Annotated in this window: 39 protein-coding genes and 1 pseudogene (1 of these 40 running past the window's edge); 28 read left to right on the top strand and 12 right to left on the bottom strand. The window is 57.7% G+C overall.

Annotated elements, in window-relative coordinates; genetic code table 11:
- Positions 1 to 648, bottom strand: the 5' end (the start) of a protein-coding gene (locus AC1RT6_RS17090) for a DUF3772 domain-containing protein (RefSeq protein WP_079447752.1). The gene continues 1,875 nt to the left of window position 1, outside the view; 648 of the gene's 2,523 nt are visible here — the first part of the coding sequence; the start codon lies at positions 646 to 648; its stop codon lies off the left edge, out of view.
- 450 nt (positions 649 to 1,098) lie between these two features.
- Here AC1RT6_RS17090 and AC1RT6_RS17085 point away from each other — a divergent pair, with 450 nt between their 5' ends.
- From AC1RT6_RS17085 to AC1RT6_RS17025, 13 genes are all read left to right on the top strand, one after another.
- On the top strand, positions 1,099 to 1,368 hold the full coding sequence (locus tag AC1RT6_RS17085; protein ID WP_338013171.1) for a hypothetical protein: 270 nt from the start codon (positions 1,099 to 1,101) through the stop codon (positions 1,366 to 1,368).
- A gap of 124 nt (positions 1,369 to 1,492) precedes the next feature.
- Positions 1,493 to 2,713 carry an acyl-CoA dehydrogenase family protein gene (locus AC1RT6_RS17080; RefSeq protein WP_079447751.1) on the top strand — a complete coding sequence of 407 codons (1,221 nt, stop codon included), beginning with the start codon at positions 1,493 to 1,495 and terminating at the stop codon, positions 2,711 to 2,713.
- Between the two features lie 8 nt (positions 2,714 to 2,721).
- The gene (locus tag AC1RT6_RS17075; RefSeq protein ID WP_079447750.1) at positions 2,722 to 3,264 is read left to right on the top strand and encodes a flavin reductase family protein; all 543 of its coding nucleotides are present in this window, start codon (positions 2,722 to 2,724) and stop codon (positions 3,262 to 3,264) included.
- A gap of 174 nt (positions 3,265 to 3,438) precedes the next feature.
- Complete coding sequence (locus tag AC1RT6_RS17070) at positions 3,439 to 4,659, top strand: citrate transporter (RefSeq protein WP_472791416.1); 1,221 nt, start codon at positions 3,439 to 3,441, stop codon at positions 4,657 to 4,659.
- Positions 4,660 to 4,876: 217 nt separating this feature from the next.
- Entirely contained in the window at positions 4,877 to 5,485 is a 609-nt protein-coding gene (locus AC1RT6_RS17065) for a LemA family protein (protein WP_079447830.1), read from the top strand.
- 21 nt (positions 5,486 to 5,506) lie between these two features.
- Positions 5,507 to 6,370, top strand: a complete 864-nt coding sequence (locus AC1RT6_RS17060; protein ID WP_472791512.1) for a TPM domain-containing protein — start codon at positions 5,507 to 5,509, stop codon at positions 6,368 to 6,370.
- A 2-nt stretch (positions 6,371 to 6,372) separates the two neighbouring features.
- The gene (locus AC1RT6_RS17055) at positions 6,373 to 6,870 is read left to right on the top strand and encodes a TPM domain-containing protein (RefSeq protein ID WP_079447748.1); all 498 of its coding nucleotides are present in this window, start codon (positions 6,373 to 6,375) and stop codon (positions 6,868 to 6,870) included.
- Positions 6,871 to 7,040: 170 nt separating this feature from the next.
- On the top strand, positions 7,041 to 8,042 hold the full coding sequence (locus AC1RT6_RS17050) for a hypothetical protein (RefSeq protein ID WP_079447828.1): 1,002 nt from the start codon (positions 7,041 to 7,043) through the stop codon (positions 8,040 to 8,042).
- A gap of 239 nt (positions 8,043 to 8,281) precedes the next feature.
- Complete coding sequence (locus AC1RT6_RS17045) at positions 8,282 to 9,211, top strand: hypothetical protein (protein ID WP_244553527.1); 930 nt, start codon at positions 8,282 to 8,284, stop codon at positions 9,209 to 9,211.
- Between the two features lie 558 nt (positions 9,212 to 9,769).
- Positions 9,770 to 11,929, top strand: a complete 2,160-nt coding sequence (locus AC1RT6_RS17040; protein WP_079447747.1) for a TonB-dependent receptor plug domain-containing protein — start codon at positions 9,770 to 9,772, stop codon at positions 11,927 to 11,929.
- A gap of 222 nt (positions 11,930 to 12,151) precedes the next feature.
- Positions 12,152 to 12,691 (top strand): hypothetical protein, encoded by a 540-nt coding sequence (locus tag AC1RT6_RS17035; protein ID WP_079447746.1) that lies wholly within the window; start codon positions 12,152 to 12,154, stop codon positions 12,689 to 12,691.
- Positions 12,692 to 12,848: 157 nt separating this feature from the next.
- Complete coding sequence (locus AC1RT6_RS17030) at positions 12,849 to 13,700, top strand: cytochrome-c peroxidase (protein WP_244553526.1); 852 nt, start codon at positions 12,849 to 12,851, stop codon at positions 13,698 to 13,700.
- A gap of 132 nt (positions 13,701 to 13,832) precedes the next feature.
- Positions 13,833 to 14,270, top strand: a complete 438-nt coding sequence (locus AC1RT6_RS17025; protein ID WP_079447745.1) for a hypothetical protein — start codon at positions 13,833 to 13,835, stop codon at positions 14,268 to 14,270.
- A gap of 48 nt (positions 14,271 to 14,318) precedes the next feature.
- Here AC1RT6_RS17025 and AC1RT6_RS17020 read toward each other — a convergent pair whose 3' ends face one another.
- Positions 14,319 to 14,507, bottom strand: a complete 189-nt coding sequence (locus AC1RT6_RS17020; RefSeq protein ID WP_139372919.1) for a hypothetical protein — start codon at positions 14,505 to 14,507, stop codon at positions 14,319 to 14,321.
- Positions 14,508 to 14,720: 213 nt separating this feature from the next.
- Between AC1RT6_RS17020 and AC1RT6_RS17015 the strand changes: the two genes are divergently transcribed.
- The 3 genes from AC1RT6_RS17015 (at position 14,721) to AC1RT6_RS17005 (ending at position 21,137) form a co-directional block, all read left to right on the top strand.
- Positions 14,721 to 16,232, top strand: a complete 1,512-nt coding sequence (locus tag AC1RT6_RS17015) for a protein adenylyltransferase SelO (RefSeq protein WP_079447743.1) — start codon at positions 14,721 to 14,723, stop codon at positions 16,230 to 16,232.
- Positions 16,233 to 16,456: 224 nt separating this feature from the next.
- A complete protein-coding gene (treY, locus tag AC1RT6_RS17010) occupies positions 16,457 to 19,267 on the top strand; it encodes a malto-oligosyltrehalose synthase (RefSeq protein WP_079447742.1) in 2,811 nt (936 codons plus the stop codon).
- A 322-nt stretch (positions 19,268 to 19,589) separates the two neighbouring features.
- Complete coding sequence (locus AC1RT6_RS17005; protein ID WP_079447741.1) at positions 19,590 to 21,137, top strand: sensor histidine kinase; 1,548 nt, start codon at positions 19,590 to 19,592, stop codon at positions 21,135 to 21,137.
- 184 nt (positions 21,138 to 21,321) lie between these two features.
- On the opposite strand, the gene AC1RT6_RS17000 is transcribed toward AC1RT6_RS17005, so the two are convergent.
- Positions 21,322 to 21,771: a DUF2231 domain-containing protein gene (locus AC1RT6_RS17000; protein ID WP_173816023.1), complete on the bottom strand. Its 450-nt coding sequence runs from the start codon at positions 21,769 to 21,771 to the stop codon at positions 21,322 to 21,324.
- A gap of 525 nt (positions 21,772 to 22,296) precedes the next feature.
- On the opposite strand from AC1RT6_RS17000, the gene AC1RT6_RS16995 reads away from it, so the two are divergent.
- The 5 genes and pseudogenes from AC1RT6_RS16995 (at position 22,297) to AC1RT6_RS16975 (ending at position 26,249) form a co-directional block, all read left to right on the top strand.
- Positions 22,297 to 22,518, top strand: a complete 222-nt coding sequence (locus tag AC1RT6_RS16995) for a hypothetical protein (protein WP_079447739.1) — start codon at positions 22,297 to 22,299, stop codon at positions 22,516 to 22,518.
- A 116-nt stretch (positions 22,519 to 22,634) separates the two neighbouring features.
- The gene (locus AC1RT6_RS16990; protein ID WP_079447738.1) at positions 22,635 to 22,901 is read left to right on the top strand and encodes a SemiSWEET family sugar transporter; all 267 of its coding nucleotides are present in this window, start codon (positions 22,635 to 22,637) and stop codon (positions 22,899 to 22,901) included.
- A gap of 399 nt (positions 22,902 to 23,300) precedes the next feature.
- A complete protein-coding gene (locus tag AC1RT6_RS16985; RefSeq protein ID WP_079447737.1) occupies positions 23,301 to 24,140 on the top strand; it encodes a class II glutamine amidotransferase in 840 nt (279 codons plus the stop codon).
- A gap of 5 nt (positions 24,141 to 24,145) precedes the next feature.
- Positions 24,146 to 25,027: pseudogene (locus tag AC1RT6_RS16980) on the top strand (asparagine synthase-related protein); the annotation flags it as partial.
- Positions 25,017 to 26,249, top strand: a complete 1,233-nt coding sequence (locus AC1RT6_RS16975) for a carboxylate-amine ligase (protein WP_079447735.1) — start codon at positions 25,017 to 25,019, stop codon at positions 26,247 to 26,249. The pseudogene AC1RT6_RS16980 and the gene AC1RT6_RS16975, both read left to right, overlap by 11 nt.
- Here the strand turns inward: AC1RT6_RS16975 and AC1RT6_RS16970 are convergent.
- The 9 genes from AC1RT6_RS16970 to pabB all read right to left on the bottom strand — a co-directional run bounded on the left by AC1RT6_RS16970 (position 26,242) and on the right by pabB (position 36,119).
- Positions 26,242 to 26,388: a hypothetical protein gene (locus AC1RT6_RS16970; RefSeq protein WP_158081544.1), complete on the bottom strand. Its 147-nt coding sequence runs from the start codon at positions 26,386 to 26,388 to the stop codon at positions 26,242 to 26,244. The genes AC1RT6_RS16975 and AC1RT6_RS16970 overlap by 8 nt on opposite strands.
- A 45-nt stretch (positions 26,389 to 26,433) precedes the next feature.
- Positions 26,434 to 27,285, bottom strand: coding sequence for a PI-PLC domain-containing protein (locus AC1RT6_RS16965; protein ID WP_079447734.1), 852 nt, complete (start codon positions 27,283 to 27,285; stop codon positions 26,434 to 26,436).
- A 57-nt stretch (positions 27,286 to 27,342) separates the two neighbouring features.
- Positions 27,343 to 28,209: a hypothetical protein gene (locus AC1RT6_RS16960; protein ID WP_472791424.1), complete on the bottom strand. Its 867-nt coding sequence runs from the start codon at positions 28,207 to 28,209 to the stop codon at positions 27,343 to 27,345.
- Positions 28,210 to 28,419: 210 nt separating this feature from the next.
- A complete protein-coding gene (locus AC1RT6_RS16955; RefSeq protein WP_079447732.1) occupies positions 28,420 to 28,881 on the bottom strand; it encodes an adenylyltransferase/cytidyltransferase family protein in 462 nt (153 codons plus the stop codon).
- Positions 28,878 to 29,975: a LicD family protein gene (locus AC1RT6_RS16950; RefSeq protein WP_079447731.1), complete on the bottom strand. Its 1,098-nt coding sequence runs from the start codon at positions 29,973 to 29,975 to the stop codon at positions 28,878 to 28,880. Before AC1RT6_RS16950 ends, AC1RT6_RS16955 begins: the two co-directional genes overlap by 4 nt.
- A gap of 152 nt (positions 29,976 to 30,127) precedes the next feature.
- Positions 30,128 to 31,441 carry a glycosyltransferase gene (locus AC1RT6_RS16945; RefSeq protein ID WP_079447730.1) on the bottom strand — a complete coding sequence of 438 codons (1,314 nt, stop codon included), beginning with the start codon at positions 31,439 to 31,441 and terminating at the stop codon, positions 30,128 to 30,130.
- Positions 31,438 to 32,985 (bottom strand): glycosyltransferase family 2 protein, encoded by a 1,548-nt coding sequence (locus AC1RT6_RS16940; protein WP_079447729.1) that lies wholly within the window; start codon positions 32,983 to 32,985, stop codon positions 31,438 to 31,440. The genes AC1RT6_RS16945 and AC1RT6_RS16940 overlap by 4 nt, the downstream gene beginning before the upstream one ends.
- Before the next feature lie 12 nt (positions 32,986 to 32,997).
- Positions 32,998 to 33,522: a hypothetical protein gene (locus tag AC1RT6_RS16935; protein ID WP_079447728.1), complete on the bottom strand. Its 525-nt coding sequence runs from the start codon at positions 33,520 to 33,522 to the stop codon at positions 32,998 to 33,000.
- 479 nt (positions 33,523 to 34,001) lie between these two features.
- Positions 34,002 to 36,119 (bottom strand): aminodeoxychorismate synthase component I, encoded by a 2,118-nt coding sequence (pabB, locus tag AC1RT6_RS16930; RefSeq protein WP_079447826.1) that lies wholly within the window; start codon positions 36,117 to 36,119, stop codon positions 34,002 to 34,004.
- A gap of 325 nt (positions 36,120 to 36,444) precedes the next feature.
- Here pabB and AC1RT6_RS16925 point away from each other — a divergent pair, with 325 nt between their 5' ends.
- The 7 genes from AC1RT6_RS16925 to AC1RT6_RS16895 form a co-directional block, all read left to right on the top strand.
- Positions 36,445 to 37,242: a universal stress protein gene (locus AC1RT6_RS16925; RefSeq protein WP_079447727.1), complete on the top strand. Its 798-nt coding sequence runs from the start codon at positions 36,445 to 36,447 to the stop codon at positions 37,240 to 37,242.
- 445 nt (positions 37,243 to 37,687) lie between these two features.
- The gene (locus AC1RT6_RS16920) at positions 37,688 to 40,009 is read left to right on the top strand and encodes a TonB-dependent receptor (RefSeq protein WP_493029552.1); all 2,322 of its coding nucleotides are present in this window, start codon (positions 37,688 to 37,690) and stop codon (positions 40,007 to 40,009) included.
- A gap of 1,015 nt (positions 40,010 to 41,024) precedes the next feature.
- Positions 41,025 to 41,249, top strand: coding sequence for an MbtH family protein (locus AC1RT6_RS16915; RefSeq protein WP_079447725.1), 225 nt, complete (start codon positions 41,025 to 41,027; stop codon positions 41,247 to 41,249).
- Positions 41,250 to 41,269: 20 nt separating this feature from the next.
- Positions 41,270 to 42,025 carry a thioesterase II family protein gene (locus AC1RT6_RS16910; protein ID WP_079447825.1) on the top strand — a complete coding sequence of 252 codons (756 nt, stop codon included), beginning with the start codon at positions 41,270 to 41,272 and terminating at the stop codon, positions 42,023 to 42,025.
- A complete protein-coding gene (locus AC1RT6_RS16905) occupies positions 41,994 to 42,962 on the top strand; it encodes a TauD/TfdA family dioxygenase (RefSeq protein ID WP_079447724.1) in 969 nt (322 codons plus the stop codon). Before AC1RT6_RS16910 ends, AC1RT6_RS16905 begins: the two co-directional genes overlap by 32 nt.
- 63 nt (positions 42,963 to 43,025) lie before the next feature.
- A complete protein-coding gene (locus AC1RT6_RS16900; RefSeq protein ID WP_493029551.1) occupies positions 43,026 to 52,778 on the top strand; it encodes an amino acid adenylation domain-containing protein in 9,753 nt (3,250 codons plus the stop codon).
- A gap of 2 nt (positions 52,779 to 52,780) precedes the next feature.
- The coding region (locus tag AC1RT6_RS16895) for an amino acid adenylation domain-containing protein (RefSeq protein WP_493029550.1) at positions 52,781 to 57,671 on the top strand (4,891 nt) is incomplete at its 3' end.

The following is a 57,671-nucleotide window of genomic DNA, read 5'->3' as shown; positions in this document are numbered from 1 at the left end:
GGAGAGCAGATCGACCAGGCGGCCGGCGGCAATCGGAGCTGCGTTCGCGGCCGTGAGCCAGAACTCGGGATTGACGAGGCTGGCGGAGCGCTGCAGCACGGATTCGTTGAATACCGCACGCCGCCGATCGGAGATCGCGTCGATCGTTTGCTGGGCTCGCACGTTGATGAGCTTGGCCTGTTGAATGACGCCTTGCCTTGCGGCGATCTCAGCCAATAGTTTGGCCCGTTCGAGCTTCACGTCGTCGGGCTGTGGAGCGGCGGCTTCAGGGCTTGGCGCGAGTTCGGCGGCGCGTGCGCTTGCCGCCTCGAGGCGAGGCGTAATTCTCGATATCAGCTCGCGTGCTTCGCGCTGCGCCGTCGCGGATCGATCCCGAAGATCGTTCAACACGGTGTCGTGAATGACTCTGGCGCGCAGCGTCGCCTCGACCTGATCGAGCGTCTGCTTCCACTCGTCGAGTTTCGACTGCGCTCGCGGAAACTCCGGCGCCGGGACGGACGGCAGATCCTCTGCGGGAGCGGGAGGTGCAGCAGCCGGGCTCGCCGGTTTGCCATTCCCCGGTGCCGGCGCCGGCGCAGGTGTCGCGGCATGCAGAGGCATCCACGATAAAAAGATGATGAAGAAAATTGCCACGCGGATTGTCTTCATGCTCTTTACCTATCGAAACTGCAGAGGATTGACGATGCAGCATTCCAGAAAGGAATGGCGGAGCCGACCATAACGGTTTTCCGCTTCTGGTCCGGCCGTGCAATGCGCGTGAAGGCGCGCAAGTTTGCTTAAGCTACAATAGGCGGAATTCCGCCTATTGTATGTACGACGGTTCAGCCGCCGTTCGCTTGAAATAACCTGGCCTTCAGCGACTCGTAATGCTGACGACGTTGTTCGATGAGAGGGTCTAAGGACAACTCTCGGGCCACAGGCCAATTTGTCCCAGTCCTTTAATGGCGGTCGCTGTCGGCGCGGGGCGTATCATGTGTATTCCGTTGATGTAACTTGCATATTTCTTGAGTCACTCACCTCACGGTCTATCCAAAGTCCATGGTTCAGGGGGCCGCCTCGACAACAGCCGCAGATTCAGGGCCGCTCAAAGGGCTTCAGATGACCGTCGTTCACACCGAAACCGTCTGTCAAATCGCCGCGATCCTGGCTGTCGCAACCTCCCTGACCGCGCTGGCGAACCCGAGCTGTGCATTCTCCGCTGAAACGACAGTCCACAGGCGACGCATTCCGGCGCTGCAACTCCGAATCCCGGACATCGGCCGGATCACCGCTTGCATGCTCAAAAACCGCTCCAGCCTTAGCTCGGGCTGTCGCGTCGAGCTCGACAAAGGGCTCGTTGCAAAATCCCACAGGGTCGCCGCGCAGTAAACTGCCGGATTCGGCGGACGCCATCTGTAGTTGATCCTCCTCTTGCTCGCTTGTAGTTAGAAGGAGTGGTCACGAAGCCCGTGCATGGGCGACGTCGCTCAGCCGAATTTCAGGGGATTGTCGAATGGCAGGTATCGATCCCGGCACGCCTGCAAATCCGGCAGGGTCTGATGCAGACTATGCGGCTGTGATGGCGCGGGCGCGAGCGCTGGCGCCGGATCTGCGTGACCGGGCTGCCAGGACCGAGGAGTTGCGGCGCTTGCCGCCGGAGACGGAGGAGGAATTCCACGAGGCCGGATTGTTCAGAATCCTGCAGCCGAAGCGGGTCGGCGGCTCTGAATTCGACTATGTAGCACTCGTCGACTGCGCCGAGGCGATTGCCATGGCTGACGCATCCGCGGCCTGGACGCTGGCCAACCTTGCGAGCCATCACTGGATGCTCGGCATGTTCGACAGCCGCGCGCAGGATGCCGTTTGGACCAAGGATGCGAGCGCGTTGATCGCGTCGTCCTTCGTGTTTCCTTCCGGCCGTGCCAGGAAAGTCGAGGGCGGCTACCGCCTGCAAGGCCACTGGCCGTTTTCATCCGGAGTGGATTGCTGTGCGTGGAACATGCTGGCGGGGATCGTTTTATCAGATGATGAAGCCGACGGCATTGAGTACAGGATTTTTCTGATTCCCCGTGAAGACTATCGGATCATCGACATGTGGAACGCCGCCGGCCTGAAGGGAACGGGCTCGAACGACGTTGCTGTCGACGATGTCTTCGTCGAAGGTTGGATGACGCTGTCGGTCGAGGACATCGCCGGTGGTCCGTCGCCCGGAAGTGCCGTCAATGCGAACCCGCTTTATGCCCTGCCGGTTTTTGCGCTGTTTCCGTTCGTGCTATCCGGGGTGGCGCTTGGTAACGCCCAGGGCTGCCTCGAAGACTACATCGAGGTCGCACGGCACCGCGCAACCACCTACAGTCGCGCCATGCTAGGCGATCTTCAGTCCACACAGATCAAGATTGCCGAAGCATCTGCGAAGATCGACGCCGCTCGTCTGATCATGCGTTCGGTCTGCATCCGAGCGATGTCTGATGCGCGGCGCGGGCTTGTCCCCGACATGGTGGTAAAAACCGGATGGCGGCGCGATGGCGCTTATGCTGTGACTCTGTGCACCGAGGCGGTTTCGTTGCTGTTTGCGTCGAGCGGCGCGCGCGGGTTGTTCGCCGGCGCTCCGCTGCAGCGCCAGTTCCGCGATGCGAACGCGATCAATTCCCATATCGCATTTAACTTCGATGCTGCGGGCACGGATTACGGCCGGGTCGCCCTCGGGCTGCCGTCGCAGAATCTGACGTTGTGAGGCGTCTGATGGCCGACGGTCCTGAACTTCCCGATACGCCGGATCCGGCCCGTGAGCTGGCGAGTGGGGAGTCAGCTCTTGATCCGCGCGACTTCCGCAACGCGCTCGGGACCTATGCAACGGGAGTCACCATCATCACGGCTGCCGACGAAGAAGGAAAACCGCACGGGTTGACGTGCAACTCGTTCGCGTCAGTCTCGCTGAATCCGCCGCTGGTGCTTTGGAGTCTGGTGATCTATTCACGGAACATGAGGGTATTCCAGAATGCGAGCCACTTCGCGGTCAATGTTCTCGGAACTTCCCAGCATGGGCTTGCGGATAAATTTGCGCAGCCGTCAAGCCGCAAGTTCGAGGGGACCGACTGGAAGCCAGGTCTCGGCGGCGCTCCGCTTCTGGCGGACAGCGTTGCGAACTTTGAATGCCGAACCGTCGATCGTTATTACGGGGGGGATCACGTCATCTTCCTCGGCGCCGTAGAAGCCTATAGCTACAACCGGGATGAAGCGCTGTTGTTTTCCCGCGGAAAGTATGGCCGCTTCGTCGGCGGATGATGGTTTGATTTATCCATCAACGTCTCAAGCCGGCATGGGATCACATGCCGCGACGTCAGAGGCGAAGACGATCGAAATTCGTTGCAGCAGCGATTCGGTTTCACTTCCCTCGTCCCTCGCGTGAATCCGCCGTGCGGATCTCACTTTGTCAATGCTGAAATATTTGAGAATGCGATGGCCGATTCGATTCTAGTCGTTGGAATACCCCTCGATTTCATTTTCTTTGCGTGTCTTCTTCTCGGCATTGCGGTGTTTCACCGTCATACGCTTCCTATAGCCTTGATCGGTCTTGCAGTGATCGTCGGTTACAAGATGGGTTTTACCGGATTCAAGTTTGGCACGGGAGTGGCCGGCCTTGTCAATCACATGACCCACGAGTGGGTCATGTTGGCCAACTTGTTCCTGTTGCTGATGGGATTTGCCATTCTGTCGCGGCACTTCGAGGAGAGCCGGATTCCCGATGAGATGCCAGCCGTGCTGCCCGATGACTGGAAAGGCGGCGTCGTCCTTCTCATCATAGTCTTCGTTCTGTCGAGCTTTCTCGACAACATCGCGGGTGCGCTGATCGGCGGCACGGTGGCGCGCCATGTCTTTCGGGAAAAGGTTCACATCAGCTATCTGGCCGCGATCGTCGCGGCCTCCAATGCCGGCGGCGCTGGGAGTGTGGTCGGCGACACGACAACGACGATGATGTGGATTGACGGCATCAGCCCGCTCAGTGTGCTGGAGGCATATATCGGGTCCATCGTGGCGCTCGCGATCTTTGCGATTCCGGCCGCAATGCGGCAACATCGCTTTTCGCCGGTGGTGAAAAATCCGCAGAGCGGCTTGCGCGTGGACGGCGCGAGAGTCGTCATCGTTGCAGTCATTCTCATCGCCGCGCTGGCGGCGAATGTGACCGCCAATCTGAAATTCCCGGCGTTGCTCGATACGCTTCCCGTGCTCGGGCTAGCTGTCTGGGCGGCGATTTTGCTGACAGCCTTCTTGCGCGCGCCGGATTGGAAGGTCATGCCCGAAATATTCAAGGGCACGATCTTTCTTCTGGCGCTGGTGACTGCCGCCTCCATGATGCCGGTCGAGAAGCTGCCGGCGGCGTCGTGGCAGACGGCGCTCGGTCTCGGCTTTGTTTCGTCGGTGTTCGACAACATCCCGCTTACCGCGCTTGCGCTCAAGCAGGGCGGCTATGATTGGGGGTTTCTCGCCTACGCTGTCGGCTTCGGCGGCTCGATGATCTGGTTTGGCTCCTCTGCAGGCGTGGCGCTGTCGAACATGTATCCCGAGGCGAAATCGGTTGGGCTATGGGTCAGGCACGGGTGGCCCATCGCGGTCGCGTATGTTGTCGGCTTTTTCGTGATGCTGGTCGTACTTGGCTGGAATCCCGACGCGCCCCATTGAAGATGCATCGGCTCACACCTGGTTAGGTTCGCGTCGCGATATCCATAGTCATCATGCCTCGAACTATACCGCGCGGCGGAAAGATTCGGCGAACAGGCGAGTTCCGCGTGGGGCAGGGATTTGACAGGACTGGCCCGCTTAACATCTGCTACCTTCCGGCTGTACGGCCGAGAGGTCGCGGGACGTTTCCCAATCTGTTGTCGGCAGGAGAGATATGATGCGAAGGCTTTTGACGGTGCTGGCGGCGCTCGCAACTCTGAGCCTGACCAATTGCGGCTACAATGCTATCCAGTCGCAGGACGAGCAGATCAAGTCCGATTGGTCCGAAGTGGTCAATCAATACCAGCGTCGTGCCGACCTGATTCCGAACCTCGTCAATTCCGTGAAGGGTTTTGCGCAACAGGAGAAAGATGTTCTGCTTGGCGTCACCAACGCGCGCGCCAAGGTGGGCAGCATCCAGGCGACGCCAGACGTGCTCAACGATCCGGCTGCGTTCCAGAAATTCCAGGCCGCCCAGGGCGAGCTTTCCAGCGCGTTGTCGCGCCTTTTGGTCGTCACCGAGAATTATCCGCAGCTCAAATCGGATGCGCTGTTTCGCGATCTGATGGGCCAGCTCGAGGGCACTGAGAACCGCATCACCGTGGCGCGCAATCGCTACATCAAGGCGGTGCAGGACTATAACGTGACCATTCGCTCGTTCCCCACCAACCTGACCGCCATGGCGTTAGGTTACAAAACGAAGCCGAATTTCACGGTCGATAACGAAAAGGACATCTCGACCGCGCCGAAGGTCGATTTCAATCCGGCGCCGGCCGCGCCGAAGTAGCCGGCGTAGCCGGTGGCGATGATGCGTACCCTGAAGGCAGCGCTGCTGACGCTGATGCTGTGTTGGGTCGGCGCAGCGTTCGCCGATGTGGCGGTGCCGCCTTTGACCGGCCGCGTGGTCGATCAGACCGCGACGCTGGGCAGCGATCAGAAGGCGTCGCTCGAACAAGATTTGAAAGCGTTCGAGGATCGCAAGGGTAGTCAGGTCGCGGTGCTGATCGTGCCGACGACCGAGCCGGAAACGATCGAGCAATATTCGATCCGCGTTGCCGAACAATGGAAGATCGGCCGCAAGAAAGTCGATGACGGCGCGATCCTCGTCGTCGCCAAGAACGACCGCAAGCTGCGGATCGAGGTGGGTTACGGCCTCGAAGGCGCGCTGACCGACCTTACCTCGAAGCGCATCATCGACGAAGAGATCGTGCCGAAGTTCCGGAACGGCGATTTTGCCGGCGGCATTTCGGCCGGCGTCGATCGCATGTTGCGCGTGATCGACGGCGAACCGCTGCCTGCGCCAAAGCCGCAGGGACAGTACGCGAACAATTTCAGCATCGAGGATATCTTCAATCCCTTTGTCATCGTCGGCGCTCTCGTCCTCGGTGGGATCTTTCGGAGCGTCTTCGGCCGGCTGTTCGGCTCGGTGGCGGTCGGGGGAATCGTCGGTTTCCTGGCCTGGCTGTTCATCGGATCGCTCGTTGTCTCCGGCATTGGCGGTGGGCTTGCTTTCATCTTCACGCTGTTCGGCGATGCGATTGTTTCGAGCGCGGGCCGGGGCGGCGGCACGTGGGTCGGAGGCGGCAGGGGAGGCGGATCGTTCTCGGGCGGCGGCGGCTTTAGCGGCGGTGGCGGCGGCTTTGGCGGCGGCGGCGCATCGGGGAGCTGGTAGGCATGGGCATTGGACGCATCGGCAAGCATCTGCTCGGGAGCCGCTGGCGGGTGCGAAAGTATTTCCCGCCGGACGTGATGGCGGTCATCGAGCGGGCTATCCGCGCCGGAGAGGCGACCCATTCGGGTCAGGTGGTGTTCGCCGTTGAAGGCGCGCTCGATGGCATCCCTTTGTTTCGCGATCAGCCGGCGACGGCGCGTGCGCTTGATGTGTTCGCGCATCTGCGGATTTGGGATACCGCGCACAACAACGGCATTCTGATCTATCTGCTGCTTGCCGACCGCGATGTCGAGATCGTTGCCGACCGCGGCATTCACGCCAGGGTCGGCGAAGCGGTGTGGAAGACCATCTGTGCCACGATGGAGGCTGAATTCAAGCAAGGTCGTTTCGAGGCGGGGGCCGTCACGGGCATCGAAGCCATCTCGCGACAACTTGCACACCATTTCCCAAAGCAGGGGACCGGCCCAAATGAGCTTCCTGACGTGCCGGTCGTGATGTGATTTGACGTCGCCATTGCTCTCGCCCCGACGGCGGCCGGGACATTTGCGGACCCAGTTAAGCCGCCTTGTCGGTCGGAAAAAATCCTAAAATTTCCGCAATGGTGCCGAAGGTAACGATTCCGCAAGCAATGAAGTTACCAGATGGTCAACCTGTCATGGAGGTTTTTAACGTGAGCGACCATTCGTCTGAGCGGACCACCGGTGAGCACGGTAACGAATTCAGCGGGACAGGGGACGAGTCATCGCGCGCCGAGCCTTCGAAGCTCGCGCCTGAGCAGGAATTGTCCGTACCGCCGCCCGACGACGCTAAGCCGATAGCACCTCGGATCGAACCCACGATTGAGACGGAAGCTCCGAGGACGGAAGTCTCTCGGGTCGAACGCGACGTTGAGATGGAAGCTCCGAAGGCCGACGCTCTGCGAGAAACCGGCAAGACAATGATCGTCGCGCCGTTCCACCGCGAGGCATGGGATCGCGCAGGCCACGATCAGAATTCAACGGCAGCCGGTGGCGCGCAGACATCGAGCCGGTTCGGCAAACGGCGTTTCAACGCCATTGCAGCGATAGCGGCATTGGCCGCGATTATTGGCGCGATCGGTGGTTCGCTCGTGACATCCGGCCTCGGGCACGGCACTGCGGATCAACAGTCGTCGGCGATTGCGGACCGTACCCAGGCATTGGAGGGCACCATCGAGCGGCTCGAATCCGAAATCGCCACGTTAAAAACAGGCATCGATCGTTCGACCAAGGGCGATGTCGGCCAGTTCGCCAAGGTCAACGATCGTCTGGGCAAGATCGAGAAGGCGCATGCTGACTCGGCGGCCAGATTGACGAAACTCCAGGAGGCGTTGGACAAGCAGCATTCGGCCGCAGCGCCGGCAGCACCGGCTGCGCCTGCAACCACCGCCGCAGCGAACGTGACAGGCTCGATTCCGGCTGCCGAGCCGGTGCCGCTACCGGCGCCCAAGCCGAGCATCGCGCGTTTGCCCGCAGTCCAGGGCTGGGTCTTGCACGACGTCATGGATGGCAATGCTTTGATAGAAGGCCGGAGCGGCGTCTACGAGGTTCACACCGGCGATCCGGTGCCGGGGCTCGGCCGTGTCGATGCGATTCGCAAGCAGGACGGTCGCTGGGTTGTCGTAACCAGCAGAGGTCTGATCGTAGCGCGCTGACGCGGTCTCCACGCCTAGGCCGTGTCCTCATAAAATCAGGAAACTTGGTTGCGGCGCGTTTGATGTCCGTTTGTCCCTCAACAACGGCACAAAAGCGGACATTGTGCGAGGTCCGGGAAGGGCCATAAGCTGCCATTGAAGATGAAGGCACGATGTTTTTACTCGATGCTGACCGGCTTTCTTCCCGTTGTCGCGGGCTCTGCGTTCACACTTGGATCGTCGCGACTTTCGCAATCATGATGGCCGCCGCTCCGCTACAGGCTTCAGCAGCACCAAAGGCGTCAGCGTGCGGATACCTCGCTGGTCTGATTGATAAGGCACCGCCGTCGGGGCCGTTGTTCCTGCCCAGCTATCCGACCGTCGAATCGGGGCCTCTGCATGGCGCCGCCTACCTCTATGACAATGCGGTAGCCGCCATCGCATTGGTCGGTTGCGGTGAGCAGGACAAAGCGTATCGGATTGGCTCGGCGGTTCTTTGGGCCATCGATAACGACCGCACCTGGCATGATGGACGGCTCAGGAATGCTTACGCCGCGGGTGTGGTGGCGAATGGCCCCGTCAAACTTCCAGGGTGGTGGGATAATACTCAGAACAAATGGTTAGAGGATCGATATCAGGTGGGCAGCGATGTTGGTAACATCGCATGGGCCATGTTGGCGTTGCTGTCGATTGACGATGCGAACACCGGCTCTCGGTTCCGCGATGGTGCAGCACGGCTTGGCGCCTGGGTCGCGCAATGGGCCGATACGCGCGGCACTGGCGGTTTCACGGGCGGTACGTTTGGGCATGAACCGACGCCGGAAGTGCGGGCGTGGAAATCGACCGAACATAATACTGACCTCGCCGCTGCGTTTGGCCTTCTTGCGATCCGTACAGGCGATTCGCGCTGGCGCGATAAGGCAACGGTTGCTGAGTACTTCGTAAATACGATGTGGAAACCGGCATGCGCCTGTTTCGCCGCAGGGACAGCTGAAGACGGCGTCACGCACAATCCGATTTTGGCTCTGGATGCTCAGATCTGGCCTTTAACAGCGCTTCACGGAGCGGCCGGGAAATTTGCATCGGCAATGACGACCGCCGAACAGCGAATGAGTGTCGGCGGAGGCTTTCTTACGGCGAAGACCGGGACGGTGTGTGGACCGAAGGGACGGGCCAAGTGGCTCTCTTGATGAAATTGCTCGGCAAGACTGAGAGGGCAGAGTCGTTGATCGCTGTCATCGAATCACAGAGGTCGCCCGATGGTGGGTTCTATGCCTCGACTGTCCGCGAGTTACCAACCGGGTTCGTGTTGGACACCGACCCGACCAAGCCGCGACTCTATTTCCGATTGTCACATCTTGGCGCAGCTTCGTGGGCTGCCCTCGCGGAACGTGGGTTCAATCCCTTTACGATGACAAAAGGACTTCCGTAATTGAGCCGCAGCGCTTCTCGTCTTGGCCTTTTCGGTCTTTTTTGATTTCGATATGTCCGCCGATATGAAATCGAGACAATGCTGGGGTCTAAGCGAACAGTGAGTGAGAACGTCGCGCTATCCGCTATCCAAAAATGTGTGCGGTAATACCCGTGCCACTATAGCGAGGCGGCCGCTGCCCGCGCCGGTTGAAACATCCGGCGCAAGAGTCGCTCAACTCAGTCGTTATATATGTGTCAATATGTCGCTGAGATTTTTACCTCCATCCTCGGTATCGATATTTTTTTATAAATATAGCGATTGCTTGGGGGTGACGATGATACGATCAGTGAATTTCCCTGGCAGGGGCGCGCTCCTGTCGTCCGTAGCGATTGTTGCGATGACGGTCGGCGCGGACGCGCAAGATCGTGGCCAAGATCGTGACGGAGTTTATCAACTCGGCGAGATCTACGTTTCAGGCGCAGCACGCGGAGGAAGCGGGAGCGGGGGTGCGGGCGGGGGCGGCGTCGGCGGTTCAACGGTGACGCGCGAGCAGATGTGGACCTTCGAAAAGCAGACCCTCGATCAGGCGGTGAACCTGGTGCCGGGTGTTAACGGCACGCTATCGTCCGCCGGTCAGCGTAACGAGACCGACATTTTCGTGCGCGGTTTTGGCCGCTGGCAGGTACCGTTGATGATTGACGGTGTGCGCCTCTATCTTCCAGCCGACAACCGGCTCGATTTTAGCCGTTTCCTCACCGGCGACATTTCCGAGATCCAAATTCAAAAAGGTTATGCTTCGGTGCTCGACGGGCCGGGCGGAATGGGCGGGGCCATCAACCTGGTGTCGCTTAAACCGGTCAAGCCGTTCGAGTCTGAAATCCGCGCTGGCACGATGTTCGACAATCGCGGAGCATTTCAGGGTTGGAACAGCTACGCGAGGATCGGCTCACGCCAGGAGAATTTCTACGTTCAGGGCAGCGTCAACCAACTCGACCAGAATTTCTGGTCGCTATCGCGCGGCTATTCGCCATATCCAGCGCAGGGTCCTTACCCCGGCTCGCTGGAAGATGGCGGACGGCGCAACGGATCGGACACGCAGGACTGGCGAGTCAACCTCAAGGCTGGTTACACGCCCAACGCCACCGACGAATACAGCATCAACTATACCAAGCAGTCCGGCGCCAAGGGTGCGCCCCTGAACGTCTACAACAACCCGCCATCGAGCCAGAACAGCTTTTGGCTCTGGCCCGCATGGAATGTCGAGAATCTGGCCTTCCTGTCGAACACGCAGATCGGCGACGCCTCCTATCTCAGGACCAAACTTTTCTACAACAAGTTTTACAACGCGCTCTCGGCGTATGACGACATCACCTATAGGTCGCAATCGAATCCCGGCCGTTTCAACAGCCAGTATAACGACAACGCGCGCGGCGGCTCGATCGAGGCCGGCACCGAGCTGATTCCGATGAACACGTTGAAGGCGGCATTCCACTATCGGCAGGATTTTCACACCGAGCAGAATGACAACCGTCCGACCAGTCCTGTTTTTAATACCACCGAGCCGTGGCAGCATCAGAACCAGACGACGTGGTCGGCGGCGCTGGAAGACACTTTCCACGTCACCCCGGACGTCGATTTGGTGGGGGGTGTCAGCTATGACAAATATCGGATCGATAAAGCTGAAGAGTATGACGACATAAGGGGACTATACGAGTATCCCAAAGGTGGCGCCGATGCCTTGAACTGGCAAACGGCAGCGATCTGGCGTTACAGCGAGGCCAAGCAGGTCTATTTCAGCGTATCTGACCGCGCGCGCTTTCCGACCATCTTCGAGCTTTACAGCCAGCGCTTTGGCAATGCGATTCCGAATCCCAACCTGGGCCCGGAGCGCGCCACCAATTACGAACTTGGCTGGAAGGGTCAGATTCTTTCTAACCTGAAGGGAACGGCTGCGATCTTCTACAGCGACGTGCGCGATCTGATTCAGGCGGTCCGTGTCAGCCCGACACAGTCGCAGACGCAGAACATCAACCAAGGCAACTTCTATGGTTTTGAGGCGTCGCTGGAAGCGCAGCTCTCCGCGCAGTTTATGATCGGCGGCAACTACACCTTTATCGAGCGAAACGTCAGCGACGTATCAATTCCCGGATTCAGGCCGGTCGGGGTGCCGACCCAGAAGGCGTTCGTCTATGCCACATGGCGGCCGATCGAGCCGCTCGCCATCACGCCGAATCTGGAGGTCGCGAGCGACCGCTGGAGCGATGTCCTCGTCGGCACCCAGGGACCGAACGCGCCGATCCGCGCCGCCTTTCCCGATCTCTATATCCGCACCGGGGCCTACACGCTCGCCAACATCAACGTCAACTACCAGGTCACCGAGAATGTCGAGTTGGCCGGCGGCGTGAGGAATCTGCTCGACCAGAACTACGAACTGGTGTGGGGACTGCCGCAGCCGGGACGCACCTTCTACGCGAAGGTGCGGGCCATATTTTAGCTTGGTGCGGCAGCGCGGCGAGAAGATGCACGCTGGCCCTCCGGCGTGCATCTTCAAAGGGCGCTGCGCTGATCGTGTATGCCTGTGGGGCCGCTTTGTCCGTTTGGCGAACGAACTTCGAAAGGTCTTAACACGGTCAGCCAGACTTTGGCCTCGATGTGCTTGGTATGCTTGTTGCGGAGTCTGCACGTTATATTCAGGTAATGGTGACGAGAGGTAAACATGCGCAGGAAGATTTCATGGGGTCTGGCGCTGAGCGCGCTTGGCCTTGCCGCCGTTGCAGCCGGGCCGATCGAGGCACAGGAATCTGCTCCGCCGCCGGCTTGTGCCGCTCCGGTCGCGCCGACAGGTGAACTGGCACCCTGGACCACACCGTTCCAACTAAAGGCGGCGGAGACCGAGACAAGTACGTCACGCGCGCGCCTGCCAATAGGCCAGGCCGCAAGCCTCACTTTGCTGCGGACACCTGATGTGCGTTACCCACTGCGCCCGGAGAAGCCGGGCGGCTCGGTCAGCTATGGCGGTCTTGTGCTGCTCGATGTGCATGAGGCCGGCACCTACCGGGTGGCGCTCGATTCGGCCGCCTGGATCGATCTCGTGCGAGACGAGCAGGCCGTGAAATCGACCGCGCATGGCCATGGGCCGAACTGCACCGGAATCCGCAAGATGGTAGATTACCCTCTCACCCCCGGCCCTTACATCTTGCAAATATCGGCCAATGGCCAGCCGCAGATGACAGTGCTGCTCGCGCGCTTGCCCTGATCCCGTGCAGACCCCGCCCTTCTCACTCCTGTTGCCGTCAGCCGGGCTCCTGCTGACAAGTTTGTTGTCAGCAGGATTTCTACCGCGAGAGACTTCAACATGGCGCTGGACGCTGCCTGCCGGCGTTTCGGCGCCGCCGATTCCAGCCGATAATCCCATGACCACTGTCAAGATCGAGCTTGGGCGGCGTCTATTCTACGACGCTGATCTCTCGGCTAACGGCACGATGTCCTGTGCTACTTGCCACGAGCAGAAGCACGCTTTCGCCGATGGCAATCGCACTCATCCTGGAGTGACCGACGAGTCCGGGCGACGCAATGTTCCCGGGCTGGCCAACGTCGCCTGGTTCACACCACTGAACTTCGCGGATCCAGCAGCCACAACGCTTGAGACGCAGGCGGCGACCCCGGTATTCGGCGCTCATCCGGTCGAGATGGGCATGGCAGGGCGCGAGGCGGAGATCGGCAAACGGCTCGGACGCGATAGCTGTTATCAGACGATGTTCGCACGCGCCTTTCCCGAGAACAGCGGTCGCATCGACTTTCCCAACGTGGCGCGTGCGCTGGCGAGCTTCGAACGTACGCTCATCTCTTATGGCAACGCCTGGGACCGGCAGCAGCTCGCTCCGAATGCACAAGCTGGTTCAGCGCTGTTCGCCCGCGATTGCGCGGCCTGTCATTCGGGAGCGAACTTCACGGATTTGTCCATGCACCGGCTTGGCCCGGCCGATCCCGCGCTCCCCGATCAGGGGCTGTTCGAGAAGACCGGGATCGACGCCGACCGTGGCAAATTCCGGACGCCATCGCTGCGCAACGTCGCGCTCACCGGCCCCTGGTGGCACGATGGATCGGCGCGGACGCTCGATGAGGCTGTCGCCAAGCACGGCCTGACGCACGACGCGGCCGAGGCGAAACAGTTGATCGCCTTCCTCACGGCTCTGTCCGACACCGAATTCACCCAGCGCCAGTCGCTTGCCATGCCTGAAGAGGCTTGCGGCAAGCGCCTCTAACACACAGACCGTGCGAAGCGCTTTTTGCCTCCATCGAGCAGGCAGTACAGTTAGCCGGTTCCTTACTGGACATAGTTATGAGCGAGCATTAGGTTTTGCGGCGAGGGGCGATCAGAGAACGAGACGAGTAGCATGGCTCCTCAGTTGCAGTATCAGGTCAGGTTCGACGTAAACGATTCGGTCATCGCGGAATCGATACGACGAAACGTACAAGAACCGGCGCTAACACGCCTTTTGGATATTCTCGCCAGACATCGCGCGGTGCCAAAATCCCAGTTCGATGCATTTTCCGAGTATGTCGCCGTAGCAGAAGAGCGCGGCATCGAAGGCTATCCGCTTTATGAATGGACCAAGGCAACGATTCAGAACCCGACAAAGAAGGAAAAATATCTGAAATCCTTCACGCTCTATGTGGAGGATCAAGAGGTCTATGCGAAGGAGATCGCTGATAGCTTGGAGTCAGATCTGCAACCGCTTGCTACGAGTGGGCTCATTACCCGGATATCCAAGTACGATACGAACCCCGAAAATAACCCTCAGCCACCGCAGCGTGGCACCGACCAAGGCTAATACGTCGCGGAGCGTGTCCGGGCGTTTTCCGATGCGGGCTGCCAGCGGCTAAAGCTTGGCGCGGCGCCCAGATCGTCCCAAAAGCTTTGCCGGGCGACTGGCGAGCAGTTCGGCCAGCCGCTGATCGTTGCCGTAGTCGAGTGGCCATTCCTGAACGCCGCCGAATTCATAAGCCACTGAGGCGGGCGCTGAGCTAATGTTCGTTAAGCGTTTTTTGAGCCAGTCAATCATCGTCATTTGGCGCCTCCATGATCGCGCTCTTCTAACTTTGCGGAGGAGAACATGCGTAGGCTTGAGTTTGTTCCCAAATTTTCGTTGCGAGAAGAGGTTTGCAAGAGAAGGACTTTTAAGCCGATTCTTGCTCTTGGCCCCAATGTGCTGGGTTTGAGACGTTGAGGCCGGAACGGGTGAACCTTGCTTTTTTAGGACGGAGGGACGACTCTTAGAATCATGAGATCGCTTGCAGAAAGTTCTACGTCCGCGGACGCGGCAGGGCCCATTCCGTTCGACAACAGCTATGCGCGGTTGCCGGAGGCGTTTTATCAACGCGTGAAACCGTTAGCGGTAGCAGCGCCGAGGCTCTTGCGCGTAAATGACGCGCTGGCTTGCCAACTGCGCATCGATCCAAGGTTTCTCGAGAGCCCGGAAGGCGTCGCTGTCCTCTCTGGCAATGAGATCGCGTCTGGATCCGAACCCATCGCGCAGGCCTACGCAGGGCACCAGTTCGGAGACTTCGTGCCCCAGCTCGGCGACGGGCGGGCCGTTCTGCTTGGCGAAGTCGTGGACGTTGCGGGTAAGCGATTCGACCTTCAGCTGAAGGGCTCTGGCCGAACCCGCTTCTCGCGGGGCGGTGATGGCCGCGCCGCGCTCGGTCCCGTCATCCGCGAATATATCGTCAGCGAGGCCATGGCTGCGCTTGGCATTCCTACAACACGCTCGCTCGCCGCGGTGTTGACAGGCGAAAACGTCATGCGCGAGCGGGCGCTGCCGGGCGGAATTCTGACCCGCGTTGCGTCGAGCCACCTGCGCGTCGGCACGTTTCAGTACTTTGCCGCACGGGGGGACATCGAAAACCTTCGCGCTCTGGCCGACTATGCGATCGCCCGGCACTACCCGGAAGCGCGCTTGGCTGAGGACCCCTATCGGGCTTTCTACGACGCGGTCGTCGCAGCGTTGGCCCGGTTGTCGGCAAGATGGATGCTTGTTGGATTCATCCATGGTGTTCTGAACACTGACAACACCGCGATTGGAGGCGAGACGATTGACTACGGGCCGTGCGCTTTCATCGACGCCTACCGGCCTGACAAGGTTTTCAGTTACATCGACCAGTTCGGACGCTACGCGTTTGCAAATCAGCCCGCCGCCGTGGCATGGAATTTGGCCCGGTTTGGCGAGACATTGCTACCGCTCATAGCGGATGGCGGTGACAAGGCGATTGAAGCTGCAAATGCCTCGATCGCCGGCTTCGATGATCACTTCAATGCCGCATACCTTGCAGGCATGCGTCAGAAGCTCGGCCTCGCGCGCGCGGTGGAAGGCGATCTCGAACTCGCGTCTGATCTCCTGAACCGGATGGCGGAGAATGATGCGGATTTCACGTTGACTTTCCGCGCCCTTTGCGAGGCAGCCGCCCATGCCAAAGGCGATGTGGACGTACGGGGGCTATTCACAGACCCTTCCGCTTTCGACGAATGGGCTGGACGATGGCGGGAACGCCTGTCGCTTGAAGAACGGTCGGCCGAAGCGAGGCGCACCGAGATGCTGTCCGTCAATCCGATGTTCATCCCGCGCAATCACCGCATCGAAGCGGTCATTCGGGACGCTGAAGCGGGCCGCTTTGAAAAGTTTCACGAACTCGTCGAGGTGCTGGCGCATCCCTTCGACGACCAGCCGAAGTTTGCTGACTATGCGAAGCCGCCCCAACCGGAGGAAGAAGTCCGGCAGACTTTCTGCGGGACATAACCGCTAGGATGCGTGCAGGGACTGCGCCTCCCGTTTCTTTCAGATGTGGGTAACTCTTGCCGGCGCAATTCGCCTAAGCACGACAGACAACTCGGGCTTTGCGTAGGGAACTCTTGCAACATCCAAAAGTTGAAAGAGGCTATCACCGACCGCATGGCAATTTCGTCGATCAGGTCAACGTACCGGCCCTCTTTTGAGACCCTAATTGGCGGCGGATATACCGGATGACTCTTGATCGACAGGGCCAGCCTGACCGCAAGCCGATCCCACGCGCCACCTACCGGCTGCAGCTCAACAAGGATTTCGGCTTCGATCAGGCGGCGGCGCTCGCGCCTTATCTCGCCAGGTTGGGAATAAGCCATGTCTACTGCTCACCCTATCTGCGGGCTCGCCCCGGCAGCACGCATGGCTACGACATCGTCAGCCACACCGAACTGAACCCTGAGCTCGGCAATACCTCAGCCTTTGAGCGGATGGTTGCCGCGTTCCGGGAGAACGGTCTCGGCCAGATCCTTGATTTCGTCCCGAACCATATGGGGGTGGGCGGTGCGGACAATCCGTGGTGGCTGGACGTGCTTGAATGGGGTCCGGATTCGCAATTCGCAGGCTGGTTCGACATCGATTGGGAGTCGGATCGCAGCTACCTGCAAGGCAAACTGCTGGTCCCCTTCCTGGGCGAGCAGTACGGTGCTGAACTCCAGTCGGGTGCGCTCCGACTCAGGTTCGATGCGGAAGCCGGCTCGCTGGCCGTGTGGGCATACGACAACCACAAGCTTCCGATCAGCCCGCTTCACTACGAGCGCGTCCTCGGCGATAACCATCCGGACCTGGAGCGCATCGGCGACGCGTTTGCGCACCTCTCGACATGGCGGCCGCATATCGTCCGCCGGGCTTCGGATCTCAAATTGGAGCTGGCCGAGTCAGTCAGGGAAAACCCCGATCTGGCGATCGCGATCCAGGCCGCGGTGGACCGTTTCAACGGCGAGATTGGCGAACTGCAAAGCTGGTCGCAACTTGACGCGTTGATTCGCGACCAGCACTGGCGCGCAGCCCACTTCCGCGTCGCGGCCGACGACATCAACTACCGCCGCTTCTTCAACATTAATGACCTGGCTGGGATCCGGATGGAGCTCCCTCAGCTTTTCGACCATGCGCACTCGCTGGTGTTCCGCTTGCTCGAACAAGGAGTGCTCGACGGAATCCGGCTGGATCACGTCGATGGTCTTCTCGATCCGAAAGGGTATTGTTTGCGCTTACGGGAAAAGGCGCCATGTCCGTTCTATCTCGTTGTCGAGAAGATCCTTGCGCCGCATGAAAACCTGCGTGATGACTGGGATGTCGAAGGGACGACTGGCTACGAGTTCGCTAACCTCGTCACCGGTCTGCTGAACGATCCGGCGGGTCAGGAGGATCTCACGCGCCTTTACGCCGACTTCACCGGTGAACGGGCCTCCTTCAGTGCCATCGTCCGCGATTCGAAGATGCGGATCATGGAGAACGAGATGGCGAGCGAACTGAACGTGCTGGCCAGGGAGGCAGCGCGGGTGGCGCGCTCGAATCCGCGGACCGCTGACTTTACCAACAACGTCCTGCAACGGGCGCTAAAAGAAATTATCGCCGTTTTTCCCGTCTACCGCACATATGTTGACGGACGGAGCCCGCCCACCCAAGCAGACCGCCGCGATATCGATTGGGCCATGGCTCAGGCCCGCCGCAATGGTGCTGCCTTGGACCCCAGCGTTTTCGATTTCCTCCACCAACTCCTGACTTGCGATCTCGTTGCCGAGCCGCGTAGCGGATTCAGCCGCGTGGAGGTGGTTCGCGTCGCAATGCGCGCACAGCAATATAGCGGCCCCGTAATGGCCAAGGGCCTCGAGGATACCGCCTTCTACCGCTACAACCGGATGCTGGCGCTGAATGAGGTCGGCGGCCACCCTGACCAGTTCAGTGTAAGCGTATCCGCCTTCCACCACGCCAATGCCCAGCGGGCGAAACGAACGCCGCATGCCATGCTGAGTACCGCCACGCATGACACCAAGCGCGGCGAGGATACGCGGGCGCGGCTGGCGGTGCTATCGGAGATGCCGGACGAATGGGCCCAACACGTTGCACTTTGGAGTCGGATGCTGCGGGCGCGCAGCGCAGGAAATCCGGACGCAGCGCCGCCAGATCGCAATGACGAGTATGCGTTCTATCAACTCCTGCTCGGAGCATGGCCGGCCCAACTTTCAGCGGGCCAGCTTGATCCGGAGGAAGTGGACGCCTTTCGCAAGCGGATTGAAGGCGCCATAACGAAAGCCATGCGTGAAGCCAAGGTCCATACGACCTGGGCTGCGCCGAACGCCGCATACGAAGACGCCGTTTTAGAGTTCATTCGCTACGCGCTGGACACGTCGCGAACCAATCCCTTTCTGGAATCTTTTTCCGCGTTTCAGCAGCGCGTGGCTACCTTTGGCGCTCTCAACAGCCTTATTCAGGTCGTGCTGAAATTCACGGCGCCCGGCGTGCCCGATCTCTATCAGGGCGCGGAACTCTGGGACTTCAGCATGGTCGATCCAGATAATCGTCGTCCCGTTGATTACGACATCCGGAAAGCATCACTGGCATCCGTGGAATCGGGCAGGGGTGATCTTCCAGAGCTTCTGGAAAACTGGCGTGACGGCCGTTTAAAGCTCCGCCTCATTGCCGAGACGTTGGCGTTGCGCCGTCGCGAACCGGAACTGTTCATGCACGGTTCGTACGAAGCGCTCCACGGCACAGGTCCGCAGGCAGATCGCCTCTGTGCCTTCATGCGCACCAGCGAAGATAGCGCGCTGGTGACCGCGGTGGCTTTGTACCCGTCCCGTGGGCATGGGGCAGATACATGGGGCGACTGCACTCTGACTCTATCGTCTGAGGTCGTTCCGCAGCGATGGTCAGAGCTGTTCAGCGGACGTGAGTTCATACTGTCGCAAGGGTCGTTTCTAGCACGTGAGCTGTTCGCCAGCTTGCCGGTCGCGCTGCTCACGCCTTCCCGGAATTTGCCGCCCGCCTGAGCCTGTGGGCGTTCGAATTTCGTGTACAGATTGATATGACCCATCGCCGTGAGCTGCCGCGTCGGGGAACTCAATTGCACGCCATTGTATCAGCCGCCCGCCTGTTTCTATTTACCGCAGGAAAGGCCAATTCTGATCAACTCCCTTGAGAAGTTCCCATCGGGCGCGTGGGCAGGGCGAAAACTCGGGGTAGTATCGCTGCCGCGATTCGGGAGAGTGCAAAAGTACTCGGCACAACGCGCAATTGATGAATCCCAATTGACACACTGTGCAATGTTAAGCTTGAGACTGGCGCAGGAAGCTGAGATCCAAAGCCGCAACGATGATAAGCTGGTTCAAGACTGCGACCAATCCGCGCTGGGAATGGCTTTATTTTCTGATTTTTGCCGCAGCGTACTCCGTACTCTGCATTTTCGGCTTTCGCACGGCAAACAACAATGTCTTGTCGCTGATCTGGCCTGCCAACGCATTCATGCTTGGTATGCTCGTGCGCTTTCCTTTATTGGCGCACCCCGTGGGATGGGTGGCCTGTCTTGTCGGATTTGTTATTGCGGTTCCAGTTACCGATTACGGCCCAATAACGAGTGCGGGACTGGCTGCATACAATTTCGGTATCGTGGCGGTCGGCCATGTCGTGCTCTCCAGGGCCGATCCGGCTGACCAACGTCTGGAGCGTCGGACCTCGGTTTTTTACCTTCTTTTTGCGGTGGGCGCCGCATCCATATTCGCCGGCATTGTTGGGTCGATCCTGGTCGGTCCTTTATTCTACGATCCGGCAGCGGTCAGCTCTTTTCGATACTGGTTTTCAGTTGAGCTTATAAACCAGCTCGCCTTTTTGCCGATGATCTTGTCCTACCCGGAGGGCCGTAAATGGGCGCGCCTTCAACTGCCGCATCCGACCTTTCACGATCAAGTGCCGATTATTGTGTTGGTCCTCTCGGCCGTTACCGGACTCTTTTTCGGAGGAATGGGGGCCCTCGCATTCCCTGTACCGGCCCTTCTCTGGTGCGCAATTTCCTATCGCGTGTTCCTGACGGCCTTGCTGACCTTTGTCTTTTGCATATGGGTGATCATAGCGACAACTCTGGGCTATATTGACGTTTCACATGTTGATCAATCGCTCGTGTTGTCGATCAGCATGGGGGCTGCACTTATTTCCCTGGCCCCTCTCGTCATCTCCACGACGACTGCGACACGAAATGAAATGCTGAACCAGCTTAGACACCTCGCGGCTGAGCGTGAGATCGTGGCCAATGAACTCGATCATCGGATCAAAAATCTGTTCACGCTGGTCAACGGGCTAATCAGTTTATCAGTTCGTGACAAACCCGAGATGAAACCGCTGGCAGGCATACTAAGAAGCCGGCTCACGGCATTGCATCATGCGCATGGTCTCGTCCGCACCGCGCACGCAACGTCGGTTGCACGGGGAGGATCGGTTTCATTAAAGGAACTTATTGGCGCTCTGCTTCGGCCTTATGAGAGTGCGGGAGATAAACATTTCACGGTCGACGGTGATGACGTCCTCGTCAATGGTGGAACCGTTACACCGCTGGCTCTCGTTTTCCACGAACTGGCGACTAACTCCACCAAATATGGTGCGTTGAAGCATGCCGACGGCATTTTGGGAGTCCATATCAGTCGCGATATCGACGGCCTGCGTATCAAGTGGACGGAAAAGGCTCCAGTGCAAACCGGCTATTCTGATGCGGCCGAAAGCGGCTTCGGATCGAAGCTTCTGGATCTAGCGATCAACCAACAATTGCATGGAAACTACGTCCGCGCTCGTACAGAAGACGGTTTGGATATCGAGATCATTCTGCCGAGCAAACTTTTCAGCGAAGTCCCATCCAGTCTCCCGGCCTTGTAGACCAATTGGACCAATCTGAGTTTCCTTGCTTGCCTTTGCGTGAATGTGCTCTCGCCAGAACCGCTCCGCACAAAACATCAGGATATAACGCTGGGAATGTGCAAAGATCGGCCGCCAGGAAGGCGGCCGATCCCGAGCATTGAATGAAATCGCGGAAACCGGCTTAGAATCCGGATTTCGTTTTTTAATCGGCAACTCCGACCCGGTGGCGAAAAACCATTTCGCCGCCCTTCCAGCCGGAAAACGCCAGGCCGAGCACGACAAGGCCCGAGAGAACTACGCCGGTTGGAACGATGACAGAGCTGCCGTGATCGAACCGCCAGTACCAATTAAAAGCCGCGATCAACAGAGCGAGGGCATTGCCAATCGCGTGAAGCCGCGTATCCGACAGGTTGCGCACACGATCATCCCCTAGAACTTCGACAAGGCCTGTCACAGCAGCCAACGCCGCGGTAACGAGGCCTATGCCGAGTAACCACAGCGAAGCCGTTGCCCAAAATCCGTTCGAAGTCGCGGCGAAAGCAAGATCGGAAACGAACGCCAACACAAAGCAAGCAATGGGAAAAGCTATTACCATTGGATGGATGGGGTGGCCGGCTATCTGCGCGGTAGAACGTGGGTTGTCTGTTGCCATAGGAAGCTCCCTTGTTGGGCGGGCAACAATTTTCCTCGCGGTCCGTTCCTTTTCGAGGGTGTAAATTGCGGCGCCGATGGCAGCGACGCATGATTGCGTGTCACAAGGTTTGCCTTTTTGTCGCCGACAGATTGCAGATGATGAACGCCAAAGGCCCGTTCGTTCCGTTCCGGCCGAATTACTCGTCCCGGGGATGGTCAGGACGCAGGCGAGGGACGCAAGAGCGCATGTCGGGAAACGAGGGCGTTTTCGTTTGTTCTCGCTCTTTGGCCTTGACTGATGTCGCCGGTCGAAGCTTATAAAATATGCCCATCCGTAGTGAGGATGGCCGATGCAATCCGGCTGGCGGTGGAGCTCGTGATGGTCTAAGAAACGATCAATAACAAAAGCAACAGCCGGTCCCCACGAACGGACATCAACTCATCAGCCTTAAGAAATCAAACGCCTTTTAGCGGGCTTCGTTGCTTGTCCTTGTGAACTCATCCCTCCTTTAACAACAACGAACCCAGGCGGTATTCGCTCATCATGCCGATTTTCAGTTACATCATCACAGACCTGGCCGAGCGTAAATCAAAACCCATCAAGGTCCCCTTGCAGACCCATGAGGAGGCCGTCATGTACGGAACACTCTTGGCTCGAGAGATGCTGGGTGACACGCCCGACCTGACCGATAACGGGATGTGCATTACTATTCTTGACGATGTCGGTAAAACCGTCTCCATCCTGCCTTTTGGTTCTGTTAACTGACCGCAAAAGTGCTGAGATTGGTTTGACGAGTCGAGAGATTCTTTGTGTCACTACAAGGAATCTTTTCTTGAGTTCCGTAAAGGAACCGCCACGACGTATGCACGTTCATCTTGGCTATGGACACCACTACCCTTGTCGGGTTCTTCGCAGCCTTTTGCACCTCGATCTCGTACTTTCCTCAACTGAAGAAGTGCTGGCAAACCGGCAAGGCGGGGGATCTGTCCCTCCTGATGTTCAGCATTCTTACCACCGGCGTGGGGGCGTGGGTGCTTTACGGCGTTCTCAAGCACGACGTCGTTATCGTCATCGCGAACGCCGTGAGCTTCTGCTGCCTGTCCGGCATATTGTGGTTCAAGCTCAGAGAGAAGTTGGATCCGGCTTGAACAGCTAGGTGCGGAAGGCTTCCCTGCTGGTTGCGAACCAAAACTGCCCGGCGTGTCGAAACTGCTGACGGTCGCGGTGAAGCTCTCTTTGGCTGCATCCGTCATGTGCCTGGCCTTCGGTGATTGTAAGGACGGCGATCGGCAGCCCGCAGGCGCTCCACCATTGCATGGATTTGGTCGTCAGCCGCCGCGCGAGCGACCAGTCCGAACAAATGCCGCAATCTCGTTTTGGAGATGGCCGTAAACCAAGTAGGCTTCGCCAGCCCCACCATGTCTATGAGGCAAGGGATCATTCCGGATTTCGTGCTGTTCCAACAGAGGGAACTTGAAGTCCCCCGCACTGTTCCTTAAGCAACGTTTGTGACTTTGTTCCTGACACGTGGAAGAAAAGGCTCATCAATGTGCAGGTGGATCGCTTATCGAGGAGAGACTCGGGCATTCGAACAATACGTCACAGAGCCCGTTCATTCTCTCATCGCTCAAAGTCTGCGCTCGCTTGAGGCCACCGCTCGAACGAATGGAGATGGATTCGGTCTCGGCTGGTACGGTATTCATCCGGAACCCGGTCTCTATCGGGAGACGCGGCCGGCGTGGTCGGACGAAAATCTGCGCTATCTCTGTCGCCATCTGGAGTCTCACATGTTTTTCGCTCATGTCAGGGCGGCGACCTGTACGGCGGTGACGCGGCAGAACTGCCACCCGTTCGTGTGCGGCCAATGGATGTTCATGCACAATGGCTTCATCGGTAGCTGGAACCGGCTCCGGCGGAGGGTAGAAAGTATGATTTCCGACGAGTTCTATCCTTCGCGGCTCGGTACGACCGACTCCGAGGCAGTATTCCTTGCCATGATGGGCGCGGGGCTTGTCGAAGATCCCGTGGGTGCAACGCGCCGGGTAATGTCCGAACTATGCAAGTTGGTGAACGAAGAGGATTACCGCGAGCCTGTGCGCTTTACGTCGGCACTGACCAATGGCCATGACCTGTTCGCATTCAGGTTTGCAGAGAATGATAGTGCCAACTCGTTGTATTACCGGACCGCCGGCGATGGACTTGTTGTCGCTTCCGAGCCGCTCGATAGGGAATCCGGATGGGAGGAGGTTCCCACCAATCATGTGTTGATCGGAGCCGCGTCAGGCTCAATCGATATCGTTCCATTTCTCCCATCTGAACTCAGGCAGCTCGGAGAGGAACGCTGGTCGGCTCAAACAGTTGTCGCAGGCGCCGGTAAAGGTAAATAGGGCGCGAGGAGTTCCGACGAAAACAAATGTGCGGATATTCTGATCTCGTCGCGCAACGGTTCGGGACCAAGCACGAGCAAATACGGATCGATGCAAATAAAGCGCTGGACACGCTCCCGGCCGCGATCAGGTCCATGTCGGAGCCAATGGTCAGCCACGACGCGGCTGCGTTCTATCTACTTGCCTCTGAAGTGTCCAAACGAGTCAAGGTGGTGCAAAGCGGTCAGGGCGCGGACGAGTTGTTCGGTGGCTACAGCTGGTATCCATCCTTCCTCTTCGCCAATGATGCCACCCAGCAGTATCAAACGTCCTATTTCGACTGGAAGCATTCAGATCTGACGGAGCTATTATCGGAGGAGTTCATTTCGGACGATTTCAGCAGAGACTTCGTCGACACGTTCTTCACTCAGGCCGAAGCCGTCTCTCCTGTCGACAAGGTGTTGCAGATCGATGGTGAGATCATGCTCGCCGACGATCCCGTTAAGCGCGTCGATAACATGACCATGGCTTTTGGCCTCGAAGCGCGGGTTCCTTACCTCGACCATGAAGTGGTGGAGCTTGCGTCGCGCCTCCCTGCGGCACTGAAAGTCAGCGGTGGCGGCAAGCACATCCTCAAAAAGATGGCTCGGCGCTATGTGCCGAACGAGGTCATCGACCGATCGAAGGGGTACTTTCCACTGCCTTCCCTGCGTTACCTGAATGGTCCATTCCTCGACTTCGTCCGCGATATGATGACATCCGCCAAAGCGAGAGAAAGAAGTTTGTATCGGTACGGTTTTATCGATCACATGTTGCAACACCCCGAAGCTGAAATGAGCCCAAAGGGCCACTCGCGCTTATGGCAGGCCGCTGTTCTCGAAGCGTGGTTGCAGGCACATGCAGTGTGATCCGAAAATACTCAAAACGCTGCGTCTCAACCTCAGTCGCGACGGTGGCCACCTCATTATCCGATCGGCCGCTGGGCGTGAGGAAGTCAGCGAGTATTCGTTCGGTATCGAGGAGGAATACTTCCTGGCAGACAGAGAAACCTTCGAAGTCGCAATGCAGACGCCCAATGAGCTGTTCGAGGCTGCAAATTGGTCCACAGGCGGCCTGGCCACGCGGGAGATGTTGCAGGCTCAGCTCGAAGTCGCCACGAACATCCATGGTGATATCAATGACGCCCGCGAGGAATTGAAGTTTTTGCGCCGCGAGGTTGCGGCCGTTGCATCTCAATATGGGTTCGTCATCATGGCCTCGGCTACGCACCCGACAGCCTCCTGGCGGCTTTCGCAGCCCAGTCCGAAGGTGCGTTATGAAGAGATGATCGAAGATTTCAAAGCGGTTGGACATCGGAACATGGTGTGCGGGATGCACGTTCACGTGCAATTGCCCGATGCGGACCGGCGGTTCGCGGTGATGCGCGCGATGATCCCCTACCTCCCGATTTTCATTGCACTCTCGACCTCCTCTCCCTTCTGGAATTCGGCCGACACGGGCCTGAAGGGCTATCGACTCGCCGCTTACGACGAGTTACCCCGCAGCGGCCTTCCTGAACTATTCGAGAACAAGCAGGAATTCGAAGAGTACGTAGCTGCCCTCGTCAAATCGGGCGTTATGCCGGACGAAAGCTATGTCTGGTGGGGGCTGCGTCCATCTTCACGACACCCGACGCTGGAGCTGCGTGCTCCTGACGTGTGCACTTACGTTGACGACGCTGTGGCAATCGCGGCGCTATATCGCTCCCTTGCGCGTTACCTCTACGAGCGGCCCGAGCTGTCAAAACGAGTGACGGGCGTCGATCGTGCGATCGCGGTCGAGAACAAGTGGCGAGCCCAACGTTATGGAATAAGCTGCATATTCGTGGGAAAAGACGGTCCGGTCGAAATTCACGACGTGCTATCGACGCTGATTGAACAAATTTCCGAAGATGCGGCGAAGCTCACGTGTCAACGGGAGTTGGAGGACTGCAAGAGAATACTCGAGCGGGGCGGCTCCGCCGATGCCCAGCTACGGATATACCGAGACAACGCACTCAATTTGACTGAGGTTAATCGCTGGATCGCCGAAACGACGGCGGCCGGCCAGATGGGAGCGGCGTGCTCGGCGACCGAGAAGGCGGTCATTTAAGGAGCTCGGCATCAAACAGGATCGAAGATGAGCAAACCCTTGCCGCTTCTTGTTTTCGACCGGCGATCAGTGAGTTATTCGACAAACTCATGGACGACAGCGCATCAAGCGTCGAGAAAAAGCGTGCGGTGCGGATCACCTGTCTCTTCTCTTTTACACCAGAGTTTTAGTGTACTGGAGTGACTTAAATTGCTCTGCCTTCCCGAACGCCAAATTCCAGGTAGTGGCAACCCGCACCTATGTCACTCAAATGCGCCAGATCAGCATACCTCTTCTTGTAAGATTTTGCATCGAACCTGTCCGGTAACGCGCCAAGTGAATATGAACTGAAAAAATTGACTCCTGCATCCAGCAGTTCTTTCTCACGACACAGAGAGATGTCCTGGCCGTGGAAGTATACGTCGGCCAAACCTGTCAAGCGCGTCATACCCTCACGGTGAAGATTTTCGACTTGCTTGCCAGGAATTTTCCATCTGACACTTATTCCGAGCGCGTCCAACTCTGATGCGGCATTGCGAGCGAAGTCATAGGCCTCGTCTGAGTAGGGATCCGAGTCGTAGTGCTTCCACAAAGCTATCACGGCCTTTCGGATTCCGAACGGGCGACAAAAATCAACCCATTCACGTCGATAGACCTGATAGTATAGCCGGTCCAGAAGAGATCCGTGGCGGTTTGTCAAAAATTGCAAAAAATCGGGAAACTGAAAATCCGGAAACTTCGCGTCGATGATTATCTTTGTGTCTGGTAGAATCTCTAACAGTCGTTCGACCATATCGAACGTAACAGGATTGAATCTTTCGAACACCCGCAGGCGCTGAAATTCATCCTGAGTTATTGAGGCGAACTTCTTTTCAACCCCGTAGAATCTCCTTTCAGCTTCGTCGTGAGCCAATGCGAAGCCGTCAGCCAACTTGACGCAATCGAGCTCGATCTGCCTCTCACCAGATGCGAGCGAAGCAAGGACTGCTTCGATCGAATTGGTTTGTATATATCCGTCTATCTGGCCTCCGCCGTGGATGATCGTCTTTCCTGCCATCGCCGACCGCCTTTGATTACGCCAACGTTTGATTGATCATGTGCGCGCGAGAAGCTTTCATTTAGGGCCACGAAGCTGGCTGGCATAGTATAGAGCCAGACTCGTGAGGCTATCCGGATCCGTCTCCGGCAAAGCATGTGTTGGACGCGAGGCCCACGATTGAATGATCGCCTGTTGGGGGCGAAGCTTATGGTCGTCCTCGAAAAATTTGATATGGCTCTTCGCGTTGTCGATCCACTCTCTGTTGGTGCGGTCAGTCGGTAGTCCGTTATAAATTATGCCGACAGCTCCTACCAAGTTCTCTGCACGCAAGGCCTCCAGCAGATCATAAAAACGTAGCGCAGCGGCTACCTGTTGTGAGCCGGCGGAAAACGGTACGTCTAATTGCATGAACGAGATGCGTGATCCCAGACGCTCGCGAAGCCCGCGAAGCCATCGTCGCGTCTCAGTTTCCCATTCCGGCTGATATGCGACGCCGCTCGGTTCGATGTCTCCGATCGTCACCGTCGGGAATTCGTCGCGATAGATCCGAAGCACGGGCATCACGAGATCGATGACCCCCTCTATCGAGAGCCGGCATCCGGGCTTCTTACCGGGAAGCCCTTTGTAATAGCGCCCGAACCAGAGTGGTTCGTCCATTGCGATGTAGGCGATCGAGCCTCCTGCCTTCTTGATTTTTTCTGAAATCAACTTCGCACGGGAGATCGTCGAATAGCCTTCTACCCCAGGTCCCCCACATGCCGGTTTCGCCACCGGGGTGTTCATCACTCCCGCTTCAACCGCGATCGAAATATGACGACTATTGAGATTCTCCACGATCAGGTTCACTTGATCCTGAGGGGCATGTTCGAGATACGAGCCGTAGAGTTTGAAAACGCTTATGACCTGAGCCGCATTCCGCCAAGGAGCGTCAGATTTGAACATATCCAGAAAATCGACTGCGCGATTCAGGGGAGAAGGAGGGACGGAAGCTTGAGGCGCGATCCAGATCTCGGTTGCTGATAGGATGCCAAAGGCTCCTGAGACCAGCAGTAAGAGAATTGAAATTGTTGAGCGAACGAAAAGCCGCTGCTTTCTCATTTCCGCATCCGACGATCGGGACGGGTCCAAGCACTCGGCCCTGGGTTTGAACGCTTAATACTTCTCCAGTTGCGCACGCAGATGATCGATCTTGTTCTTCATCGACGCGATCGTATCGCTATCAATCTTTCGCAGATAGCCCTTAATATCGGTCGTAGAAATATTCGATGTTCGGCTCACATAGGTCACGATGCAGCCGGTTTCCGCAGACAGATGATCGAATTTTCCAACCCAATCGTCGCCCATAGCGAATATTCTGACGTCGTGCTTTTGGATATCGCTGCATTTTTGCTCCCATGTCGTTTCGGGTATCACCAGATCGACATACTTGCAGCTTGAAAGGATCTCGGCGCGTTCGTTGTAGCGGATTACAGATTTCTTCCCTTTGATATCGTTGAATTCGTCGGTGGAACACCCAACGATCAGGCGGTCTCCGAGGCTTCGCAGGCGCTGTAGCAGGCGAACGTGGCCCACGTGAAACAAATCAAAGGTTCCGTAGGTGATTACGTTGTTCATGTCGAATCACCCCTCTTTGAGTTGAAAGTGGCATCGGTGGCGAGCAGACAATCCTCGTAGATCTTACGAACTGCCGGATCGGAACATTTTACACTATCGATGAATCGCCGCAGGTGAACCGCCCGTTTCGCTTCCTTCTCAGTACTGATCAAAACATCCAATTTTACGCTTGGGAATAAACGTTTCAAATCCAGGACCCAGAAGCTTTGGTCGGCCCCGGTCAGGGTGACTTCGCTAAACCCACCTTCGCAGATCATCTTCGCAATGGTGTCAAAGTTTGCGTCAGCTGACGCTTCAATCTGCTGGCCCGCACCCGGTACAAATTCAGCAAGCCGCGTTCGGCTCAAACTCGGTGGTATGCCTCTTACATTCGTGGACAGTAAAGCATCATAGTCAAACTCGAACTTCTCCCAGTCGGACCCCATCAACTTGAGCGCGACTTTATCGTGAGAATGAACAACGATATTTTTGGCCACGTTCCCGTACTCGTGCCAGATATCATCCTCGTAGTGGCTGAAGACACGAGCGCGAAAGGAATCCAAGTGGACAAAGGTGCCCGGCCTCACCCATGCTTCGGGAACTTCCTTTGTATGGTACATGCCCCAGTTTGACAGGTTTCTTATAAAGCCCGCTTCATCAACGCTTGTGTAGAATACGTCTATCTGGGCCCATGGCACTACGACCTGTATTCCGTCTGCGAGTTCGATGGAGGCATGACGGGAGTTTGCGTCCTGCTGTAATGCCAGGATGTGGTACCCTCCGCCGGCATAGGGCGCTGCCACCGGCCAGCAAGCGTAGCCGCATTCTCGCAGTAGCGGCAGGATCCTGTCTTCGAAGATCTTAATCTGATCTTCGAAAATGATAACATCCAGATCATCATTCCACGGGGGCATACGACCATTTCGGACGTATCCGACGATTGCGCCAGCGAACAAGAAGTATTCGAGCTTATGGCGTTCGAAGATGCGCAGGACCTGTTTGTAGATCTCCTTGGAACCGTCGGTCAGCTGTTCGTATTTCGCATTGGATATCCCAGCGATCGAAGTTCGGATTGCTGGAAGCGAACTATTGAATAGAGGTGCGGCTAGATTCACGTGTGAACTCGCTTACTCATACTCGCCAGGACGATCTTATGCTTTAGGTGTTGCTGAGAGTCGCAAAGGCCGATGGCTGCGGACATGAACCGGATGCCTCGCTTTCGGTTTGAAACTTGCTCATGGAAAGAAATGATCCGTCCCTCCGTGCGTTAGACCGCCACCGCCTGAGAGTGCCGGCGATCGTAAACAGTAGGTGAGAACTCCTTCCAAAGGCTCAGGTGAGCGTCCAGCATTTCGTCTTCGCTCCAGGGTTGTTCAATGGATCGGTTTGTTGCGATCCATTGCTGCTCGTTTCCGACCAGATTCGACATGAGACCTGCCAGCGACCGGCCGTCCCGTGGCAAGAAAGTAAACCCGTTCTTTTGCGGGATCACTCGTTCCTTCAGACCTGCGATTGCAGAAGCGATGACCGGCCGGCCGAACATCCAAGCTTCAGAAACAACAAGACCAAAAATCTCCCACCACGTCGACGGAACGATCACCCAGTCAACCGATGCCATCCGTTCGGCCAACTGATCACGGCCGTAGGCTCCATTCTCACGCACGGTGATCCTGCCGAACTGGGACTTGCGGAGTTCTTCGACCTGCTGATTGATCCGATCCAGATAGGCATCGGATGCGTAGTGCTTGTTGCCGCCATTTATTTCGACAACGATGCCTTGTGCCGGAAGCCGCTGCTCTCTACCAAGCAACAGAAGGGCATCAAATATGACGTCTACGCCTTTGTTGTCGATGAATTGTCCGAAAAAGCCAAAGCGGTTGACCTGCCGCGAATGCTGACTGCGGTCGAATGTCGTACCAAGGTTTGTCTGGCCATTTGGTATGACGACGCACTTCTCCTGAGGTAGCCCCCACTCAACATATCGTTCGGCGATGAACTCGGATGGAAAAACAAAAACGTCACATTCCCCGAGAGCGGCCTTCAGACGAGCGGCTCGCAGGGTCACAAACTCGGGGCGAAGGTCCGGGAAACATTTGTTGCACGAAACAGGAGAGGCCGATCGACAGAGATCGCGCGAGCCTTTCTTCACCATCTGGCCATCCGCCATGCATATCGCCATCATCTCGTGGAACGTAAAACAGATGACTGCGTCAGGCGCTGCAATCCTGGCCGCACGAATCGATTCCACGCCGACGCGGTGGTAGTGATGGAAGTGGATGACGTCTGGTTTGATCCGCTCGATCAATTCACGAAAGAACTGGATCGAGCGCCAATCTCCAACGGAAAGGTGGAGGAAATCGTAGTACTGCGGGAAATAAAAGTACTGCCGTTCTTCGCCCTGGACAGGGACGATGGGGGCGCCGGGTTTGCCGTAGATCTGATCGTGATTGGCTTCGAGCGCTGCGATAAAATAGGCATCGTGTCCTCGCTTCAGGCTAGCCTGAAACATTTCGTATGCCACCTGTTGAGCGCCACCCGGCGCTATTGAAGGATGAAGATAGCTAACGTAGACAATTTTCATGGCGTACGCCTGCTTGTCTTGGCGAGATGCTTGTCGAAGTAAGCGCCATGTTCGGCGGTGAAGAAGTAGCGGTTCGCCATGGAGGCGCCGCGATATTCTTCACCGCGAGCGCGCGAACCCTGTCCCTCCAGATGCACAAGGCGAATTTGCGGGTGTACGCAAACAGGCCCGTTCGATGCGTTCCAACGCAGTGATAAGTCGGCGTCTTCGTAGTGGCCATAAATGTAGCGCGTAGAAAATCCTCCGAGCTTTTCAAACATTGGCTTTTCAAAGGACATTACCGCGCCGGTTATCGCGGGCACAGCCCTGGGCTTCTGCCATTCTGGTTCGGAAAATGGCACGCCCTTGTCAAAATGTTCGACTCGTAACAGACGTCCGTATGGTGCCAGCACCGAGTCGTCGGTGCGGTTCAGAGAATTGCGTCGGACGAATTCATCTTTATCGATGAACATGCCTGAATGCATGAGATTGTGATCATCATAGAATAACAATCCGCCCCAGAGCGTCTTTCCCAGCTTGGTATCTGCCAGAACCTGCTTCATCTGGCGTGCATAAGCGGGGATTGCATATACATCGGGATTGATAATGAAGATGCGGTTGCTAGCGGCGTGATCGATGGCTGCATTGTTTGCGGCGCCAAAGCCTGCGTTATCTCCCAAAGCAATGACAGTGATCATCACGTCATAAAGGTCCGACATGAGGCGCGCGTACCGCAACACCTCGTCCGCGTCCTCGGGCGAGTTGCAGACGTAGATCCATTCTCCGAAATCGATCCCCGCTTCCCGGAATAACATCGGCTGAAGCTTAATCGGCTCAGTTGAGCCAAAGAGCACCGTCACAAATGAGCTTGATACCTTGCGCGGTCTGAAGCGCTCAACGTAAGAGTTAGACACTGCGGATGCGACATGAGAGCGAAACAGCTGAATGAGAGCTGTTCCCGAAGCTCCGCATAGAAAGCTATTCAAAGACGCTTGTTTGCCAGAATGAGATTCACAGGTAGCGATGATCTGCAATAACGTATTTAGAAGACGCTTGTCTGACACGATCTCTGGAGTAATTTTTGTCTGGAACGTGCCAGTCAGGGAGGCCACTTGAAACAGAAGTGGCTGCTTCAAAAGAGACTTCGAGGGAGATTGACCGAACCCAACAAACCCATAGTCGTAGGCGCCCTCGCGGATGTGTTGCTCGACGTCTTTCCGGGCCTGCCTAAAACATGCGGTTCGCGGTAACTCGACAGTGAAATCGCCCCCGATCAGCTTCATTCGCGGAGTTTCACAGCCTTCATCCGCGAGCCAGCCGATGATTAGGCAGAACCCTGACTCCGAAACCAAGTATCGTTCGACCGAGCATGCCACAGCGCCCGGCTCGCGGCGGATGGTAGAGTGCTTGTTCTCATCGATGCCGAATCGCAGATAGTGATCGAGCGCGCTGGCGGCTTCACCTGAAGTTAACGCATGGCGCGCGTGCGGATTGGATTCCAGATATCGAGATTCGTCAAAATTGCGAAGAGCTACAGGAAGCAGCGGCGCTTCTAACATGTTCATCCCTCAAAAATCTCAGCGGGGCGAAGCGGGTAGCGCCAACCCGCGGTACCCACGCCTGACAAAATCTTCGTGCGCGTGTTTTTCCTCTTCACTTGGTTTGCGAACGTGCATATAGCGGCGGGCGTACCACCTTGCGTCTACGCCAGGGTTGGACGGCAGTCTGCCTTCTGCGTATCCGAAGTTTTCGAAGTGCTCCGCAGCGCTGGCTATCTTGCCTTCCAGCATTGCTTGAGCGACGTCGGGATACGTCTCAAGATACCATTCGCTGTCTACGATCGTCGGAGAGCCGAGACGCCCCTCAAGGTATCCCACCGATCTGAAGTGTGCCCATCCTGATGCAAACCGGGCGCTGCTGACGGCGGCCGCGATGTCAGGGTAAGTTGTGAGATACCAATCTTCGTCGAAATCCCAGGAGGAGATGTACAAATCAAGAAGACCGGCCAGCGTCTTCCGAGGGAGCCTAACCTCGTCTGCGTCGGCATTGAACTGATCAGGTAAATCACCAAAGGCGACCCGGGGATGCGGGATATTCACCATTCGAATTCGTCCCGATTGCAATTCCTCAACATGTGCGCCGCGGTGTCCGCGCAGATCACGAAAGCAAATCTCAAGGCACGACTCCTGATGCGTGTTCTTAATGTTGGTGATGATGAAATTTGGTGTGTTGTTAAACTGCTGTCATCGATAGTTCACACAAGCTGCGTTTCCGTTCACAAAATAGAAGTGCTTTGATTCACAAAATAGAAGTGCTTTGATTACAATCCGAATCTCGATGAACCTCTCACTGCTACTCATGACGTTTCGCCATCAAAGGTCTCAGGCCATTAGCCGCAGCAAAGGGGATAAGTTGGAGTGCGTGGATATAAAGACGCCATCCGTGTCGATCGGCGCGGTCCTCGTTCATGTCATGCCGCCGGCGAGCGATTTATCTTCGTAGCCGGTAAATTTGGATCGCGAAGGCAAGGCCAGCGGGTGCACACCAGCTTTTCCGTGGTATGTGCGATCGTCAGATGTGCTCAGCCTTGCGCTGTGCTGTCGCTGGACTCCAGCAGACGAAATTGACCTTCGCTGGAGCTTCCGAATGTGGCGATGACGATTGATCTGATCGAAGCCTCGGCCTTCAAGAGCATTTCCTCAAATTCTCCCTCGGGGGTGGATTCCGCAACTACTCCGCCTCCCGCACCGATAGAGAACCGTCCATCGGTCAGCACGATGGATCGGATCACGATACTCAGATCAGCGGCGCCATCATCACCCAGCCAGCCGAGTGATCCAGAATAGATACCTCGGGCGCGCTGCTCCAACTGATCGATAAGCTCAAGAGTACGGGATTTGGGCGCTCCGGTCATCGATCCGCCCGGAAATGCGCCGCTGCGCAGCACGTCAATGAGCGTATACTCCGGTTTCAAAACGCCGCGTATCGTACTGACCAGTTGGTGGACGGTCTGATATGTTTCGACGTCAAACAAGCTTGGCACCGATACGGTCCCGGTCTCACAGCAGCGGGACAGATCGTGACGCAAGAGATCGACGATCATTCCGTTCTCTGCCCGGTTTTTCCGATCGGTCCGCAGCATTTCGACCAGCTTCTGGTCTTCAAGCGGATCGGCGGCGCGCCGGATCGTCCCTTTGATCGGCTTTGCTTCGATGTTGCCGTCTGCGTCGACGGCAAGAAATCGCTCAGGCGAGGCGCTCAGGACTGCTCCGCCGGGCCATTTGAGAAACGCAGCAAACGGCGCGGGATTGACGCCTCGCATTGCGCGATAAACTCGCAGTGGCTCAACTGTGGCGGTGCAGGAAAGCTCGCTGGTCAAACAGACCTGATAAGTCTCTCCTTGCGCGATCAAATCGAGACAGCGGGCGACCTTGGAGAGATAGCTCGCTCTTCCATCCTTCATGGCGAACGCGAGCGGACTCCGGTCGATCACGTCAGGGAAATTCAGGGGCGGGCGGTTCGCCGATTCGATCCGCTTAAGTGCGGAACGAATCCAATGCTGCGCGCGGTCGGCTTCCCCGGGGCTATCGATCGCACATATATAGGTTTTTTCGTCGAGATGATTTACGGCGATGAACCTGTCGGAACGGATCCACAAGGCGTCGGGTGTTGCAGCCCGCCGCGTGGTCGGCGAGCCGCAATCATGTCGCAGCTCGTAACCAAACCACCCGACATGACCGCCGACGAAAGGACATGGCGGCGGCGATTGCGGCCGGCTCGGATGCTCCCTTTGAAGATACTCGAATATATCGACGTTCTCGATTCGGCGCCCGCGAGCATCGTCGATAAGGATCGTTCGGTCGATGCTGTTATACTGCACCGTTTCCGCATGTGGCCCGGATGCATCTCCCATATACGACCATTGTGACAGCGGCGACCCCGCAAGATTGCTGTCGAGCCAAAAGGCGAAGGGCTGATCGGCAAAGAGCGAACAGAACACCGCTTCGGTGTCAATCGCGCGCGGGATTTCGAGCCAGAATGCTTTACGAGACGTGGCAGTAGGCACCGTCGTGCGCCGCTTGTCCGGCCTTGCGAGCGGTGGCGTTGAGGTTCTTCCCATGAAAAGAAAGGAAAGGTCGCGAAAATTTCGTAGCAAGACCCGGCCGTCTTCTGTGAGAAACGATTCCGGATGAAACTGCACGCCCCATTGCGGCCGCCCGCGACGAGCGATGCTCATGACGAGGCCATCTTCGGTCCAAGCAATTTCCTCAAGAGTGGGCGGGAGAGGACGCTGGACCACAAAAGAATGATAGCGGGCCGCATTGAACAATGGCGGCATGTTGGCGAAGAGGCCGGACCCCCGGTGCACGATTCTGGATGTGCGTCCGTGGACGAGAGATGGAGCCCGCGCCAACGATGCGCCTGACCCGACGGCAATGCCCTGATGTCCCAAACATACGCCAAGCAAGGGAACGGCGGCCGCTTCGATCGCAGCCTTGGATAAGCCGAAATCCGCCGCCCGGTCCGGTCGCCCCGGGCCTGGCGAGATAATGATATTATCGAATCGTCTTTGGGAGAGTTCGTACCATGTCACCGCATCGTTGCGGACGACCAGGGGCTCTTCCTGGTTTATCTCTGCGATCAAGTGCACCAGGTTGTAGGTAAATGAATCGTAGTTGTCGATTATCAGCGTCCTCACCACATGACCTCGGCATGCACTGGTTCCCGCACGGAGAGCCGGCGAGCATTGATCGATCCAAAATGATCGCAGGAAGGTTAGAAACGATACATTTATTTTCCGCGAAGTCTCGCCGCTACTGGCGGTGTGCCATACGAACCTCTTATATGCTTATTTTGCTTCCGTCGGGACGATGAACCATATTTCGTCTCGGGAAGATCGATCATGCTTTCGAAAGGGCGCCAGGTATCGCGCAAAAACCTTCGAAGGTTTGAAGCTTTGACCTTGCTTTGATGCTCGATATCATAATTCTGCGGGGGATGGTTCAGATTGGAGAGCGAATCGCATGCCTAAAGACATTATTCTTCATCTGGAGCGCGACCCCTCGCGGGATATCGCCCGTGATTTTGCTGCTTCGATAGCCGAACTTTTCTCCGCCCATTTGACGGCCGTTATATCTAACTTCGAAGCGAACATTCCCGCGGATGCTCTTGGCGATCTATTTGCCGAGAGTGAAGCAGAGGCGCGCGGTGCAATAGAGCGTTTTGAACTGGCTATGAAACGCGGCGAACTCTCAGCTGAATCGCGTCTCGTTTTAGGAACACCTCAGACGTTTTCAGAAGTGGCGCGGTGTTTTGATTTAAGTATCGTCATGCAATCCGATGATCACAAGGGCATCAATAACAGCATTCTAATTGAAACGACGCTCTTTGATTCCGGCCGGCCGCTTATTATCGTTCCCAGCAACCAGCGGGAAGTTCTGAAGCTTGAGAAGATCGTGTGCTGCTGGGATGGAAGTCGCACCGCGGCGCGTGCCATCAATGATGCATTGCCGTTTCTGAAAAAAGCCAATGCTGTTGAGCTGCTTATTGTTGAAGATGAAAAGACCGCGAATGAACAGGTTCTTCGAGGAACTGAAATCGGCCAGCATCTCGCTCGACACGATATCAAGGTCAACGTGAAAACGATACCGGCAGCCGATAGGGACGTCGCGAATGCCATTTTGTCGTATGTTGCTGGCGGTTCGACGAGCTTGCTCGTGATGGGCGGCTATGGACACTCTCGCCTGCGTGAATTTGTGTTCGGTGGCGTGACGCGCGGAATGCTCTCGGCAATGACCGTTCCCGTTTTCATGTCGCACTAAAGTGGGATCGGATACCTTGAGACTTGCTGTTGGCCTTCAATCACCACTCCGCTAAACTGGCTTTAATCCTGCGGCGCGAAGGCTTGCCTGTAGGAGGTGATTGAGGACCTCCCGTTAACAAGCTTATGCAAAAAGGGGCACCCCGCGGGGTGCCCCTTCCATTTGCGATGGTCCATTTGCGAATGGTCATTCAATCCGCCCAATTCTCGTCCTGCGCTCGTACGCTGAAGTGACTTCTCGTCTGCGGTCGCAATCTAAAATGCGTCAGTTGTGTCGAGCAGGAGCAATTCCGAACCGTGAGTCTGCACGCGTACCAAAGTGGAAGTAGTAGAAGGCTCCTCACAACTTTAGATAGTTTCTAGTTCCCGATCCTTTCGTCAGAATCGCTTCTTATGTTACGAGCCGCTGGGGTTTGGATTGCTTAGATAATTGGGGGACGGGGACCATGCGAGAACTTTCAGCCAAGACGATCGTGAGCATAGCGTCGCTGGGAGCGGTGAGCTATTTCGTCGTCTCGGTGGATTCATTCGGCGTCATTCAAGCCGCGCGCGCGCAGCAATCCAACTTGCCGCCTGTGACGATTGTCGCACCCAAGCCGAAAGCACAACAGTCGGCCAAGCGGTCACGAACCCGAACAGCCAGTCCCGTTCAGAGACGGGTGGCCGCACCCGCGCCACGCGAGACGGCGCCCGTCCCTTATGTGGTGCCTTCAACCGGTACGGTCGGCACCGTGCCGCCCGTCTATGCCGGTGGCCAAGTTGCGACTGGGGCAAGCCTAGGAATGCTCGGCAATCGCAGCGTGATGGATACGCCGTTCAATCAGACAAGCTATACTGCTGAACTCATTGAGAATCAGCAAGCGCGGACGATTCGCGACGTGCTTGCCAACGATCCTTCGGTCAGGGCTGTTCAACCAGCCGGTGGCGGCGCCGATGGTCTTTTTATCCGCGGTTTTTTCTATGACAGCGGCGATTACGGCCTGAACGGACTCTACGGAATCGCACCATACTATTCCACGAGGGCTAACTTCGTCGAGCGCGTCGAAGTCCTCAAGGGACCGAGCGCGCTGCTCAACGGCATGACCGTCGGCGGTACCGGCGTCGCGAGCGGCGGGGCGGTCGGCGGCGCCATCAATCTGATCAGCAAACATGCGACCGACGCTGACATCACGCGAATAACGGGAACTTATGTTTCCCAATCGCAGTTTGGAGCAAATGTCGATCTCGGCCGGCGATACGGCGAACACAAGGAGTGGGGCGTCAGGCTGAACAGCACTTACTCGAACGGAAATACGCCGTGGAATCGGCAGACGGACGAGTTTGGAAACGTGGTCCTCGGCGTTGATTATCGGGGCGAAAGGGTGCGCGCGGCTTTCGATGTCGGCTATCAGGCGGATAATCTGAGGCCGCCTCTGCGATTCTTCGGGATTGGTGCGGGAGTGACGTCCATTCCTAAGCCGCCGACACCTGGCCTCAACTTCCAGGTGCCATGGGCCTACTACGCGCCCACGGACTTCTTCACGACAGCACAGGGAGAGGTCGACCTAACCGACTGGATGACCGCCTATGCCGTGTTCGGTTATCACGACAGCAACATCAACTATCTCTATCCGTCACCCAACATCCAAAATAATGCAGGGAATCTCCTCGGGCTACCGGGTCGTGGCAAGGAGACGTTCGAGACCTTCGCGGGCACGACTGGTATCCGGGCGAACGTCGATACCGGACCTATTCATCACTTGATGAATATCAATTACTCGGTCAACGACCGGGGCTACGACCAGAACCTTCGCGCAGCGGGCCTAATTGCCTGGAACCTCTACACCGAACCGACCAACATACCACAGCCCACCAACTTCAATGGATTGGCTATCACTCAGAGGACCGGCGTGAGGCTATCGAGCATCGGCCTATCCGATACCATGTCGATGCTGAACGATCGGGTACAGTTCACGGTCGGCGCTCGTCACCAGACTGCCAGCACGGAGGTGACAAATTTCCTGGCGCCCGCTTCGAGTCGGCCGGAGACTAGCTCGTCAGTGTGGAGTCCGGCCTATGCAATTGTTGTCAAGCCGGTCGAGCACATCTCGCTCTATGCGAACTATATCCAAGGTCTGCAGACACCCGTCGTGGTGGCCGGTAATTTTACGAATGCCGGGACCGTGTTCCCGCCAACTCCAACCCAGCAAGCCGAGGGCGGTATTAAGTTCGATGCCGGCCGACTCACGGCAACGCTGAGTTATTTCGATATCAGCCAGCGGAGCATCATCACTCTCGGCGCAGTCGGAAATCAGACTCAGGAACTTAACGGCATGCAGCGTAACCGCGGCATGGAACTCAATGTATTCGGAGAGGTCACTCCCGCCATCCGCGTGCTCGGCGGCGCCGCGTTGATCGATGGTGTGCAGGAAAAGACTCAAGGCGGAATCAACGACGGCAAGAAAGCGATCGGTGTTCCTGTGGTCACCGCGAATATCGGAGCGGAATGGGATACGCCCTTCGTGCGCGGTCTCACCGTGACCGGCAGGGTCATCTATACGGGTGCGCAATACGTCAACGTCACAAATACGTTGACCATCCCCGACTGGACGCGGGTCGATCTGGGAGCGCGATACACCTTTATCTCGCCCTGGAACGGAAAACCGATTATTGTCCGGGGTATGGTCGAAAACGTCGCAAACCAGGCTTACTGGGCGTCGGCGTTTAGCGGGGTTATCACGCTTGCCGCTCCCCGGACCTACCTGGTGTCGACGACCTTCAATTTCTAGCGTCTTTACAGCTCACCACCGGGGTCTCAGCGTTTGATGCGCTGAGACGAAGGTCGAGCATGTGCGCGGCGTGGTGGCTACGTCGCCTTTACGGTGCATTCAATGCACGATCGGCTTCAGCCTTATTGATACCAGCTTGTTCTTCTTGGCGTTATCGGTTTGCCATCCGCCTAGATTGGATTCGTCTTCATGTACTGAAGACCTGATGTGCTGAAGACCTGATGTGTTGAAGACTTGGCGGTGAAGAATCGTCCGGCTGAATCAATTCGATTGCAGCGCGGTGATCCGCTTATCGTTGTGCGCCCTGTTCTGTGCAACGAACGATAACCAGCTCGAAAAATCTGAACTGGCCCCGGATGAAGAGGTGCGTGCGTCGGAGTCAGCGCGCGTCAGAAAAAGAAAACATTTCCGATAGCGCGCTTACGCGTCTCAAGCGGCTGAATATCGACAAGGTGCACCGCGTGAGTGGGCCGCCGTTTGATGCCGCTCGGTAGGCTTGAACGAAACACCGCTGTGCATCGAGCATGACCGCTCGACGATCTTTGCGACTCACGTTGCGAAGATCTGATTTAGGCTCCCGCTCTCTGCTTTGCCGTCTCAGTCTGCACGGTGATCGTCCGTGGCTCCATTTCTTAGTAGCTCTGTTTCTTAGTAGCTCTGTTCCTTGAATCCATCGGCGCTCAGATCGAAGATGATCGCTTTTCAAGTTAGATTTCGATCTCACGTTTGAAATCTCAGAACGACTACGTGAATGTGTAGATGTGACGATAGTGTGATAGGAACCATTTGCGATGCGCGTAATCATAATGTCAAAAGGTCGCTGCAGTTAGATTAAACTTCGCCTCATTGTTATCTTTTTCGCCACGATGTGATGGCGAAACCGAGTTCAGTGTGATGTTCGCTCATTAGTTTTGAGACATTAAAAAATGCTCTGGTAGATATTGCTTTGACCATCATCTGCTTCTGACTTAGTCAAACATTGTCGCTTTCGTTTTCTGAAAAAGGAGACTGGGCCATGATGGTGTTTGATAGAGACGATGTGACATTTGCAGTGGTCATCAATGATGAAGAGCAATATTCGATCTGGCCGATGTTCAAAGATGTTCCCAACGGCTGGAAAGAGGTAGGCAAGACCGGCAGCAAGAAGGAGTGCCTCGACTACATCGAAGAGGTGTGGATCGATATGCGCCCCTTGAGCTTGCGAAAATTCATGGACGAAGCACCGTCGCAATCAGCGTAGTGGCGGAGCCAAATCATCCTATGCGGCTTCTGTGTCTGCCTTACTCCGGCGGAAGCGCGATGTGCTATGCGCGCTGGCGCAGGCTTCTACCGTCATGGATCGATGTCTGGCCGGTCGAATGGCCTGGACGCGGCGCACGGATGGATGAAGCGCTGGCAACCAATCCTCACGAGCTAGCGTCACAACTCGCTAGCGAGCTAAGCGCGAACCTTGATGTTCCTTATGCAGTGTTCGGCCATAGCCTCGGCGCGATCATCGCATTTGAGCTGGTTCACAATCTGCTCGACCGCGGCGTTAGGGCGCCGGCCGTTCTCTTTGCGTCGGGTGCGGAGGCGCCGGCGGTTCGGGATGACAGCAAGTGGCGTCTTCCTTTGAATGACGAGGCGCTGCTGCAGGAGTTGCGCCAACTTCGGGGAACTCCTGACGAGGTGCTGTCGAATACCGAATTCATGAAATCGGCGCTGCCGGTGGTGCGCGCCGATTTCATGATGTGTGGTGCCTATGCTTACAGAATGCGGCCCCGCTTGCCTTGCTCCGTGCACGTTTTCGGCGGGACTGATGACGAGACAAGCAACGAGAACCTGCGGGCTTGGGAACAGGAAACTTCGGCGTCCTTCGGGCTCGATGTTTTGCCGGGGCATCACTTTTTTATTCACACGCGGCAGGCCGAGTTGATCGATTTGATCGAAGCGGTACTGGCGGAGCAATCAAAGCGATCGGTCGGTTTACAGCGGAGTGACGATGATGAGCGCATTCTCCATTCAGCCACTCATTGATGGTCGGAGTCTCCCTTTATTACTCAAGGCGGGAGACGTGGGACGACCACTGGATGAAGCGCTTCCTCTGTTGCGAGCTGTCATCGACAGACACCTGACTGATTGCGGCGGCATCGTGTTTCGCGATTTTTCCCTGGATGGTCCTGATGCGTTTCGCGTCTTCGCCGCTGGTTTCGGGCACCCTCTGCTCACATACGAGTTCGGTTCAACGCCGCGGTCGCAGGTTACTTCCGGCGTCTACACTTCTACTGAATACCCGCCTCACCAGCACATTCCGTTACATAACGAACAGGCCTACACGCGCGATTGGCCGATGAAGATATGGTTCTATTGCGTGCAGCCTGCACTGGAAGGCGGCGAGACGCCGATTGCTGATAGCCGCGCTATCTATAGCGACATGCCGACGGCCATTCGTGAGCGCTTTGCCGATAAGGGAGTGATGTATGTGCGCAATTACGGCAATGGTCTCGACGTCGATTGGCAAGATGTGTTCGGGACCGACTCCAGATCGGAAGTTGAAGCCTACTGCGCCGGTCATGATATCGAATGCGAATGGAAGGATGACGGCGAGCTTCGCACGCGCCAAGTCTGCCAGGGTACTGCGCGCCACCCGGTAACGGGAGAATGGGTCTGGTTCAATCAAGCGCATTTGTTTCACGTTTCAAATCTTGATTCGGAAGTGCGCGAAAGTCTGCTCGACGTGGTCGGCGACGAGATGCATCTGCCGCGTAACGCTTTCTACGGTGACGGTTCCAGGATTGAAGATGAAACGTTGTCGGTCGTTCGGGCCACGCTGGACAGGCACAAGATCAGCTTTCCATGGCAAGCAGGCGACGTCGTGATGCTCGACAACATGCTCACGGCTCATGCCCGGGCGCCATTCAAAGGGCCGCGCAAGGTCATTGTCGCGATGGCGGAAGCCAATCGGCAAAGCTGATTGTTTCCATTCGTTGCCACGAATGGTGGATTTTCGGACCGCAACCGACAGGGATTCGAGAAGATGTATAACGACAATCTTGTCGAACGATTGCGAGAACACGTCGCGCGCCGACCGGATAAGGCCGCGCTACGTTTTTTGGAACAGGATGACCTCGTCGAGGAGCTGACATTTGCAGAGCTCGACGTACGTATAAGGTCCGTTGCAGCGCGGTTGCAGCAGTTAGGCGGTGCCGGCGAGCGGGCGTTGATACTGCTGCCGAGCGGAATCAACTATGTCGTCGCTTTTTACGCCTGTCTGTATTCGGGTGTGGTCGCTGTTCCGGCGTATCCGCCTGAAGGAAGCTCGGAGCGCTATGCGGGACGCCTCAGTGGCATTTTGCGGGATGCGGCGCCTCGTTTCATTTTGTTGGAATCCGATCTCCGTTCTCTTGTTGAGACAGCATTTCCAGAACTAACAGATGTTCAGGTCATCGCAGTGGATTCAGTTTTGACTGAACCTGCCGATGAATGGCGCGAGACCAGGCTTGCTGCGGATGCCATCGCTTTCTTGCAGTATACGTCGGGATCGACATCGCAGCCCAAAGGCGTTTGCGTTTCGCATGCGAATCTTGCGGCCAACGAACGCGCCATGGAATCCGCCACAGGCGGAACGCTTGATGATGTCTTTGTAAGCTGGCTGCCACTATATCACGACATGGGGTTGATCGGCGGACTCTTGAGTCCATTGTTCACGGGCTTTACCTGCGTTCTGATGTCGCCGCGTAACTTTCTTGAACGGCCGCGGCGCTGGTTGGAAGCCATCGATCGTCACGGCGGGACAATTAGCGGCGGGCCTGATTTTGCTTACGCGCTGTGTACCGATCGCGTTTCTGATGAAACCATTGATCGTTTGAACCTGAGCCGATGGAAATTCGCATTCTCCGGATCGGAATTTGTTCGTCACACCACGCTGCAGAGGTTTGGTGACCGATTCGCGCGGGCTGGGTTCGATCGGCGTGCGTTAAACGCTTGTTATGGTCTGGCCGAGGCGACGCTGCTGGTAACAGCGAGTGACATCACGGCGGAGACTATCAGTTACACGCTTGACACCGCGAAGCTCGCCGCTGGCCTCGTTGCTTGCGCAGATAAAGGAACCGACCTCGTGGCATGCGGTCGACCGGCCGCCGATCACGCAACGCGCATCATGCGCGTGGACGGATCGGTCGCGGCTGGGGCGGACGAAGTCGGCGAAATTTGGGTGAGCGGCCCCAGCGTCACGCTCGGATACTGGAATAACCCGGATGCCACGCGTCAGGTTTTCGTGGAGCGAGACGGATTCCGTTGGCTGCGCACCGGCGATCTGGGTTTTATTCGTGATGGCGCATTGGTTGTGGCGGGCCGGCTCAAGGACGTCCTGATCGTGCGAGGACAGAACGTCTACCCGACAGATGTCGAGCAGGCGGTCGAGGCCGATGTGAATTCGGTTCGTAGAGGAAGGGTTGCTGCTTTCGCAGTGGAAGCGGAAGGACGGGAAGGTATCGGGGTGGCGGCCGAATTCAGCCGTGCCGTTCTCAAGAGCGAAAATCCTGAAGCGCTCGCGGACGCGATCGGGCAGGCTGTGCTTCGGCAGGCGCAGGAATATCCGGCCGTAATCGTTCTGTTGAATCCGCGGGCCATGCCGCTGACGACCAGCGGCAAGTTGCAGCGTTCAGCCTGCGCGGCGCGGCTGGCCAACGACACGCTTGATAGCTTTATGGTGTTCGAGAAGGGACGCCGCCGCGATAGCACGACGTTGACGCCGCCCGTGACTGACACCGAGCGCGCCGTGTCCTTAATCTGGTGCGATGCGCTCGGCCTAAGGGCTGTGCATTGCGAAGATGATTTCTTCTTCCTGGGTGGAAACTCCATTACGGCTGGTCAGGTTGCTTCTGCGATCCGAGAACGTTTCGGCTTGGAATTGGAGCTGCGCAGTTTCTTTGACGCGCCGACGCTTGCTGCTTTCGCAAGTCATATCGACAGTCTGGCGCGGACTGGCGTCCGGCCTCCGCTGCCGTCGATTCCCAAGGCTGCTGCGGCGGATCGTGCGACGTTGTCGCATGCGCAGGAGCGATTGTGGTTCCTGTGGAATATGGATCCGGTTGGGACGGCGTATACGGTTGCAAGCGCGATCAGACTGAAGGGAGGCCTCGATCATGCTGCCCTGACGGGCGCGATCGATCAGATCGTTTGTCGCCACGAGGCGCTGCGCACCACCTTTGTCGCGATTGAGGGTCGGGCAACGCAAGTCGTTCACGATTCAATGGGCGTTGATATCAGGCATGAGGATCTCCGCGCCTACCCGGCGAACGCTCGCGACGCACATGCAGCGGAGATAAGACGATCCGAACTCGCCAAGCCGTTCGATCTCGCGAACGGACCGCTATTGCGGACCGTGTTGCTTCAACTCGCGGATGACGCACACGAACTTCTGCTGCTTTCTCATCATATTATCGTCGACGGCTGGTCGCTGGATGTCTTGCTTCAAGAGCTGTCCAGTCTCTATCGCGGTGCTCTCGGGCAGAAGGCGGACCTGCCGCCGGTGCCGGCGGTACAGTATGCCGATTTTGCTATCTGGCAACGAAACTGGCTAGCGGAAGGTGAGGGCGATCGGCAACTCAGATATTGGCGTACGAAACTGGGTGACGAGCATCCGGTGTTGGCCTTGCCGCACGACCGCCCGCGACCGGTAACGCAAAGTCATGGCGGGGACACGGTCGGCTTTGCGATCGACGGTGTGCTGGCGGCGCGGCTTCAAAAGGTTGCCGCAGAGCATCGCGTAAGCGTCTTCATGCTGATTCTCGCCGCCTATCAAGCGCTGCTCTATCGCTATTGCGGACAGAGCGATTTACGGATCGGCGTGCCGATCGCTGGACGGCAGCAAGCGCAACTCGAACGCCTGATTGGATGCTTCGTCAACACGCTGGTGCTGCGTGCGAAGATTGTCGATGACGCAAGCTTCACGAGCTTTCTCCAACAGGTCAAAGAAACGGTAATTGAGGCGCTGTCGCACCAGGATCTGCCCTTTGAAATGCTGGTCGATGGCCTGCGTCCTGAACGTAACGGCAGCCACAACCCGCTGTTTCAGGCTAAGTTCAATTATATGACGGCCTCGCGCGGATTCGACGGCGTTGATGGACTCGCGGCCGATATCGACATCATGGACCTCGCAGGCTCTCATTTCGATCTTGCGCTCGATGTGGTCGATAGCCTGTCCGGCATGAAGGCAACGTTCAACTACGCGACCGATCTTTTCGATCGACCGACGATCGAGCGATTTGCAGCGCAGTTTTGTTTGATGCTGCGTCAGATCGTTGATGACGCAGAGCGGCGGATATCGGACTTCGTCATTGACGATGCGGGTCGGCAGGTGGTGGCGACACAGTCCGCGACGTTTGAATTTAACGATGTGGTGAGCCTCCATCGTGCCTCGACGCTCGGAAAAAGGGCCGTAGTTGCGGTTCGATACGGCGACGAGACGCTGACGTTCGCCGATCTTGAGCAAAGATCGAACCGGATTGCGAATATGCTGATCGCTCGCGGCGTGACACGCGAAGTGGCGGTCGCGCTGTGGATGGAACGCACGCCGTCCTTCGTTGTCGCGCTGCTGGGCGTGCTGAAGGCTGGCGCCGCTTACGTGCCGCTTGATCCCAAGTGGCCGCTGGAACGCATCAAGCGCATTCTGGATGATGGGCGTATCGAAATTCTGCTTGCGACCACGGAGAATCTGACAAATTCGCACGCGCTCGACTGTGTTGTGATCGATGCAAATGCTGAGGCGACGAACGAAGAAATATCGGACGGTCCGCCGGAAACGGTGATCCATCCGGCACAAACCGCCTATGTCATCTATACGTCCGGGTCGACTGGAACGCCGAAGGGCGTCGCGGTCTCGCATGGCGCGCTTGCCAACTATGTGCAGGCTCTTTTGCAAAGGTTGCAGCCGCAATCGTCAGCCAGCATGGCGATGGTCTCGACCGTGGCAGCCGATCTCGGACATACGGTGCTGTTCGGCGCGCTTGCGTCCGGCACGACGCTAAATCTCCTGTCTTCTGAGGCCGTGCTCGATGCGGACGCATTCGCGCGAGCCATGGAAGAGGGGAAGGTTGGAGTCCTTAAGATCGTGCCAAGCCATCTGCGCGGTTTGCTGCAGGCACGGCGCTCAGCCGATCTGCTGCCGTGTGAAACACTCATTCTGGGCGGAGAAGCCTGCGACGCGGCGCTGCTCGATGAGGTCCGCCGCTTGCGGCCGCATTGCCGAATTATCAATCACTACGGGCCGACCGAGGCGACCGTCGGCGCAGCGATTCATGAATGCGGGTCGGAGCATAAAAACGGGTCGGTTCCGATTGGCTTGCCGCTCGCCAATCTGCGCGTTCATGTTCTTGATAATGCACTCAATGAAGTTCCGATTGGGGTGGCGGGCGAACTCTATATCGGAGGTGCGGGCGTGGCGCGAGGTTATCGCGGTTCCGCTGGCTTGACCGCAGAACGATTTGTGCCGGACCCGTTCGGTGCGGCCGGAGACCGGCTTTATCGGACGGGTGATCGCGTCCGCTGTGACCAGGCGGGCCGGCTGATCTTTATCGGCCGCAACGATGATCAGATCAAGCTGCGCGGTTACCGCATCGAGCCTGACGAAGTCGGACGCGCCATCAAGGCCCTGCCGGGAATCAATGACGCCGTTGTTATCGCCCGCAGCATCGATGCGAAGGTGGGCCGGCAGGAGCTCGTTGCTTATTGCGTGCCCGGCGACGGCATGACTCTGGAAGCGGAGGCGATCAAACGCCAGCTTTCGGCGTTCGTGCCCGACTATATGGTGCCGTCCCATATAGTGGTGTTGGAGCGGCTGCCGCTGACGCCCAACGGCAAAATCGACCGCAAGGCCTTGCCGGAGTCGGCTGGAGGTGTCGCCGCCTCGAACTATGTCGCGCCTGCGGGAGATACCGAGACGACGATCGCGGCAGTCTGGTGTGAAGTCATCGGGCGCGAGCGCGTCGGTCGCAATGACAATTTCTTTGAGCTTGGTGGCGATTCCATTCTAAGCCTGCAGATCGTTGCCCGTTTGCGCAAGCGGGGCATCCGCCTGACGCCCAAGCAAATCTTCAGTCAGCAAACGATAGCCGGCCTCGCCGCGGTCGCGATTCTCACAACGGCATCTGCTCCCGAGAAGGAGAGGTCCGGCTCGCGGACTGGCAGCGATCCGGCACCTTGCATGTCTCATCTGTTGCCGATCCAAACTCGTTTTTTCACCGAGGAGATTGAAAACCGGAATCATTGGAATCAGGCTGTGCTGTTGATTCCGCAGGGGCGGATGGATTGGGAGATGTTGCGGCGGGCCTTGATCACGGTCGTGGAGCACCACGACGCGTTGCGCTTGCGGTTCAAGCAGGTGGATGGCGCGTGGCGGGCGCAGAAGGACGTCTCACCGACGCCGTCGGACTTATTATGGACACATGCCGGTGTCGGCGACGCCATACAGGTGACCGCGCTTGCTTCCGCCGCGCAAAGGAGCCTGTCGTTGTCGTCAGGTCCTCTATTGCGCGCAGTCGGCATGGATCTTGCCGATGGCAGCCAGCGGCTTCTGCTCGCGATCCATCATCTGGTGGTCGACGGTGTATCCTGGCGAATCCTTCTGGAAGACTTGGCTTCAGCTTATGAGCAGATGGAGAAGGGCGGTGCTCTCGAACTCGCGCCGAAGAGCGACTCTTATGCATCTTGGGGTGAACGTCTGCACACCTACGCGGCCAGCGCGGAAATAGCTTCCGAATTGCCCGTGTGGCTCGACTGTGAGGCGAACTCAAATCTTCCTTGCGATGACAATCATGGTGGTGTCGATCTTGTCGGGGACAGCGCGGAAGTATCTCTGGTTCTCGATCCCGAATTGACATCGAGGTTGTTAGAGGAAGCGCCCGCCGCCTATCGGACGCAGGTCAACGATCTGATGCTGGCGGGCCTGGCCAGAGCTGTCTCGCGCTGGAGCGGATGTGACGATGTGACGGTCGAGCTTGAAGGCCACGGTCGCGAAGACATCTTCCCCGGCGCAGATATTTCGCGCACGGTGGGATGGTTCACCACGGCATTTCCGGTGCGGCTGCAAGGTGGAGATGATGACGCTTCGCTAATCAAAGCGGTTAAGGAGAAGCTTCGCGCTATCCCAAACCATGGACTTGGCTATGGCGTGTTGCGCTATCTCGGCTCTGAGGAGCAGCGCCGCGCCTTGAAGCGAATGGCGGAGCCGCAGATCGTTTTCAACTATCTCGGCCGCTTCGATGCCAGCGTGGGCGAATCCTCGCGCTTTTTGTTTGCTCCCGAGATAGCGGGTTCGTCTCGCTGCGCTTCAGGTCCCATGCGCGGTTGGCTGGTTATCAACGGGCTGGTGCGTGATGGCCGGCTACGATTGTCCCTTGAATATGGCAGAAAGCGCTTTCAGCGCGCGACGATCGAACGATTGGCGGAGCTCTACGAGACAGCGCTGCGGGAATTGGTAACCCATTGCTGCAGCGGCGCGTTCGGTCTCACCCCGTCGGATGTCGCGTTGTCCGGACTGCGCCAGTCCGATCTCGACCGGTTTGCGCTGGATGCACGCAACATCCAAGACATCTATCCGCTCTCGCCGATGCAGCAGGGCATGCTGTTCCACGCTCTCCGCGATGGCGGCAATGATGCCTACGTGAACCAGATAGGGATTGAACTGCTCGGCTTTGATGCCGGCAAGCTCCGGATGGCGTGGCAAGCGGTGAGCGACCGGCACGCCGCGTTACGAACTGGCTTTGTGTGGCAGGATCTTTCGGGCGCTACGCAGCAGGTGGTGTATCGTCATGTAGCGGTACCTTTCGTTGAAGAGGACTGGCGACAGCGAGCAGCGGTGCTCGAACGCGACGACAAGCGTGCGGAGCTTGAAACCGCGCTCGCCGAAATATCCCGACGGGAATACGAGAAGGGGTTCGACCTCGCGCAAGTTCCGTTGCAGCGCGTGCGGTTGATTCACCTGGACGAAAAGCGTCATTGGCTCATCTGGACTCATCACCACATTCTTGCCGATGGTTGGAGTTCGGCGCGTTTGGTGGCCGAGGTCCTGCAGCATGTGAGAGAAGGCGTTCTGCCGACGGCGCAGGGTAGCTATCGCGATTACATCGCGTGGCTTCAGAATCGTGATTCCGCGAGCGCCGAGAAGTTCTGGCGCGACACGTTGGCCGAGCTCGAAACGCCCACTCTGCTGGCGAATACGATGGTCACCAACAAGGCATCGGAAGCTCGGGGACACGCGAGCATTGTGCTTGCTGTGAATGCCGAATTGACCTGGTCACTGAAGTCGCTTGCGAAGCGCGAGCGAGTGACTCTCAATACGGTCATTCAGGCTGCATGGGCGCAGTTGTTGCGGCGTCTTTCTGGACAGTTCGCGGTCTGTTTTGGCGTGACCGTATCCGGCCGTCCGGAAGAACTGCACGGATCCGAAGAGACGGTTGGCCTGTTTATCAACACGCTGCCGATCGTCGATGCACCGAGCCCGCAAACAAAGGTGGGTGATTGGTTGCGTCGGCTGCAGGAGCAGAACCTCGTCTTGCGCGAGCATGGCTGGACGCCACTCTATGAGATCCAGCGCTTCGCGGGTCACGGCGGGCAAACACTGTTCGACAACATCCTGGTGTTCGAGAACTACCCGATCGATGAGGGCTTGCAGCAGGCCGGAGGGAGTGGCCCGCGCCTGGGGCGGGTGGATCATGTCACCCCCACTAACTTTGCGCTGGCGGTTGCCGTGTTCGCAGGGAACGACCGGCTCAATCTCGAATTCAACTACGATCTGGCCCGATTCGATGAGGCATCCATCCAGCGTCTTCGTGACATGCTGCGTGGATTACTCGAGCAAATCGCGTTCGATGCAGGCAGTCCCCTCGGAAGGCTTGGATCGGCGGTTTCCGATGAAGCGCGGGTGTTCAACTGGAGCAATGCAGCGCAGTTGGCGTCGCCCGCTTCCTCTATCGGCGTCGTCGCGCATATAGAGGCGCAGGCGGCACGGGCGCGCTCTTCCGTCGCCGTCATCTGGCGCGATCGGCGCCTCAGCTATGGTGAGTTGAACACCAGAGCTAACCAGCTTGCCAGGCAACTTCGTGGGCAGGGTATCGGGCCGGATTGCCTCGTTGGTATCGCCTTGGCGCGCAGCCCGGAGATGATGGTCGCGCTGCTTGCAGTCCTGAAGGCAGGGGCTGCCTATCTGCCGCTCGATCCGGATTATCCGGCCGAGCGACTCGTCCACATGCTGCGCGACAGCGGGACGCGGCTCATACTGACAGAAAGCGAACAGCTTAAGTCGCTTTCGTCGGTGCTGGACCAGATCGCTGTCGAGACTTTCTGCATCGATAGGCCATCGCTCTTTGCCGGGGAGGATGCTGGGAATCTGAATATCGAAATTCATCCGGATAGTTTGGCCTATGTGATCTACACATCAGGATCGACGGGTACGCCGAAGGGGGTGGCTGTCGCGCATGGGCCGCTCGCCATGCATTGCGAAGCGATTAGCCGACTCTACCGCATGACGTCGCGGGATCGGGAATTTCAGACGGCGTCTATCAATTTCGACATCGCCCACGAGCGGTGGCTGGTGCCATTGATGTCGGGTGGGTCGCTGGTTCTGCCGTCCCGGCCGGGCTTGCTGGTCGACGATCTCGTTCACGAGATCGAGCGAAGCTCGGTCACGACGATATTTTTGCCGCCCGCCTATGCGGATCAGTTGAGCGCGGCATTGCGGCAGAGTGGGCGGAAGCTATCGATCAGGGCCTGCATCGTCGGTGGCGAAGCTTGGTTGGACACCGGGATCAAGGCGGTTCGTGAAGTCATCGACACCGATCTTCTGATCAATGCTTATGGTCCGACTGAGACAGTGATCGCGCCGACTGCTTGGGTCGTCGACGACGCAAAGTTAAAGCCCAGGCAGGCTGCCCCGATCGGACGGCCTGTCGGTACCAGAACCGCCTACATTCTTGATGCCGACCTGAACGTCGTTCCAGCCGGAGTTACGGGCGAGCTGTTCATCGGCGGTGCCGGACTGGCTCGTGGCTATTTGAACCGTAGCGCGATGACTGCGGAACGGTTTATTCCAGATCCCTTCTGCGCGAACGGCGACCGCCTCTACCGGACCGGCGATCTTGCGCGATGGCGCGACGACGGGGTGATCGACTATGTCGGTCGAGCCGACCTGCAGGTTAAAATCCGCGGCTTCCGTATCGAATTGGGGGAGATCGAGGCGCGCCTGATCGAGCAGCGCGGTGTGCGCGCGGCGGCCGTGGTAGCGCGCGAGAGCAAGACGGGACGCCATTTGGTCGCCTATGTGAGTGGCGATGCGGCGCTGGACGGTGCAGCATTACGCGACGCGTTGGCCGCCGTGCTACCTGACTACATGGTGCCGGCGACGATCGTCGTGCTCGAGAAATTGCCGCTCACGCTCAATGGCAAGATCGATCGGCAGGCATTGCCCGCGCCGCACGAGGACATGCTGGCGTGCCGTCGCTATGAGGCCCCCGAGGACGACGTCGAAATCGCGCTGGCGAGGATTTGGTCCGAAATACTTGGCGTCGAGAGGGTCGGGCGTAACGACCACTTCTTCGAGCTCGGCGGACATTCGCTGCTTGCCGTGCGGGTGCTGAGTCTGGTGTCGCAAGAGATCGGCGTCTCTATACCGATCTCGGATCTTTTCGCGCATCCTGATCTCGCCTCGTTCGCGCGCGTCGTGTCGATCAGTTTGATCGAGCAGGAGTTCGATGCCGAAGAACTTCGGGAGCTGATCGCGGCGGAGCAGTGAGCATGGTTGATATGGCAAAACCGGATTTACGCGATTTAAATCTTGCGCAGGTGAGGAAGCTTGTATCGCGGGCCAGGGAGCGCGGTCGTAATGTTGGTGAGAATTCAACGACGATTCCGGCGGCGCCGCGGAACCGGCCGCTCGAACTTTCCTTTGCACAGCAGAGACTTTGGTTGCTGGCGCAGCTCGATGGCGCCAATTCCAACTATCACATTCGCGGCGCAGTAAGTCTTTCCGGCGAGCTCGACGCCGACGCGTGGCGTCAAAGCCTCGATCGACTGTTTGCGCGCCACGAAGCGCTGCGCAGCGTCTTTCGCGTGGTTGATGAGCAGCCGTGCGTCGAACTGTTGCCGTCTGACGTACATGTTCCGTTGCTCGAACATGATCTGTGCGGCTGCGACAACGTCGAACAGGAACTCGCGCGCTTGTGCCGCGAGGAGTCTGCTACGCCCTTCGATCTTGCGGCTGGGCCGCTGATCCGCTGCCGTTTGATCCGAACAGCGGAAAGAACGCATCTCTTCCTGCTCACGCAGCATCACATCATATCCGACGGCTGGTCGATGAGTATATTCGTGCGTGAGCTCTGCACTCTTTACCGGGCGTTGACAGCCGGTACAGCCGATCCACTACCTCCCCTTGAAATTCAGTATTCAGACTACGCTGCATGGCAGCGGCAGTGGTTGACGGGAGATCGATTGGACGGGCAGGTCAACTACTGGCGGCAGGCGCTTGCTGGCGCGCCTGCGGCGATCGAGCTGCCAACCGATCGACCGCGATCTCTGGAAAAGTCTTTCGCTGGCGCCACGCTGCCAGTCGAGTTCGATCGTGATCTCACGCTAGCTATCAGACGACTCGGCCAGCGGCACGGCACAACTGCATTCATGATCGTGCTCGCGGCGTGGGCAGCCGTATTGTCAAGGCTTTCCGGCAAGACCGATCTCGTGATCGGAACGCCGATAGCCAATCGCAACAGGCGCGAGATCGAGGGTCTGATCGGTTTTTTCGTCAATATGCTTGCGATCCGCGTGGATCTTTCAGGAGAACCCGACGTCGCCGAGTTACTGGGGCGTGTGCGCGCGGCAGCGCTCGCGGCTCAGGACCACCAGGACCTTCCCTTCGAGCAGCTCGTCGAGATCATTCAGCCTCCCCGGCGGCTGGAGCATCCGCCGGTGTTCCAGGTGGTGTTGGCTTGGCAGAACAACGCAGCGCCAGTTCTCGAACTGCCCGGCCTCAAGGCAGAGATCGTCGATATCCCGCTGCAGCAGATCAAGTTCGATCTTGAGCTCGATCTTGGCGAGACGGAGGACCGCATCGCCGGAACCCTAAATTATGCAACGGCGCTGTTTAACGAAGCGACGATCAGGCGACACCGGGATTATCTGTTGGCCTTGCTACGTGTCATGGTCAAAGACGCCGATCGAATTGTAGACCGTATCGATATCATCGGCGACGAGGAACGGAAGCTTGTTCTGGAAACATGGAACAGGACGGCCGCGCCATTCCCGTCCGAACGCTGCATCCACGAACTGTTCACGGATCAGGTTCGCTGCGCGCCCGAAGCGATGGCGATGGTTCACGATGGTATTCAGCTAAGTTATGGCGAACTTGATGCGAGAGCCAATCAGCTTGCAAGGCATTTGATTGCGTCCGGCGTCGGTCCGGATCAACTGGTCGCAATCTGTTTGCCACGCGGTATCGGGATGATTGTGAGCCTGCTTGGGGTCCTCAAGGCAGGGGGCGCTTATCTACCGCTCGACCCGGTCTATCCGGCGGAGCGATTGCGACAGATCGTGCAGGATGCAAAGCCGAAACTGTTGATCGCCGATCACGGTGGATGTGCGATCTTTGTGGATGCTGCGTGTGAGATTCTGGATCTGGAGGCGAGCGCTTCGACTATTGCAGGACTGGCGTCGTCCGCTCCGGACGTCACAGGGCTCACGTCAAGGCATCTCGCCTATATCATCTACACCTCCGGCTCGACCGGAAAGCCAAAGGGTGTGATGGTCGAGCACCGCGGCGTGGTGAATCTGGCGTTGACGCAGCAGGAGATGTACGCGGTCACCCCGCGCAGCCGCATTGCGCAATTTGCCTCATTCAGCTTCGACGCTAGTGTCTGGGAAATCGTCATGGCGCTGTGCTCGGGAGCCGCGCTGTTTCTTGTTGGCCAGCGCGAATATCAGAACACGTCCGACCTGATTGACTACCTCGTCGACAATGCGATTACGCATGCCGGCTTGCCGCCGGCAATGCTGCAAGGACGCACCGATCTTGACCGGCTGGCGACGCTGAAGGTGCTGGTACTCGCGGGTGAATCACCAAAGGCCGAACTGATCAAGAACCTGCCTTCAAACGTTGCTGTCTTCAACGGCTACGGGCCGACGGAAGTAACGGTTTGCGCGACCACCTGGCTGCGGCCAGCGGACTTTGACGATGATGCGATTCCCATCGGCCGTCCCATTCCAAATCAGCGTGTATATCTGCTGGACAGGTTCGGTGCGCCCGTTCCGCTCGGGGCGACCGGCGAGATCTATGTCGGTGGGGCAGGAATCGCCCGCGGTTACCTCAATCGCACTGAGTTGACAGAGGAGCGCTTCAAGCGCGATCCGTTCGCCGGCGACGCAAACGCGCGGATGTACCGCACCGGCGATCTCGGACGTTATCTGCCGGATGGCAATCTCGAGTTCCTCGGCCGCAACGATCATCAGGTCAAGATTCGCGGCTTCCGCATCGAACTGGGCGAGATCGAGTTTCGCCTGAACGAGCACCCGTCCGTATCCGACTCAGTGGTGCTTGTGCGTCACGATCATAGTGGTGATCCACGGCTGATCGCTTACGTTGCGCTGGGCGAGCACGCCGGTACGATACCCGATGCGGGTGAATTTGCGGCTGCGATGCGCAGCCATCTCCGCGCGCTCTTGCCGGACTATATGGTGCCGTCGGCCTTCGTGCGCCTGGACGCCTTGCCGCTCACCCCGAATGGCAAGGTCGACCGCAAGGTATTGCCGGCTCCGGAAGACGATGCCTTTGCAAGGCGCAGCTTCGAGCCGCCACGAGGGGAAACTGAGGAGGTCGTCGCCGGGATCTGGACAGAGTTGTTGGGCGTCGACCGGATTGGACGAAACGATCATTTCTTTGAACTGGGCGGTCACTCGCTCCTTGCAGTCCGCTTGCTGGAGCGGTTGCGGCGTCATTCGCTCGTTGCCGATGTGCGTATGCTATTCGCTAAGCCCGTGCTGGCTGAATTCGCCGCCGGCCTCAAAGTCGCTGCAGACGCAAATATTCCGGCCAATCGGATCACGCCTCAGACAACGAGGATCACACGCGAATTGCTGCCGCTGATCGCGTTGACGGAATCGGACATTGACCGCATCGTTGCGGGGGTGCCCGGCGGCATTGCAAATATTCAGGACATCTATGCGCTGTCGCCGCTCCAGGACGGCATCCTATTTCACCATCTGCTGGCGAAGGAAGGCGATCCCTATCTGCTGGTCGGCCAAATGGCGTTCGAAAGCCGCGATTTGCTCGGCCGCTATCTCGCCGCCGTTCAGCAGGTTATCGATCGTCACGATATTCTACGTACATCCATTGTATGGGACGGATTGTCCGCGCCTGCGCAAGTGGTCTGGCGAAAGGCTGCCGTGGCTGTCAGAGAGGTCGTCCTCGATGGCGAAGACCCTGCGCAAGAGCAGCTCGCGCGACGCTTCGATCCGCGCCGCCATAGGATCGAACTTGGTCAGGCACCGCTGCTAAGATTTGCGATCGCGCGCGATCCCGCCACCGGACGCTGGCTACTTTTGGCGCTGCTGCATCATCTGATCGGCGATCACTCAACGCTGGAGGTGATGCACGATGAAGTCCGTAAGATATTATCCGGACGCGGCTATGAGCTTTCAGCGCCGCATCCGTTCCGAAACCTGGTAGCGCAGTCACGCAAGTCCTTGGCGACCGCAGAGCACGAGCGCTTTTTCCGGAGCATGCTGGCCGACATCGATGAGCCGACCACGCCGTTCTGCCTGGACCGGGTGCACGGTGATGGCGGCGGCATAAAGGAAGTCAGACGGATGCTGCCCGCGTCACTTAACGCGGAGCTTCGCGCATTGGCGCGGCGCATGGGTGTGAGCCTTGCCAGCCTGTGTCACCTGGCGTGGGGACAAGTGGTGGCACGGAGCAGCGGGCGCGAACAGATCGTATTCGGCACCGTTCTGTCCGGGCGCCTGCACGGTGGTGACGCTAGTGATCGCAGCATGGGTTTGTTCATCAATACCTTGCCGTTGCGGCTCAATCTCGATGGCACGCCAGTCGAGGATAGCGTTCGCCAGACCCATGACCGGCTGACCGAACTGATGGCGCATGAACATGCTTCGCTGAGACTGGCGCAACGATGCAGTGGTGTCGCCGCGCCGGCGCCGCTGTTCAGCTCGATTCTGAACTATCGGCACAATGCGATGGCGGAGGCTTCATCCTCAGATCAGGGTGGCACCGGAATACAGGGCATCGAGTGGCTCGGCGGTGAGGAGCGGACAAACTATCCCTTGATGATCGCGGTCGAGGATTATGGTCGGGCGCTTGGTGTGACCGTTCAGGTGGTTCGCCCGCTCTCGGCCGATCGCATCTGCGGTTTGATGCAGCATGCGCTCGATCAGCTGGCTAGAACATTAGAGCATTCACCTCGCTCGCCAGTTCGACAATTGGATATTCTTCCTTCCGAAGAACGTCAGCGGTTGCTGCAGACATGGAATCGGACGCAGGCGCGGTATCCACGAGATCGCTCAGTCGTCCATCAATTTGAATTTTATGTTTCGCGGTCGCCGGGTTCGATCGCGCTGGTGTTTGGGGACGAGGCGCTGAGCTATGGAGAGCTGAACGCGCGGGCGAACCGGTTGGCGTGGCGGC

The sequence above is a fragment of the Nitrobacter sp. MLSD-S21 genome, assembly GCF_058809865.1.
This window is presented reverse-complemented; position numbering and strand designations above follow the sequence as displayed.

What these genes read in the sequence shown, in the direction of transcription:
- AC1RT6_RS17085 (WP_338013171.1), top strand. Translation starts at nt 1,099, where the DNA reads ATGACCGTCGTTCACACCGAAACCGTCTGTCAAATCGCCGCGATCCTG.
- AC1RT6_RS17080 (WP_079447751.1), top strand. Translation starts at nt 1,493, where the DNA reads ATGGCAGGTATCGATCCCGGCACGCCTGCAAATCCGGCAGGGTCTGAT.
- AC1RT6_RS17075 (WP_079447750.1), top strand. Translation starts at nt 2,722, where the DNA reads ATGGCCGACGGTCCTGAACTTCCCGATACGCCGGATCCGGCCCGTGAG.
- AC1RT6_RS17070 (WP_472791416.1), top strand. Translation starts at nt 3,439, where the DNA reads ATGGCCGATTCGATTCTAGTCGTTGGAATACCCCTCGATTTCATTTTC.
- AC1RT6_RS17065 (WP_079447830.1), top strand. Translation starts at nt 4,877, where the DNA reads ATGCGAAGGCTTTTGACGGTGCTGGCGGCGCTCGCAACTCTGAGCCTG.
- AC1RT6_RS17060 (WP_472791512.1), top strand. Translation starts at nt 5,507, where the DNA reads ATGCGTACCCTGAAGGCAGCGCTGCTGACGCTGATGCTGTGTTGGGTC.
- AC1RT6_RS17055 (WP_079447748.1), top strand. Translation starts at nt 6,373, where the DNA reads ATGGGCATTGGACGCATCGGCAAGCATCTGCTCGGGAGCCGCTGGCGG.
- AC1RT6_RS17045 (WP_244553527.1), top strand. Translation starts at nt 8,282, where the DNA reads ATGGCCGCCGCTCCGCTACAGGCTTCAGCAGCACCAAAGGCGTCAGCG.
- AC1RT6_RS17040 (WP_079447747.1), top strand. Translation starts at nt 9,770, where the DNA reads ATGATACGATCAGTGAATTTCCCTGGCAGGGGCGCGCTCCTGTCGTCC.
- AC1RT6_RS17035 (WP_079447746.1), top strand. Translation starts at nt 12,152, where the DNA reads ATGCGCAGGAAGATTTCATGGGGTCTGGCGCTGAGCGCGCTTGGCCTT.
- AC1RT6_RS17030 (WP_244553526.1), top strand. Translation starts at nt 12,849, where the DNA reads ATGACCACTGTCAAGATCGAGCTTGGGCGGCGTCTATTCTACGACGCT.
- AC1RT6_RS17025 (WP_079447745.1), top strand. Translation starts at nt 13,833, where the DNA reads ATGGCTCCTCAGTTGCAGTATCAGGTCAGGTTCGACGTAAACGATTCG.
- AC1RT6_RS17020 (WP_139372919.1), bottom strand. Translation starts at nt 14,507, where the DNA reads ATGACGATGATTGACTGGCTCAAAAAACGCTTAACGAACATTAGCTCA.
- AC1RT6_RS17015 (WP_079447743.1), top strand. Translation starts at nt 14,721, where the DNA reads ATGAGATCGCTTGCAGAAAGTTCTACGTCCGCGGACGCGGCAGGGCCC.
- treY (WP_079447742.1), top strand. Translation starts at nt 16,457, where the DNA reads ATGACTCTTGATCGACAGGGCCAGCCTGACCGCAAGCCGATCCCACGC.
- AC1RT6_RS17005 (WP_079447741.1), top strand. Translation starts at nt 19,590, where the DNA reads ATGATAAGCTGGTTCAAGACTGCGACCAATCCGCGCTGGGAATGGCTT.
- AC1RT6_RS17000 (WP_173816023.1), bottom strand. Translation starts at nt 21,771, where the DNA reads ATGGCAACAGACAACCCACGTTCTACCGCGCAGATAGCCGGCCACCCC.
- AC1RT6_RS16995 (WP_079447739.1), top strand. Translation starts at nt 22,297, where the DNA reads ATGCCGATTTTCAGTTACATCATCACAGACCTGGCCGAGCGTAAATCA.
- AC1RT6_RS16990 (WP_079447738.1), top strand. Translation starts at nt 22,635, where the DNA reads ATGGACACCACTACCCTTGTCGGGTTCTTCGCAGCCTTTTGCACCTCG.
- AC1RT6_RS16985 (WP_079447737.1), top strand. Translation starts at nt 23,301, where the DNA reads ATGTGCAGGTGGATCGCTTATCGAGGAGAGACTCGGGCATTCGAACAA.
- AC1RT6_RS16975 (WP_079447735.1), top strand. Translation starts at nt 25,017, where the DNA reads ATGCAGTGTGATCCGAAAATACTCAAAACGCTGCGTCTCAACCTCAGT.
- AC1RT6_RS16965 (WP_079447734.1), bottom strand. Translation starts at nt 27,285, where the DNA reads ATGGCAGGAAAGACGATCATCCACGGCGGAGGCCAGATAGACGGATAT.
- AC1RT6_RS16960 (WP_472791424.1), bottom strand. Translation starts at nt 28,209, where the DNA reads ATGTTCAAATCTGACGCTCCTTGGCGGAATGCGGCTCAGGTCATAAGC.
- AC1RT6_RS16955 (WP_079447732.1), bottom strand. Translation starts at nt 28,881, where the DNA reads ATGAACAACGTAATCACCTACGGAACCTTTGATTTGTTTCACGTGGGC.
- AC1RT6_RS16945 (WP_079447730.1), bottom strand. Translation starts at nt 31,441, where the DNA reads ATGAAAATTGTCTACGTTAGCTATCTTCATCCTTCAATAGCGCCGGGT.
- AC1RT6_RS16940 (WP_079447729.1), bottom strand. Translation starts at nt 32,985, where the DNA reads ATGAACATGTTAGAAGCGCCGCTGCTTCCTGTAGCTCTTCGCAATTTT.
- AC1RT6_RS16935 (WP_079447728.1), bottom strand. Translation starts at nt 33,522, where the DNA reads ATGGTGAATATCCCGCATCCCCGGGTCGCCTTTGGTGATTTACCTGAT.
- AC1RT6_RS16925 (WP_079447727.1), top strand. Translation starts at nt 36,445, where the DNA reads ATGCCTAAAGACATTATTCTTCATCTGGAGCGCGACCCCTCGCGGGAT.
- AC1RT6_RS16920 (WP_493029552.1), top strand. Translation starts at nt 37,688, where the DNA reads ATGCGAGAACTTTCAGCCAAGACGATCGTGAGCATAGCGTCGCTGGGA.
- AC1RT6_RS16915 (WP_079447725.1), top strand. Translation starts at nt 41,025, where the DNA reads ATGATGGTGTTTGATAGAGACGATGTGACATTTGCAGTGGTCATCAAT.
- AC1RT6_RS16910 (WP_079447825.1), top strand. Translation starts at nt 41,270, where the DNA reads ATGCGGCTTCTGTGTCTGCCTTACTCCGGCGGAAGCGCGATGTGCTAT.
- AC1RT6_RS16905 (WP_079447724.1), top strand. Translation starts at nt 41,994, where the DNA reads ATGAGCGCATTCTCCATTCAGCCACTCATTGATGGTCGGAGTCTCCCT.
- AC1RT6_RS16900 (WP_493029551.1), top strand. Translation starts at nt 43,026, where the DNA reads ATGTATAACGACAATCTTGTCGAACGATTGCGAGAACACGTCGCGCGC.